A 56198-nucleotide genomic window follows, 5' to 3' on the forward strand; every position below is an offset into this window, starting at 1 on the left:
CGGCCGCCCCTGTGCTTGTGCGACACGATCACCGGGTTGAGATCCAGCACCTCGAGCGCCTCTCCCAGTCCGCTCGCGATCGCGCCGACCCGGCAGACCAGGTCCGCGATCGCGTCGAGGTCGGCCACCGGCCCGCCGCGAAAGCCGTCGAGGTACTTCGCCGCCCCGCTGCGTTCGATGGCCGACAGGGCGTCGGCGCGGCCAAACGGCGTGACCAGCAGGGCGGTCTGGTCCAGCCGCTCCAGCATGCGCCCGCCCAGGCCCACGACGACCACGGCGCCGAACGTCGCGTCGCGCTTGGCGCCGACATAGAGTTCCACGCCCGGTTCGATCTGCTCGCTGACGAAGATCGCCTCGCCCGCCACGGCGCCGATCGCGGGCGACACGCATCCGACCAGCCGGTCGAAGGTCGCGGCCGCGGTCTCCCCGGTGACGCCGAGGGCGACGCCGCCGATGTCGCTCTTGTGGACGACACGCGGCGTATCGATCTTCATCACCGCCGCGGTGCAGAGCCCGGCGACCATCGCCGCGGCGGAAGCGGCGTCGGTCACGCTGCCAGTGACGGGGACCGGAAGCCCCTGCCCGGCCAGCATCTCGAACACGGTGGCTTGCGCGACCGAGCCGTTTTCCCAGGCCTTCGGCGCGGCGACCCGGGCCGTGGGGTCGACGTCTCCGCTCCGGGCGGCGGCGCGATGGACCCGGAGGTCTGCGAGGTGCGCGAGCGCCCGAAGCCCCTCACGCGCGCCCTGCAGGGCCGGTACGTTGGCGGCCCTCACCTCGGCGACCACCTCTTCGTCGAGCCGGCCCGACTGGCAGGCCAGCACGACCACCGGCTTGGTCCGCGCCAGGTTCTCCCTCGCGGCGGCGTTCATCATTTCCCGGTTGAGGGAGAAGCGCAGGTCCTCGCTCTCGCGATGCGTGCCCTGCAGGACGACGACAACGTCGATCGCGGAGTCGGCGGCGACCGCCCGGATCGCGCCGCGCATGCGGTTCTCATAAGTGCCGTCGAAGTTGAACCCGGTGCCGACGTCGACGGGATTGCGCGGCACGACGTCGGCCGGCAGCACGAGCCAGTCCTGCAAGGTGCGCAGCGTGGCGGCGGACAGCGGCGGCAGTTCGACGCCCAGCGCTTCGCACAGATCGGTCACGTTGCCGAGTTCGCCGCCCGACGTCCCCAGCATGCCGACGCGCGTGCCCTTCGGCATCTCCTGGAAGGCCATGAGCAGCTCGACCGTCTGCAGCATCTCGTCGAAATCGTCGACCAGGACGATGCCGGACTGGCGGAACGCCTGGCGGTAGACCGCGCCGGACCCGGCGAGCGCGCCGGTGTGGCCGCGCGACACCTCGCCGCCCTTTTCGGTGAGGCCGGCCTTGACGACGACGATGGGCTTGCCCGCGGCATGCGCCCGGCGGGCGAGGTCGAACAACCGCGCCGGCTGGCGCAGCGCCTCGATGAAGCAGACGATCAGCCGCGTCGCGTCGTCGAGAATCGCGCGCTCGATCAGGTCCTCGGCGGTGGTGACGGCCTCGTTTCCGGTGGAGGCAACGAAGGAGATGCCGTGCCGCCCGGCGACGTGCATCAGGATGCCGGCGACCGATCCGCTGCCGCTGATCATCGCGACTGCGCCGGGCACGACGTTAGCCGGCGTACGGAACGAGGACAGGGAGCACTTGCCGGCGAGGTTCATGATGCCGAGGCAATTGGGACCGAGCGCGGCGACGCCGGCCGCCGCGCAGGCCTGCTTCAATTCGATCTCCCGCTCGAGGCCGGCCTGACCGCGCTCGCCGAAGCCGCCGGAATGGATCATCAGCGCCTTGGCGCCGGCCGCGATCGCCTCATGGACGGCACCCAGCACCTTTTCGTCGGGAAGGTTGATGATGACGACGTCCGGCGCCGACGGCAGGGCCGCGACGTTCGGCCAGCATTTGCGGCCGAGGATCTCGTCGCGGTTCGGGTTGATGAGGAAGATCTCGCCCTCGTAGCCGAGTTCCTGGTTGGTCTGCAGGAAGCGCGAGGTGAAGGAGACGCTGCTGGCCCGGCCGCTGGCGCCGACGAGCGCGATCGAGCGGGGCCGCGACAGGGCGGCCCAGCCGTCGTCGGAGAGGCCGGCGGCCGCGGGAAGGAGATGATCGAGCGGTGCGTTCAACGGGCTGATTCCTACATCAATTCTGGACGTGGGCGGGCGCGGCTTCACCGGCGTGGCGGAGCCAGACGGCATCGATGTCTGCCAGGTGCCGCTGCCTTTCGGTGTCGTCCATGAAGGAGCCGACGAAGCTGTTGCGCGCCAGCTGGACGAGTTCAGCGTCGCCGAGACCGAGCGCAGCCTGCGACTGGATGTAGTTCTCGTTCACGTATCCGCCGAAATAGGGCGGATCGTCGGAGTTGATCGTGACGCAGAGACCGGCCCTCAGCAGGCGGGCGACGTTGTGGCGCTCGAGCGTCGGGAAGACCTTGAGGTAGACATTCGACAGCGGGCAGACGGTGAGCGGGATCTGCTGCTCGGCGAGGCGGCGCATGAGGGCGGGGTCCTCCTCGCAGCGGACGCCATGGTCGATGCGATCCACCTTGAGGATGTCGATCGCCTCCCAGATGTATTCCGGAGGACCTTCCTCGCCGGCATGGGCCACCGCCTTCCAGCCGAGCTCGCGAGCCTCCTCGAACAGCCGCCGATAGATGCTCGGCGGATTGCCGACCTCAAGGCTCGCCAGGCCGATGGCCATGATCCGGTCGCGATAGGGCCGGACCTGGTCGAGCATGCGCATCGCGTCGTCTATTCCTCGGTGCCGCTGGCAGCCGATGATGATCCCGCCGGTCATGCCGTGCTCGGCCTTGGCCTCCTCGAAGCCGGCGAGCACGCCTTCGAGCGCCATGACGGGGTCGACGCCGCGACTCGACGCGCCCTGCGGCGCGAAAGCGATCTCGACATGGCGGACGTTGTCCTGCCGGACACGGCGCATGTAGGCCTGCGTCAGCTCGTTGAAGTCGCGCTCGGTCCGCAGGACGCGCGAACTGCTCTGGTAGACCTTGGAGAAGCCGGCCAGATTGTCGAACTCGTAGGTGGCGAGAAGCTCGGTCTCCGTGGCGTGAGGAAAGTCCACGTTGTTGCGGCGCGCCAGTTCCATCACCATCGACGGCTCGAGCGACCCCTCGATGTGGAGGTGGAGCTCGGTCTTCGGCAAATCCTCGACAAGTCGGCTCATGGCTTTGTCACCTCGCCCGCGTCGGCCGTTCACGGCTCTCCAGCTCGATCTCTGCCACGCCGCTGTTGGTCTGGAAGCCGAGTTCGCTGCGGCACCAGATGTCCGCCTCGACCAGGCACCGTCCGTCCACGACTTTCTTGCGGGTGACGCGGCCGCCGCAGGTGATGCTGTAGCCGACCAGCACCCATTCCTCGTTGCGCTGCGATATCCGCGTGACCCAGCTGCCCGGTCCGCCCCAGCGCGACAGCATGGCGCCGAACCACTGGATGCGCAGCACGCCCGGCGCAAACGCGTCGGGGATATGGCCCATGCGGCCGATGCGGTCGTAGCCGGTGCCGATCGTGGCAGCGTTGTAGCGCCCGATGTCGAAGGCCATAAGCGGCCCGTATTCCCAGGGCGTGATGTCGTCGCCCTCGTTCACGTCTTCGAAGAAGCGAGGCGCATCGTAGCGGCGCTGCGGCGTCGGCTGCGTGCCCGGCAGCAGTGGCGGGGTCGAGACGTTGCGCGTGAACTGGCCGTCCTCGAGGGGCGGATAGGACTGGCCGACGCCGCCGCGCTCGGCCGTCGCCGCACCGTCGAAGCGGAAGCTGTAGGACGACAGCTTGGCGACGATCTCGCCCTTCTGGTTGGTGAAGCGCATGCCTTCCTTGACCAGCACGCATTCGCCGAGCTTGCGCGACCGCTTGAGCGTCGCATCCTCGATCTTGCCGTGCGAGAGGATGGTGTCGCCGACGCGGACCGGCCTGAAGAACTCCCATTCCTCCGTGGCGTTGTCGGCGTTGGACAGTTCCTTGCCGTTCGCATCCTTGATGCCCGGAAACTTGCCGAGCCAAGCCGGCGAGCCATGCGCGTAGAGATAGCCGGGCGGCGCGATGATCCCCCGCCAGCGGGTGTCCGCGGCATAGGCGTCGTCGAGGTAGAGGGCGTTGGTGTCGGGCACCGCGTAGGCGAAATGGCGGATGCCGTCGCGGGTCACCCCGTAGTTGTACTGCTCCGGCTGGGGCACGTCCTTCCCAACGTGGGTCAGGAATTCGGAAACGTCGAGGGTGAAATTCTGCACGCGGGCTCCCATCCCCGAAACCGGTGACGGCTCCGAGCCTTGTCGATGTCGCGACTTGCTGATCCGGCTCGGAACATGTCGGCATCGCGCCCCGAAGGCACTCCCGCATGTCATCTCGTGGCCGAGTTTTTAGTTCCCTTGATTGTTGAAGGGATGATAGGCCGGATGAATTCTAGGAATCCATATCGAAAAATCGGATTGAGTGTCCTATTTTTTAGATAGGCCGGTTTCAGCCATTTCCTCCATGGCGCTGACGATCCCGCGCGCCATCTTCAGCGCCGCCGACGACGGATGGCTCGGGGTGACGAGCGACAGCGACAGCTTGGCAATCTCGGTGTCGGCGAAAGGCAGGAAGACGAGGGTCCCGGCGCGTCGCTCGGACAGAACCTCGGCGCAGGTGAGCACCGCGACGCCGACCCTCTGCATCACCAGCGCCTTCATCAGATTGAAATTGTTGCAGGTCGCCACCGGGTGCAGGGTGACGCCGGTGGCGGCCAGCGCCGCATCCATGCAGGTCCTGATCCGCAGGCCGTCCTCGGGCATGATCACCGGCAACTCGTGGCAGTCGCGCAGCCTCAGCGAACTCTTGCCGGCCAGCGGGTGGTCGGGCAGCACCGCGATGCCCGGCGTCAGCGCGATGGTGTGCTCCACCCGCATCACCCGGTAGGCCGTCGGCATGTAGGTGAGGCCGAGGTCGGCATGGCCGCTCATGACCATCTCGCGGACGCCGCCGGCGCCCACGACATGGATCGAGATGACGATCTTCGGATATTTCTCATGGAAGGTGCCGACCAGGGTCGCCATCAGCTCGTTTCCCATCGCCTCGGCGACGGCAAGCGTGATCCGCCCGCTCTGCAGCCCCTGGATGCCGTCGATCTCGGCCTTGACGGCGTCGTATTCGCGTCTCCAGCGGCGCAGGTTGTAGACCAGATGCTCGCCCGCCGCGGTCAGCCGCAGCCCCTGCGGCAGCCGGTCGAACAGCGCAACGCCCAGCTCCTTCTCGGCCAGAATGATCTGCCGGTCGATCGCCGATGGCGCGATGCGCAGGATCTCTGCCGCGCTGCGGATCGAGCCGCGCTTGGCGACTTCCTCAAAATATCGCGAAAACCGGGAAAATGCCGGCATGTGTAGCACCGTCCGTCTGGAGCTTGCCCGTTGTTTCTGCAGGTTGCACCATCACGGACAGCGAGGAAAGCATGGTTTCGATGCCCTGGCGGGCCAGACGTGAAGCGAGCGGGTGGAGAAGGCCAAGGACGATTCGAGCAAGCGCGCCAGCGGCCCATCCCGGTGTTTTCTGCCTCAAAACGCCGGCGGCGGTTGCGTCGAATCGATCTCGACGAAGATGGGCAATTCGATCGACCAGTCGAAGACGCTGCAGAAGGTCTACATACCGGACAACCGTGCAGCCGTCCGCGCGGCCGACGAAGCCCGCAAAAAGGGAAGGAGGAGACTGCTTGGCCTGGGACGGAAAGAGGCCAAAAACTTGAAACCCGGATCTGGCGAAAGCTTGAAACCGGGGCGGGAAAAGGCGTGAAGCCCTTGAAAGAAAATGGCGCGAGTGACGGGGCTCGAACCCGCGACCTCCGGCGTGACAGGCCGGCACTCTAACCGACTGAGCTACACCCGCGCATTGGACTGGGGCGGCGCTGCGCCCGTCGTCGTGGCCGGGTGATTAAGGGGTTCGGGTGGGAGTGTCAAGCGCATTCAGGCGCATTCAGCCGACGAAAAAGGCAACGAACGGAACTTGTTGTCGGGGCACTCCGCATGCCCCTACGGAAGCCCCTGCCCGAGGGCCGGCGGCGGTGCGCGGGGGAGGCCGCGCGGACCCGCCCGGAGGGTTTCGGGAGCAGGCTCGGAACGGGCGGCCGGACACCGTGGGCCTGACGGGAGCGTGGGCCGCAGCGCGGCGGCTGGTGGCGGTGCAGCGCGAGGGTATCGAATGAATTTGGCGCGCACGCGACTTGCGCAGTGGCGCCAAAGCGCTTAAATCGCGCCGGTCCGGGCGATTAGCTCAGTTGGTAGAGCGCTTCGTTTACACCGAAGATGTCGGCAGTTCGAGCCTGTCATCGCCCACCATTCCTTTTGGCTGCTCAAGCCCCAAGCGCGCGCGCTCCACGAGCGTCGCAATGGCGGATCATCGGAGCGGCCATTCCGGATCAGCGTCGGTAGCGGGACATGAATGTCCACGCCAGTTCCGCGCCTTCGGCATCCTGGCAAACCGCCCCGATATAGCGACGCGTGATAAGGTTGTCGGGAATTGGATAACGTGCAGAAGGTATGGCGTGGCCGCCGCCGACCATCGTGTAGGCCTCGACGACAGCGCCATTGGCCTGCGGCGCATGGCGCTTCATCTCGATGACGCATTTGTCCTTCGGATTCCTGTGCGGGAGCGTGGAGGTCACCGCCGGCTCGGGCGATGCCTTGTTGGCGGCGATCCACCACGCGACGGATGCCGAGGCCGAGCGCATCCGGCCACGACCGCCCGCAATGTCGCCACCGTCCCATTTCACCAGCGGGTCGGCCGTGCCGTGCGCGATGAGAAGCGGGGTCGGCCTTGCGGGCCGCACGAGAAGCGCGTCGTCGTCCGGCAGCGACGCAACGAAGGTGGCCGCCGCCGCGAACCGTTCGGGTGCTTCCATCAGGAGGCGGAACGTCATCATTCCGCCGTTGGACCCGCCCGTCACATACACGCGCGACCGATCGGTCGTGTAGGTCTCGTGCGCCCAGTCGAGCATCGCGAGAATGAAGCTGACATCATCGGCGCTGCTTTCCCGGTTCACGCCACGGCGGAGATCATTCCACACCTGATCATCGCTGGCCGGATCGCCTGTTTTCGGATTCGTGGCATTGGGAACGAGCAGGAGCGCGTTCTCGCGCCGTGCCACTGAAGGCCATCCGCGCGTCGCACCGGCATTGGTTGCGAAGCTGCGCCGCATGCTCAGCGTACCGCCATGCAGGAGGACAATCACCGGGGCAGGCCGGGACGGATCGACAGGCGGCTGAACGAGCAGCCAACGCGTGGCAGCACCGACTTGAATTCTCTGTTCCAGCAGCCCGAGTTCGGCCAGTTCTTCCGCGGTTGGCGGAGACGGTCGCAGCCCTTGCGCATGCGCTCCGACGGTCATGGCGCTCGACAGAAGGAGGCATGCCCACAGACACAGCGACAGGGGGTTCAATGAACGCGACGTGATGGTCGACTGCATTCGGACCTCATCCCTCGAGCATCGCTTCGCGACCGCTGCAGAGCAAAGACGGTCTTGTCGCACCGCATGGGGTGGCCGGCGGCGTCGGTCGCCATGCCATCCGGCGTGCGCCGGGGCTGATCAGCGCACCACTGCCGGCTTCCCGACGAGGCGATCATCGCCCGTCCGGGTGATGGTCTCAAGCGTCATGTGTCTGGCGCCTCGGACGGCGGTTCGTCGTTCTGCGCCATGAGGATGGCGACGACCAGTCTGGCGATGGCGTCCTCGTCAGGGACGATGCCCGCCGCGTCGGTGCGTCGCTTGATCTCGAAGCCGACTTGCTCGATCGGGTTGTTCGCGTGGATCTTCGATCAGGGGCCTTCGGTAAGCCCAGGGGCCGGGCTCCCGACGTCTTCTGCCATCGGTGAAGCCTGGAGGATACCGGCACCGGCCTGCGACCCTCAGATGCCCGCCTTTTGCCGGTACGGCGTTTCGGCGATCCCGCGCACACCGAGGCCGGTGAGCGCGTGCAGGCAGCCGCCGCGCGGATGGGTGGAGACCGCCCGGCCAGAGCCCGAATCGCGGATCGACGTGACGAAGAGCGTGTCGAGGCCGGGTCCGCCGAAGGCCAGGCTGGACGGCAGGTCCGTCGGCGCGTCGAGCAGGCGGTCGAGCACGCCCTGCGGCGTGAAGCGGGCGATCCGGCCGGCGCGGACAAGGCAGGTCCAGATGCAGCCTTCGGCGTCCACCGTCGCGCCGTCCGGCCCCGAATCCCATTCCGCCGTGTCGGCAAAGACCCGCGCCTCGCCGACATCCGCCTCGTCCGGCCCGTAGGCATAGGCGCGGATCCTGCGCTCCAGGCTGTCGGCGAAATACAGGACGCGGCCGTCGGGGCTGAGGCAGAGCGCGTTGGAGATGCGGATGCCGCCGACGAGCGCCTGCGCGCGGCCTGTCTCGTCGACGCGCCACAGCGTGCCGAGCGGCTCGGCATGGACGCCCATCGATCCGCACAGGAAGCGGCCCTGGCGGTCGGTCTTGCCGTCGTTGAAGCGGATCGCGGGGTCGGCCGGTTGCGGCCTGAACAGCGGCGCGAAACGGCCGCTCGCCAGATCGAGCGTCCAGATGCCGTCGGCGAGGCCGCAGACGAGCCCGCCCTCCCCCGCAAGCGCGATGGAGCCCACCATCGAGGGCGCGGTCCATTGCCACCGCTCGCCGCTTTCCGGATCGAGGGCATGCACGCGCCGCGCCACGCCGTCGACCCAGAACAGCCGGCCGGAGCGATGGTCCCACACCGGGCTCTCGCCCAGGAGGTCGGGCGTCTCCGACACGAGGTGGACGCTGGGCTTCACGCCCGGGCGTCCTGCCGGCGCCTGCGCATCTGCCTGACGATGTTGAGCTGGTGGATCTGGCTGGTCCCCTCGTAGAGGCGGAACAGCCGTACGTCGCGATAGTAGCGTTCGATCGGCGCGTTGTCGGCGACGTAGCCCGCACCGCCGAACACCTGCACGCAGCGATCCGCCACCCGGCCGCAGGCTTCGGAGGCGAAATACTTGCAGATCGAGGCCTCGAGCGCGATGTCGCGGCCGTCGTCGCGCGCCCGCGCGGTCTGCAGGATAAGCGCCCGCGCCGCCTCGATCTCGGTCTGGCAATCGGCGAGCATGGCCGCAACGAGCTGGAAGTCGATGATCGCCCGGCCGGACTGGCGGCGCCGCTCGGCATGGTACATCGCGAGGTCCAGCATGCGGATCGCCGGGCCGGTGCACAGCGCCGCGAGATGGATGCGCTGCTTGTTCAGCACCTTCATGGCGGTCCGGAAGCCCTGCCCCTCGACGCCGCCGATCAGGTTGCGGGCCGGGACCCGGACGCCGTCGAACCGCACCTCGCCGACGGGCGAGCCGGCCTGGCCCATCATCCGGTAGGGCGCCGACGTGGTCAGACCGGGACTGTCGCGCTCGACGATGAAGGCAGAGACGCCGCGCGCGCCGGTCGAGCCGGGGTCGGTCCGCGCCATCACCGTGAACAGGCCGGCGATCGGCGCATTGGTGATGTAGCACTTCAGGCCGTCGAGGACGTAGTCGCCGCCGTCGCGCCGGGCCGCGGTGGTCAGCGCGCTCGCGTCCGAGCCGGCTTCCGGTTCGGTCAGCGCAAAGCTGCCGGTGATCTCGCCGGTTGCGAGCCGCGGCAGGTATTCCCGCTTCTGCTCCTCGGTGCCGTCGGCCACCAGCGCCTCGGAGCCGATGCCGGTGTTGGTGCCGACCCGGGCGCGAAAGGCCACCGCGCATTGCGACAGCTCGATGGCGCCAAGGACGAGCTCCTCCGTGGTCAGGCCGAGGCCGCCATAGGCTTCGGGAATGGACCAGCCGAAATAGCCGCACGCGGCCATGTCGCGCACGATGTCATCCGGCACCTCGTTCGCCTCGGCCACGCGGTCCTCGGCGGGATGTGCCACGCCGCGCACCCAGCTTCGGACATCGGCCAGCAGCGCATCGAGCGTCGCCTGGTCGCGGATCATGCGCCCTCTCCTCCGGTGTCGCCGTTCGGGAAGCGGGGCCGCCGCTTCTCCAGGAAGGCCGCCAGCCCCTCGCCCGCCTCGTCGCCATAGCGCGCGGCGTTGATCCCACGGCTCTCGACCTCGATCTGCGCGGAAAGCCCCAGCCGGGGCGCCTCGTCCACCTGCGCCTTGATGGTGCCGATGGCGCCTGCCGGCCCCGCCGCACAGGCGGCGGCGAGTTCCATGGCCGCATCGAGCGCGCCGCCGGACGGCGTCATCCGGTTCACCGCGCCGGCCGCATAGAGCCGTTCGGCCGGGACCGGCCGCCCCAGCATGCAGAGCTCCGACACCAGTTGCCGCGGCAGCGCTTCGCGCAGGAAATGCAGCGTGCCGCCGTCGGGCGTCAGGCCGATCTTCACATAGGCGACCGTGAAGGCCGCGCCGTCCGCGGCCACCACCATGTCGCAGGACAAAGCGAGCGCGACGCCCAGCCCGGCAGCCCCGCCCTCCACCGCCGCGATCACCGGCCTGGGACAGGACCGGATCGACAGGATCATCGCCGCCAGCGCGTCGGTGTTGCGCGCGACCTGCGCCGGGCTCTGCCGGCGGCTTTCCTGCAGGGTCGCCACGTTTCCGCCAGAACAGAAGAAGCCGCCTGCGCCCTGCAGCACCACCGCCCGCACCGTGCGGTCGCTGCCCGCCTCGCGGATCGCGTCGCGCAGATCTTCGTACTGGACGCGCCCGATCGAATTGCGCGTCGCGGGCCCGTCGAGCGTCAGGAGCCGGATGCCGGGCGCCGGCGTGTCGACGCGGATGACGGTGGCGTTGGTCGGCGTGTCGGTCATTCGGGCTCTCCTTCAGACGATCCCGCGGTCGCGCAGGCCGGCGATCTCCTCGTCGCCGTAGCCGAGATCGCGGAGGATTTCGTCGGTGTCGGCGCCCAGCCGCTTGGCCGCCCAGCGGATGCGACCGGGATTGCGGGTCAGCCTGGGCACGACGTTCTGCATCCCGACCTGGCCGAAATCCTCGTCGGGCGCCTGGATCACCCCCTCGCGCGCCTGGACCTGGGGGTCGCCGAAGATCTGCTCGACCGAATAGATCGGGCCGATCGCACCGCCTTCGCGGGCGAAGGCGGCGAGAACGTCGTCGAGGTCGTGGCGCTCCATGTAGGCGGCGAAGACGGCGTCCAGTTCGTCGCGATGTGCCAGCCGCTGGCGGTTGGTCGCGAAGCGCGGATCGTCGATCAGGTCGGCGCGGCCGATCGCCCGCAGGTTCGCCGCCGCCATGCTGTTGGTCGAGCCCGTCACCGTCACGAAGCGCGCGTCGGCCGTGCGGAAGACGTTCGCCGGCGCGGTGTACTGGTTGTTGTTGCCGTCCCGCTCGCGCACCAGGCCCAGCTGGTCGTATTCGATGGCGATGTTCTCGAGGACGCGGAAGGTCGCTTCCGTCAGCGCGAGGTCGATCTCCTCGCCCTGGCTGCGGCCGCGGTCGATGCCGTAGAGCGCCGCCATCACCGAGAAGGCGCCGAACAGCGCGCCGATGCTGTCGCCGATCGGATAGCCGGGGTGCACCGGTGCGCCGTCCTTCATCCCGGTGATGTAGGTCAGCCCACCCATGGCCTCGAAGATGCGCGCGAAGCCGCCGAGGCCGGATTTCGGACCGGTCTGGCCGAAGGCCGAGACGCGCAGGATGACGAGGCGCGGGTTGATCGACCACAGCGTGTCGCGGTCGAGCCCCCACTTGGCCAGCGTTCCCGGACGGAAGTTCTCGATCAGCACGTCATGCGTGGCGATCAACTTCTTGATGATCTCCAGCCCCTCGGGGCGGCGCAGGTCGAGCGTGCCGTAGCGCTTGCCGCGATTGGTGACCTTCCACCACAGCGGCTTGTCGTCGCGGAACGGCGGGAAGCCGCGCAGACCGTCGCCCTGGCCGGGGATCTCGAACTTGGTTACCTCGGCGCCGAAATCGGCCAGAAGCGATGCCGCGAAGGGGCCGGCGATGATGGTGGCGATGTCGAGCACCTTGAGCCCGGCCAGCGGGCCGAAAGGGGCAGCGGCGTCCGCGCCGGCCTCGGCGGACGGTCCGGAACGGTCCTCAGCCATTGGTCGCAACCTCCCGCCGACGTGCCGCGTAGCCTTTCCAGAGGGCCGACCCGACCGCAAAGGCCAGGATAGCGGCGATGATCGCGACGATCGTGGCCGAGATCGGCCGCTCGACGAAGGTGCCGAAGTCGCCGCCGGCAACCACGAGGGAGCGGCGGAAATAGACCTCGATCATCGGCCCCAGGACGAAGCCGAGCAGCAGCGGGGCGACTTCGAAGTTGAGAGCCCGCATGCCGACGCCGAGGAAGCCGAAGGCCAGCAGCACGAAGATGTCGATCACCTGATAGTTGACGCTGTAGATGCCGATGCAGGTGAAGGCGACGATGACCGGGAAGAGCAGGTTGTAGGGGATCTTCAGGAGCTTCACCCACAGGCCGATCATCGGCAGGTTGAGCACCAGCAGCATGAAGTTGCCGATGACGAAGCTCACGACCAGCCCCCAGAAGAGATCGGGATTGGACTGGATCACGTCCGGCCCGGGGATGATGCCGTGGATCATCATGACGCCGAGCATGATGGCCATGACGGCATCGCCCGGGATGCCGAGGCTCAGCGTGGGGATGAAGGCGGCCTGGACCGAGGCGTTGTTTGCCGCCTCGGGGGCGGCCACGCCCTCGATGGCGCCCTTGCCGAACTCGTGCGGGCGCCCGCTGACGCGGCGCTCGACCGCGTAGGACACGAAGGTCGCCACCAGCCCTCCCGTGCCCGGGAGCGCGCCGAAGAAGCCGCCGATCACGCTGCCGCGCGCCATCGGCATGGCCGAGCGCCGCCAGTCCTCGCGGGTCGGCATCATGTCCTTCATGCGGATGCTGCCCTGCTGCACCTTCGGCAGTTCGGTGCGTCCGGCATTGGCGATGATCTCGGGCAGGCCGAAGAGGCCGATCGCCACCGCCACCAGCGGCAGGCCGTCATAGAACTCGGTGACGCCGAAGGTGAAGCGGGCCGCGCCGCTGTTGAGGTCGAGGCCGATCAGGCCGATGGCGAGGCCGAGCGCCACCGCGACCAGCGAGCGGACCGACCGGCCAGTGCCGATGACCGCCGCCGCCACGAGCCCGAGCGTCATGAGCGCGACGTATTCCTGCGGCCCGAACTGGAGTGCTGCCCGCGAGAGCGGCACCGAGAATCCGGCGAGCAGAACGACGCCGAAGGACGTGCCGACGAAGGAGGCGATGGCCTTCATGAACAGAGCCGGCCCCGCCCGCCCCTTCAGCGCCATCGGGTAGCCCTCGATGCCCGTCACGGCGCTGGTTGCCGTGCCGGGCAGGTTCATCAGGATTGCGGCAGTCGATCCGCCGAAATCCGCGCCGTAGTAGATGCCGGCGAGCATGATCAGCCCGAAGGTCGGGTCGATGTGATAGGTGATGGGCATCAGCATGGCCATGGTCGACATGATGCCGATGCCGGGCAGGACGCCCACCACCGTGCCGAGGAAGACGCCCAGGAAACAGTAGAACAGACCGGCCGGCGATGCCGCCACCGACAGGCCGAGCGCGAGATCGGACAGAAGCGTGCTCATCTCAGAAGGCCTCGATCTGCAGGCCGAGACCGACCCGGAAGACCAGGGTCGTGACGACCGCCGTCGCGACGGCCAGTGCCGCCGCCGTCACGACCGACGTGTTCCGGTTGCCCAGGGCGGACAGGAACACCACCAGGAACACCGACGCCAGGAGACCGGCCGCCTCCACGGTGAAGGCGAAGGCGAGGAAGGCGGCGATGACGAAAAGCGTCCCGCGCAGCCGGTCCATGCCCATGGGCTGCGGAACCGGGCCAGGGCGTGCGGTGACGACCATGAAGAGGGCCAGCGCCAGCATGACGCAGCCGAGAATGATCGGGAAATAGCCCGGTCCCATGTTGCGCAGCGTTCCCAGCTTGTAGTGGGACGCCTCGAAGATGATGAAGGCGCCGATCGCTGCGGTCACGAGCCCGGCGATCAGGTCCTCCATCCGTTCGGTCACGTATCGCATAGATTCCTCCCTTGGGATCGGATGCGTCCAGTTGTTCGTCAGGGATGCAGACCGGCGGAAATCTCCTGCCCGGTGATCATCCCCGCGCCGTCGCTCGCGAGATAGCGGCAGAGGGCCTCCAGCCCCGCCACTGCCGCACCGCGCCAGGCGACCGCATTCACCCGCATGCCGGCGGGCGCCCATTCGAGTGCGAGCGTCCGCGCCAGCATGCCGCCGGCCGCCGTCGCGGCCGCAAGGCCCGGGTCGCGGCCTTCGCCGTGTACGAAGAGGAGCGAGAAGTTCGCGGTGCGCGCGGGGTGCGCCGCGCAGGCGACGGCCGTCTGGCGCACCCTGCGCAGCGTCTCGCCCGCGGTGCAGGGCTGCATCAGTCCGCGCATGTCGATCACGGCTGAGAGCGGGCCGGCGGAGCCGAGGCCCGCCGGGTCGTCCATCCGCACGACGTCCTGCCATCCGGACAGGGCGGACATTCCGCTGGCGCCGATCACCGCGATGCGGCCGTCCGCTTCGGAGCCGGCCAGCGGTGCCGCGCCCGCCGGCGCGGGACCGGCCAGTCCGCCGCCGTCGACAAGAATCGTCTCGCCCGCGAGCACGCCGCCCTGCGGGCTTGCCATGAAGGCGATCGCCGATGCGATGTCGTCCGGGGTCGCCATGCGGCCGAGCGGAATGCCGGCGATGACCTTGTCGAGGTCGACGCGTCCGGTCCGGTGGAGTTCGTCCACCAGCGGCGTGCGGGTATAGCCTGGCGCGACGGCCGAAATGCCGATGCCCAGCGCTGCAAAGGAATCGCGGCTGGCGCGGGTCAATGCGGCGATGCCTGCCTTGGTCGCGCTGTAGGGGCCGCGCAGCGCCAGCGGCTTGAACGACGCGCCGGAGGCGAGGTTGACGATCGCCGAGCCCGGCGCCAGCACGATGCGCGACGCCTCGCAGATCGCCTCGACCGCGGACAGGTTGAGATCGACGAGCCGGTCGAACGCCGCCTGTGGAAGCTCGACCAGCGCGCGTCCGGAACTGTCGGTCACGCCGGCATTGTTGACGATCACGTCGAGACCGCCGAGCAGGGCCGCAGCGCGCGCCGGCAGGGCGGCAGCCGCGTCGCGGTCGGTCAGATCGATCGCAAGGGCCACGTGGCCTTCGCCCAGCGCCTCGGCACGCTCACGGGCGGCGTTGCCGTCGATGTCGGCGAGCGCGAGGCGATACCCCTGCTTCGCCAATGCGCGGCATGCGGCCCAGCCGATCCCGTTGGCGCCGCCGGTGACCAGCGCCCGTCTGCCTTCGGCTTTGCTCTCCTCCCTCGTCATCGCCGGGCGCTCAGAGTGTGTGAATCAATCGAGGACGCGAAAGAATGCCCACTGAAATCCTTGCGATTTTTGGCTCAAGCTGCTCGGAGACGGGCATTCTTTCACATCCTCTCAGGTGATCGCGATGCCGATGCCGCCGTCGGCCGACAGCACCTGTCCGGTGATGAAATCGCTCTCCGGCTCCATCAGGTAGACGATCGCGCGCGCGATGTCGTCGACCGTGCCCAGCCGCCCGAGCGGGGTGTTGGCGATGCGCCTGGCGTCGCGGTCCGCGTTGCGGTGCTTTGCGGTTCCCTCGGTCGGGACCGCAGACGGTGCGACCGCGTTGACGCGAATGTTGCGCGCGCCCAGTTCGACAGCGGCCGCCCGCGTCAGGCCCATCACGCCGGCCTTGATCCCGCTGTAGACGAGCGAGTTCGGCGCCGAACGGAAGCCTGCGGCCGACGCGACGTTGACGATCGTTCCGCCGCGCTGCGCATCCATCGCGGCGGCTGCGGCCTTGATGCCCCAGATGACGCCGGAGAAACCGATCGCCAGCATGCGCTCGACCGTTTCGGGCGCGATGTCGGGGATTGCCTGGTAGCGGACCCAGGCGGCGTTGTTCACCAGTCCGTCGAAACGCCCCGTCTCCCGCACCACCGCTGCAACGGCAGCTTCGATCCCCTCTGCCGTCGCGACGTTCTGCACGACGGGGATGGCGATGCCGCCGGAGGCGGTGATCTCCGCGACGGCCTCTTCGACGAATTCCGGCTTGAGATCGTTGATGGCGACCGCCCAGCCCCGCGCGGCGAGATGCCTGGCGGTCGCGCGGCCGATGCCGTGGCCCGACCCCGTGATGAGCACCGACTTGCGGTCAGTTGGCATGGTTTTCCTCCCGGTACCATTCGTTCGACGACGAGGCGATCAGCGCCTGGCCGAACCGTTCGAGCAGGTCGGCCGCCGCGCCGTAGCTGCCTTGCGCCCGCATCTGCCGCAGGTGGCGGTGCAGCGGGACCTCCCAGGTGAAGCCCATGCCGCCGAATATCTGGATGGCGTTCTCGGCAACCGCCGGACCCGAGCGCGCAGCGTTCAGCCAGGCGGCCTCGCGCACCAGGTCGGCATCCTCGCGATGCGCCGAAAGCGCGCGCGCAATGCCGTTCCTGATCGTCTCGGTCACCAGCGCGTCGCGCGACATCTTGTGGCGCAGCACCTGATAGCTGGACAGCGGGCGCCCGAACTGCTCGCGCCCCTGCGCGTGCCCGATCGCCAAAGAGAGGCAATGCGACGCCGAGCCGAGGATGTGGGCGGCGCGCAGGAGATCGGCGTCGGCCCGCAGGGCACGCACCGCCTCGGCGCCAAGTTCGATGCCCGTAACGGGTCCGTCGGTCCTCACCGGTGCGGAGGGCAGGTCCACGTCCCATCGGTCCGAAGACGGCTCGACACGGACGACGTTGCTCGCCGCCGCGAGGACGGCGCCGCCATCGGCGCGGAAGATCAGGATGCGGTCGGCTTCCTCGGCCAGCGGCGCGTGGCCGACGAGCCCGTCCTCGGCGACGCCGCTCCAGGCGATGGTGGCGAGACTTTCGCCGCTGAGGATCCGGCCGGCCTCGGCAGCATCGACGCCGGCGAGCGCCCTGGCCAGGACCATCGCCTCGATCAGCGGATAGGCGAGCAGGCCGGAACCCGCCGCAGCCACCACCGGCACGGCGTGGCGCAAGGACAGGCCGAGCCCGCCTGCTTCTTCCGGCGCGATCACGCCGAACAGCCCGGCCTCGGCGAGAAGACGCGCGCGTGCGCGGCCGTCGGAGGCCTTGGCGCAGGCCTCGACCACGGCCCGGGCCGTATCCTCGAAGTCCTTCGGATCAATCTCGTCGGTCATGGATCAGGACGCCCTGGAGAGGTTGAGGATGCGCTTGCCGATGATGTCCAGCTGGATCTCGGTCGTTCCGGCGTAGATCGTCTCGGCGCGGCTGTGCAGATAGATCGCCTCCATCCGCGCCTTGACGTCGCGAAGCGCCTGGCCTGCGGTCGGCGGGAAGCGGGAGACGACCTCGAAGGCGATCTGGGCGAAGCGCTGGTGCGATTCGGACCAGTAGAGCTTCGGGAAGCTGCCGCGCGGTCCGATCTCCTCGCCCGCCAGCAGGCTTTCCACCAGCGTCTCGACGTGGCCCTTCAGCATCTCGATCTCGACGCGGATCTGCGCCAGCTCGCGCGCGTAGCCCTGCAGGATCGCCAGGCTGCGGGCGTCCGTGCGGCAGGCCGCGATCAGGTGGTCGAGCTCGCTCTCGAAGCGCCAGGCCCGGTACATGCGGTTCGTCGCACGTTCGATCGACAGGACCCGCGTCGCCGCGAGCCAGCCCTCGTCCGGTGCTCCCAGCATGTCGGCCTCGTCGACGATGACGTCGCTGAAGAAGACCTCGCAGAAGGAGCGATCGCCATCCATGGAGCGGATCTCGCGCACGTCGATTCCCGGCCGGTCCATCGGCACGGCAAACAGCACCAGGCCGCGGTGGCGGTCTTCGGGAACGCCGGTGCGGGCGAGAAGCAGGCAGCGCTGCGACTTCGACGCGCCGCTGGTCCAGATCTTCTGGCCGTTGACGCGCCAGCCGTCGGCGCAGCGCTCGACGCGGGTACGGAGACCGGCCAGATCCGAACCGGCGCCGGGCTCGGAAAAGCCCTGGCACCAGATGGTGTCCATGCCGAGGATCGCAGGCAGGAACTCCGCCTTCTGGCGCTCGTCGCCGACGGCGAGCACGATCGGGCCGACAAGCTCCTTGCCGATCGAATTGACCGCGTTGGGCGCGGGCGCGAGCCCGATCTCCCGGTTGGCCTCGAGATGCTCGCGCAGCGTCAGACCGTGGCCGCCATAGGCCGTGGGCCAGGTGATCCCTGCCAGGCCAGCCCTGTAGAGCGCGGCCTCGAAGCGCTTCAGTTCGTCGAGCGTGGCGCGCGGCTCGTGCGCCCGGTCGGTGCGCAGGCGATCGGTCAGGTTTTCCTGCAACCAGCGCCGGGCGTGGGCCGCATAGGCTCCGGGCCTTTCGGCGGAGGGAAGGATGCCCTTCGCGGCGGCAATGGTCATGTCTGGGCCTCATGATGATGCCGTGCTGCGGGAACGATCAGCGCATCGAGCGCGATCACGCCCTGCCCCCTGGGGCGCACGAGCAAGGGGTTGATGTCGATTTCCGCCACATCCGCTGCGTGGCGGGCGGCGAAGCGCGAGAGCGCAGCGATCGTCTCGCACAGCGCCTCCAGATCCGCGTGCGGCCGGCCGCGGGCGCCGTCGAGCAGGGGAAACGCCTTGAGTTCCCTCAGCATCGCGCCGGCTTCGGCCGCCGTCACGGGTGCAAGCCGCAGCGCGGTGTCCTTGAAGATCTCCGCGAACACGCCGCCGAGACCGACCATCACCGCCGGCCCGAAGGTCGGATCGCGCGTGACGCCGAGAATGAGCTCGGTGCCGCCGGAGGTCATGGGCGACACCAGGACGCCGTCGATGCGCGCGCCGGGCGCATGCCTGCGGGCAGCGGCCAGGATCCGGCCGAAGGCCGCGGCGGCCGCCGGGGCGCCCGTCACGTTCAGTTCCACGCCGCCGATGTCGCTCTTGTGCTGGATGTCGGGCGACAGGATCTTCAGCGCGACCGGGCCGCCGATGGTCTCCGCTGCGGCGCTGGCCTCGTCCGGCGTCGTCGCCAGGACGTCCGCGACGCACGGCACGCCGGCTGCGCCGAGGGCTGCCTTCGCCGTCGCCTCGTTGCGGAAGGCGGACGGATCGAGCGGCGCGGCCTCGACGGTTCGAGTTGCCCCGGCATCGTCCGCCCCGGCGCCGATCGTCGCGATCGCGGCGATGCCGGCCATGGCCGCGTCGATGGTGGGGAAGCAGGCGATTCCCATCGATCGCAGTTCGGCGATCGCGTCGGCGGGACCTGGAATGCAGGCCACGATCAGACTGTCGGGATGACGCTCGATCACTCGCGAGAAGGCGGCGGTGAAGACGGTGCGCAGACGCGGAATCTCCATGCCGAGCGCGAGCATCAGGCAGACGACGTTGTTGGCGTCGTCGGTGACGGTCGCCTCCAGAAGCTGCTCCATGATGTCGGGATTGGCCGACATCTGCGCCGTCGCGTCGATCGGGTTGACGGCGGAGGCAAGCGGCAGGGCCGCCTTGATCCGCGCCTGCGCCGCATCCCCGAGCGGCGTGACCGCGACGCCGTTGGCCGAGGCAGCGTCCGCCATCATGACGCCGAATCCGCCCGAGGCGGCGATCAGCGCGACCGAAGGCGCGCCGGCGATCCGCCGCGCGCCGATGGCCTCGATGGCCGCGCCGACCTGCACGAGCGCCTCAAGCGAATGCACCCGGATCGCGCCATAGCGGGCAAAGACCGCATCGAACACCCGGTCGCTGCCAGCGAGGCCGCCGGTATGCGACAGCGCCGCCTTCTGTCCGACTTCCGATGTGCCGATCTTGAGGATGACGACCGGCTTGCCGGCCGCGCGCGCCCGGTCGAGCGCCTGGACCAGGCGCGGACCGTCGCGGCAGGTCTCGAGGCAGCACAGGATCATCGACGTGTCCTCGTCGTCGGCGAGCCAGGCGATGGCGTCGCCGGCCTGCACGTCGGCTTCGTTGCCGGTGGCGATGAAGCGGGCCACGCCCGCGCCGCTGTCTCGCAGCTGGCGTAGCGCCGCACTGCCCACATTGCCGCTCTGCGACACGATGGACACGCCGCCTACGGCGGGCATCTCGTTCTCGAGCGCGACGGAGAAGGTGCCGATCGCCCGTTCGCGCACGCTGACGGAGCCGAGGCAGTTCGGCCCGACGATGCGCATGCCCGAAGTCCTGGCGAGCTCCGTCACCCGGGCCTGCAGCGCCGCGCCGTCCGGGCCGCTTTCGGCGAAACCCGCGCTGAGCACAATGGCAGCGCCAGCGCCTCGGCGCGCCGCAGCCTCGAGGGCGGCGACCGCGGCAGCCCCGGGAACCGCCACCAGAACGAGGTCGGGAGCTTCGGGCAGGGCCTCGATCGAGGCGTAGGACGGCAGACCCTGGATGATGTCCGTCTTCGGATTGACCGGATAGATCGCTCCGGGAAAGCCATGCCTGACGAGCAGGTGCACCGGCCGGCCACCCGTCTTGGTCGGGTCGGACGAGGCGCCCACCACCGCGATCGAGCGCGGCAGGAACAGCGGATCGAGCCTGGGCCGCTCGAAGGTCGGCACGTCCATGTCAGCGACCCTTGAACACCGGCGATCGCTTTTCGAGGAAGGCCGTGCGGGCCTCCAGCGCGTCCTCGGTCCTGGACAGCGCCATGGTGAAGTTCTGCTCCATCCGATAGCCGTCGCGCTGCGGCATTTCCTCGACCATGTTCGAGGTCTGCTTGGCATATTTCATCGCCAGCGGCGCCTTGCCAGCGATTTCCTGCGCCACCGCCATCGCAGTCGGGATCAGGTCCTTCTCGCTCGTGACCTCTTCGATGATCGAGCGCTCCTTCAGTTCGGCAGCCGTCAGGCGGACGCCGGTGAAGAACATCCGCCGCGCGGTCGAGCGGCCGAAGAGTGCGTGCACCATGGCGGCTCCGCCGGCGAGGCCGACATTGATCTCCGGCATGCCGAAGCGCGCCTCCTCGGAGGCATAATAGATGTCGCAGGCGGCCATCAGCCCCAGGCCCGCCCCCAGCGCCACGCCGTTGACGGCCGCGACCACGGGCTTGTCGCACTCGCGGATGGCATTGCCGGTCTCGCGGACGGCGCGGTTGTGCGCCAGGAAGTCGCCGGGACTGTCGGACTTCGGACGATCCTTGAGATCGGCGCCCGCGCAGAAGGTCTTGCCCGCCCCGGTCAGCACCGCACAGCGGATGTCGTCGCGTTGGGAAATCTCGTCGAACACCGCGATGAGTTCGAAGCGCGTGGCCCGGTCCAGCGCGTTCACGGGCGGGCGGTCGAGCGTCACCAGGGCGACCGCTCCGTCGAGTTCCACGCGCACGTTCCTGTGGTCGAACATTCCACCCTCCTCCTGCGGATCTTCGCCTGACCGGTCGGTCAGTCACCCCTTTCATTACCGAGCGCCTTCGGCCTTTGCAACTGTCGCCGACGAAATTTCGGGGCCTTGACTGACCGCCCGGTCAGCCCTACGCTTTCGACAGTCTGCGGGCGATCCAGCCCGCTGCCGATCCAAGGGAGGAGTTCTGGACATGAGCCTTTTCAACCGTAGAACCGCCATGGCCGCGCTGGGCCTGACCGCCAGCATGGTCTTCGCACCGATGACCGCATTTGCCGCGGACGACCCGATCCGCCTGGTCATCCCCTATGGCGGCGGCGGCCTAATCGACGGCCTCGTGCGCGAGATGGCCGACACCATGAGCGCGGAGCTCGGCCAGCCGGTCGTCATCGAGAACAAGCCGGGCTCGAACGGCATCATCGGCGCGGCCTACGTCGCCGCGGCCAAGCCCGACGGCCTCACCTATCTCGTCGGCGCCACCGGCCCGCTGTCGCTGAACGTGCTCCTGCGCAAGAACCTGCCCTTCAGCATGGAGTCGTTCGAGCCGGTCGGAACGATGTTCACCGGTCCGCTGACGATCGCCGTCCCCACCAAGATGGGCGTCGATTCGATCGAGGGCCTGAAGGCCTGGGGCGAATCGGGCAAGCCGCTGCGCTACGCCATGCTCGGACCCGGCAGCGTGACCCATCTCTTCGGCATGGTGCTGCAGGACGTCCTCGGCACCGAACTGGTGCCCGTCGCCTACAAGGCCAATCCCGAGATGATCATCGATCAGATCGGCGGGCAGGTGGAACTGAACTTCGCAACGCCGATCTCGCTGATCAAGCACGTCGAGTCCGGCGATCTGCGGATCATCGCGATCTCCACTGACAAGCGGATGGACCAGTATCCGGACCTGCCGTCGGTCACCGAGCTCGGCTATCCGCAGCTCGTCTCGTCGTTCTGGTTCGGTCTCGTCGCTCCGGCGGGAACGCCGCAGGACGAGAAGGACCGGGTCGCCGCGGCGCTCCAGAAGGCCGTCAGCGTCGAATCGCTGCAGCAGAAGATGATCAATGCCGGCATGACGCCGGAAGTCGGCGGGAGTGACGCGATGAAGGCCCAGCTCGACTGGGACGTCGACTTCTGGGGCGGCGTCATCTCGAAGAACAACATCTCGCTCGACGACTGAGCCTTCGGCCCGTCAGCCCATCGTCGCGAATGAAGGCCCCGCCCGGCGCAACCGGGCGGGGCCTTTCCGCATCCGGCGCCCGCGTTGTCCTAAAGCGTGTCGCGATCGTTCAGAGTCGCTCCGTACGCTTCAGGTCTGTGTTTTCGCGCATGTCTTTCACCCGAAACCGGTGCCCGCTTTCGGGAGACATGCTTTAGCGTCAGCGCTTGTGGAGCCCGCCGAGCAGGATGTCGGCATACTGGTTGACGATCTGCTCCGCGGTCAGGCCCCTTTCCGGATCGTACCAGCGATGCATCCAGTTGATGCCCGACAGAATCAGCCGTCCGGCCATGGCCGGATCCACCGCGTTGAACTCGCCGTTCTCCACTCCTTCGCGGATCAGGTCGCGCAGCCTGCGTTCGAACTGGCGTCGCCGGGCGATGCGCGTTTCGAGCCGGTGACGATCCGGGTCGGACCAGAAGGCGTTGCTGGCGGCGATCCAGGCCGAGCGATGGTCCGAGAAGAAGGTGGTTGCCGCGACCATGAAGGCGCGCACCTTTTCGGTCGCGCTGCCCTGTTCGGGGATGCGCTCCTCCACGAAGGAATACAGTTTCTCCGTGGCTGAAAAGGAGATCCGCGCGTAGATGTCGTCCTTGCTGGCGAAGTGGTGGTAGAGCAGAGCCTTCGACACGCCAGCCGCGCTGGAGATGTCGCGCATCGAGGTCGCCTCGTATCCCTTCTCCGCGAAGATCTTCGCCCCGATCTCGAGCAGCGAGCGGGCGCGATCGCTGGTCTGGGCCTCGGCCGCGCGCGCATCGAGGTCTTCGCTCACGTCCATCGTCATCTCAATGCCCTGTCGCCATGATGCAGGCTGACCGCCTGGTCAGCGACCTTAGCCTCCCGCCCGGACCCGCTCAAGGCGCCCTGTGGCGGGAATCGCCTGCAAGCGCCCGGTGCCCGGCTCTGTCGCGGGCGGCGCCGCGCCTCTGCGCCGAACCTCACGCGCGTCCGCCGACGGTGCTCGCCTCCGGCATTCGCCCGAGCCGCCGCGGCAATTCCGCAACCACATGGTCGAGGAAAACGCGGATCTTGGCGGGTACGTGCGGCGTCTCGAGATAGGTTGCGAATATTCCCTCGTCGAAGGTCGTGTTCGTCACGCGATATTGCGGCAGGACGCGGACGAGCCGTCCGGCCGCGATGTCGGCCGCCACGGTGTAGTCGTCGAGAAGGGCGATGCCGTGCCCTTTCCGCGCGGCGATCAGCAGCACCTGGCCGTTGTTGGTCGCGAAGTTGCTGGGAACCGGCACCTCGATGTCTGCCCCGTCCTGCCGGAACCGCCAGTAGGGCGGATCGGGTCCGAGCCAGTAGGCGAGGCAGCGGTGTGTGGCGAGGTCCAGCGGCGAGGTCACCGCCGGCGCGGCTCCCAGATAGGCCGGAGCAGCGACCAGGATGCGCTGGCTCGACAGGAGGCGCCGGCGCACCAGTCCGCTCTCCTGGGGCGGCGCGATCCTGAAGTCGATGTCGAAGCCGTCCTCGCGCAGGCGGGCCGGCCGTTCAGACAGGTGCAGTTCCACCGTCAGGTCGGGATGCATGGCTGCGAAACTTGCCTGCGTCTGGGCGAGGAAGGTGACGCCGAACATGATGCGCGAATGGACGCGCAGCAGGCCCTTCGGCGCTTCCTGCAGCGCCGAGATTCCCGCATCGGCGCGCGCGACGGAGGCGAGGATCTCCCGCGCCTGCGCCACGTAGGCCTCGCCGGCTTCCGACAGCGCCAGGTTGCGGGTCGAGCGGTGGATGAGCGTGACGCCGAGATGCTCCTCGAGTTCGCTGATCCGCCGCGAGACGCTGGCGGTCGACATGCCGAAGCGCCGTCCGGTCGCCGAGAAGCTGCCACTCTGGGCGGTGGCGACCAGCAGATCCATCGCGCGCAGCTTGTCCATGCCGATCTTTGCATTTTTCGAAAAGGTGACGCTCGAACTTAGTGAATGGTACCGAAATGCGCAACGACCTACCGTCACTCCACCTGATGAATGCCAAGGGAGGTTGATGGTATGGAATTCGGTGTCTTCCTGCTCGCGCAGCAGCGCAGCTACGACCAGTCGTCGTTCGACGTGATCCACAATTCGATCGAGCAGACCGTCGCCGCCGAACAGGCCGGCTTCGACGTTGCGTGGTATGCCGAGCACCACTTCAACAACTATTCGCTTTCGCCCTCGCCGCTGATGCTGTGCGCCCACGCCGCGGCCAAGACCTCCACCATCCGGGTCGGCCCGGCCGTCTGCGTCCTGCCGCTCTACCAGGCGCCGCGCTTCCTCGCCGAAGTCGGACTGGTCGACACGCTGTCGAACGGCCGGCTCGAGCTGGGCATCGGCTCCGGGTACCAGCAGTTCGAGTTCGAGCGGTTCGGCACCGACCTCGCCGAGGCCGGCAAGATGTTTGCCGAATATATGGACCTGATTCCCCTCGCCCTCACCCAGAAAACCTTCGAATATCACGGCAAGATCCTCGACATCCCGCCGAGCAGCCTCAACGTGCGCTGCGTCCAGAAGCCGATGCCGCCCATCTGGGTGACGACGGGCAACCCGGTGGTGCGCGCCCGCGCCATGCGCGAGGGCCACAACCTCTTCATCACCGCCCTGCTCGGCGGCAACGACGCCATCCGCGGCCTGCGCGGCCGGATGGTGGAGGCGGCGGACGCTGCCGGCGTGGACGTCGACGCGACGAAATTCGGCTTCCTTCGCTGCGGCTATGCCAGCACCGACAGGGCCGAGATCGACCGCTATCTCGACAGCGCCCGCTTCGCCCGCCGCCTGTCGGAGAGCCTGCGCGACCGGCGCCAGGAAACGGACGACGGCTATCTCATGCAGGAGGTGCCGCTGCAGCAGGAACTGAGCCTCGACGACATGCGCGAGAACCTGCCCGTCGGCGAGGTCGACCGCGTGATCGACAAGATGCTCGAGGAGATCGAGATCCTGAAGCCGCGCCACATCGCTCTGCAGACCCAGCTCGGCGATTTCGACCAGAAGACGATGCTGCGGCAGATCGAACTCTGGGGCGACCGGATCATCCCCGCCATCAAGAAAGCTCTCGGTACCCCGGCCGAGGCGCCCGTCGCGGCCCGCTTCGCGACGGCCTGAACCGATGGAGATCGTCGTCTCGCGCGAAACGCCGGTGCAGCTCCAGGCGCCGGACGCGTTCGACCGGTTCTCCGTCGTGGTCGGGTCCGGCGTGGGGCCGGACCTGCAGCAGGCTCTGGAGGGGATCGCCAGGATCGAGGGCGGCACCCATGCCTGGGTATTCCCTCAGGCCGTCCGCAGGCTGGCCGCCCGGGCGACCGACAAGGCCTGGAACGACGGGTTCGATGCCATGCTCGCCTTCGCCGCCGATCGCGGCTGGCTGGCGTCCGACGGCGCCATCCGCGCCCATATCGACGTTCGGGAGGGATGAAGAGATGGACCCCACGCGTTTCAGGCAGGCCATGCGCCTCCATGCGGCCGGCGTCTGCATCGTCGCGAGCGGTTCGGGCGAAGAGCGCCACGGCATGACGGTCTCCTCGGTCACCTCGGTTTCGGCCGAGCCGCCCCTGGTGCTCGTCTGCCTCAACCGGAACGCATCCTGTCACGATCCGATCACCGCAGCGCCCGCCTTCAGCGTCAACATCCTGGCCGCCCACCAGACGGAGGTGGCGATGGCCTTCGCCGGGGCGACCGGACTGAGCGGCCCGCGCAAGTTCGAGATCGGCCGATGGACCCAGACGTCGGCGCCGGTGCTCGACACGGCGCTCCAGACCCTGCTGTGCGAACCGGCCGGACGGCACGATGCCGGAACCCATACGATTCTGATCGGCCGTGTGGTGGAAGCCCTCGGATCCGGCGGGGACGGCGCGCTGGTCAATTTCGACGGTGCGATGCGCGAGGTCGCCGCCTCGACCCGCCGGGCCGCCTGACCACAGCGATCGTTCTGGCGCTGACTGCGGCGCATCTCCGATGACGGGGGTGTCGCGTCGATCGCGACCCGCATCCCTGCAACCGGTCCTGCACGTGAGGCCGGACAATCCGTTCGGTGCGGCGCGGAAAGCGCCAGACGTGGACGGCTGTCCGGCCCCGGCACGCTTCAGTGCGGCGATCCGAAGGTCGACGTAATCGCCTCGCCGGGCGCGCCGCGATCCCGGCGCGCGAGAAGCAGGAAGCTTGCGATCGCCAGGCCGCAGGCGACGAGCATCGTGACGGCCATGGGCAACGCCGCGTCTTCGCCGCCAAGACCGACGAGCGGCGATGCGACCGCACCCAGGCAGAACTGGAGGGCGCCGAGGACTGCGGACGCGGTTCCGGCGTTCTTCGGCACCCGGGAGATCGCGAGCGCGCTGGCATTGCCGAACACCAGCCCGTTCGCCGCCACGGCAAGGAACATCAGCGGCATCATCAGCATGGCGCCGCCCCCCGCGAGGATGACACAGCAGAGCGCCAGCGACGCGACCGCCGCGATCCCGAGACCGATCGCCGACAGGCGGCGCGGCGACACACGGCCGACGAGCTTGGCCGACACCGCCCCGAAGACCAGCACGCCGACGGCGTTGACGCCGAAGGCGACGGAATAGGCCGTCGAGGACAGGCCGAGAACCGTCTGGAAAACGAAGGGAGAGGCGGAGATGTAGGCGAACATCACCATGAAGGCGAAGGCCATCGTCAGCGTGTAGCCGAGGTAGACCCGGTTGCCGACAACGGACCGCATCGCCGCGAACTGGGCGCCGAAGCCTGCAGGCGTGCGGCGCTCCGGCTCGAGCGTCTCGTCGATGAAGCGGGCGACGCCGAGATAGGAGATGATCGAGAGAAGGGCGATGACGGCGAGCACCGCCCGCCAGCCGCCGGCCGATACGATGCCGGCCCCGGCAATCGGCGCCAGGATCGGCGCCACGCCGGTGATCATCATCATGAGCTGGAACAGGCGCGCTGCCGCCACGGCATCGGGCGCGCGATCGGCGATGACCGCTCGGGCGAGGACGACGCCCGCCGCTCCGCCCAGCCCCTGCAGGAGGCGAAGCAGGATGAGGGATTCGACGTTGGGCGCCATTGCGCACAGGATACCGGAGAGAACCGCGACGCCCGTGCCGATCAGCAGGGGGCCGCGCCGGCCGAACCTGTCCGAGATCGGGCCGATCAGGAGCTGACCGGCCGCCAGACCGAGCAGGAAGCTGGTGAGTGTCATCTGGATGCCGGCTGCTCCCGATCCAAGATCGGCGGCCATGGCCGGGAAGCCCGGCAGGTACATGTCCGTCGCAAGCGGCGCGACAGCCGACAGAAGGGCCAGGACCAGAATGGCCTTGAGCGCGAGGGGCGAGGGAGAAGAAGTGGATTGTGGACTGGCGGCCATCCGTGCCTCGATAGCGAATGCCCGGCACGACGCTGCGGCCGGGAGATGAGAAGGACCCGCATATATCGCATTGCGGGCTGGTGTATCGCAATGGTATGCAAACGACGCAGGGAAGTGTCAAGACATCCTGGCGCGTGCATGAGAGGCATGAGCAAACATGGAGCCTGAGGACAGGACGGCAGGGATTCAGGTGATTGCGCGGGCGGCGTCGATCATGCGGCTGCTCAGCGAGCATCCGCCCGGACTGAGCCTGAGCGCCATCGCGGCGGAGATCGGCCTGGCGCGGTCGACCGTGCAGCGCATCGTCCAGGCGCTGCAGGCCGAGGGCATGGTGGAACTGGCCGGGCCGCAGGGTGGTTTCCAGCTCGGCCCGACGCTGGCCCAGCTCGTCTACCGCCAGCAGGCCGACATCGTGACGGTGGCGCGCCCGCTGCTGGAGGCGCTCTGCAACGAGATCGAGGAAACAGTCGCGCTCTGCGGGCTGGCAGGCAGCCAGGTGACGACCCTTGATCGATGCGTCGCCGAGCGGACGCTGCGCGTGGTCTTTCCCTTGGGGACGATCCCTCACCCGGCGCATCGCCTCGCCCCCGGCCTGGCGATCCTGTCGGCCTTGCCGGAAGCGCGGGTGACGCAACTGCTCGCGGGCTCGGTTCCGCCGCGGGATCTCGCGGCGACTCAGGCCGAGATCGCGCGCATCAGGACGACGGACCTGGCGCTGGACAGCAGCGACTTCAATCCGGAGCTGGCCGGCTTCGCAGTGCCGCTCCGGAGCGGCTTCGGCGTGCATGCCATCGCGGCCATCGTGCCCGCGGCGCGGGCAGGCGGCCAGGCCGACCGGATCCACGGCGCCATCCTCGCGTGCCGGGACGCCATCGAAGCGAAGCTCGGCGAGCCCGCGACGGCGGCTGCAAGCAGCCGCCGATGACGTTTACCATCGACGGCTGCCCCCAACCCAGGCGCCGGCGAGCCGCCGAACGGCCCTATCCCTTCGCCAGCGCCGCCACCGGGTCGAGCCGGGAGGCGTTGCGCGCCGGCAGGTAGCCGAAGGCCACGCCGATGAGGCTCGAGCAGAGAAAGGCGGCGACGATCGAGGTCGTCGAATAGACCAGGCCGAAGCCGGTATCGAGCAGGGTGAAGACGAGGCCGAAGCCGAGCGCGGCGGCGATGCCCAGGAAGCCGCCGATCAGGCAGACCAGCACCGCCTCGATCAGGAACTGCTGCATGATGTCGCCCTGCCTGGCGCCGACCGCCATGCGCACGCCGATCTCGGAGACCCGCTCGGAGACCGAGACGAGCATGATGTTCATGACGCCGATGCCGCCGACGACGAGCGATATCACGGCGATGGCCGCGATCAGGATCTGCATCGTCTGAGTGGTGCTGGTGATCGTCGCGCGGATGTCGTCGCTGTTGATGATGAAGAAATCCTTCGAGCCGTGCCGGCGCGTGAGGAATTCGGTAACCGCCTGCTCGGCGAGGCCCGTGTCCACGCCGTCGTCGACCTTGACGGTGATGGAGCGCAGCGACATGGAACCGAGGATGCGCGCCTGCACCGTGGTGTAGGGGGTGTAGATCGTCAGGTTCTCGCTGCCGCCCGGGCCGGTCTGGCTCGTTTCGACGATGCCCACCACGCGCAGCGGCACCTTGCCGAGAAGGATCGTCCGGCCGAGCAGGCCGGCGGCATCGTCGCCGAACAGGGCGTCGCGGGCATTCTCGTCCAGCACGGCTTCCTGCGCCATGTCCCGCACGGCTGCGGCGTCGAACAGGCGCCCCTCCACCAGCGTCATGCCCGTGGCGTCGAAATAGCGGTCGCCGACGCCGGTGACCTGCGCATTCGCCTCGACGGAGTCGTAGCGCGCGACGACGGAGGTCGTGACCGCCGGCGTGACCGCCGCCACGTAGGGCTGCCGCGCCAGTGCCTCCGCGTCGTCGACGACCAGGGTGGTGATGCGCCCCGACCGCGTGTCGCCGTAGCTCGTGCCCGCGAATATCTGCAGCGTGCTGGTGCCGAGGCTCGAGATGTTTTCCAGGATCTTCTGCTGCGTGCCCGATCCGAGCGCGACTACGGAGACCACGGAGGCGATGCCGATTATGATCCCGAGCATGGTGAGGAAGGTGCGGAGCCGGTGCGCCCGCATGGCGAGGACGGCCATGCGGAATGCTTCGCGCCCCCGGTTGAGGAGCCCGCGCAGCGCGCCCGCGGCGGCGGCGTCGTCGGCGGCGGCAGGCGCGGCGGCACCCCGCGACGGTGTGCACCGTCCCGAGGTCCTCTCGTCCGAGACGATGACGCCGTCGCTGATCTCGACGATGCGGTCGGCACGGGCGGCGATCGACTTGTCGTGCGTCACGATGACGACCGTCCGGCCCTCGGCGTGGAGTTCGTCGAGGATGCGCAGCACCTCCTGGCCGCTATGGCTGTCCAGCGCGCCGGTCGGTTCGTCGGCGAGGATGACCCGCGCGTCGTTCATCAGTGCACGCGCGATCGAGACGCGCTGCTGCTGGCCGCCCGACAGCTGGCCGGGGCGGTGGGAAGTCCGCTCGGTCATGCCGAGGCGGCCGAGCAGCGCGGCGGCCCTGTCGCGGCGGCGACGCTGGTCGGCCCCGGCATAGATCGCCGGGATCTCGACGTTGCCGAGCGCGGTCAGTTCCGCCAGCAGATGGTAGCGCTGGAAGATGAAGCCGAAATGCTCGCGCCGCAGTTCCGCCAGTTCGTCGGGAGAGAGCGCGGATGCCTCGCGGCCCTGAAGGCGGTAGCTGCCGGCGGTCGGCCGGTCCAGACAGCCGAGAATGTTCATCAGCGTCGACTTGCCGGAACCGGAGGCGCCGACGATCGCCACCATCTCGCCGTCGTCGATGGTCAGGTCGACGTCCTTCAGAACCGCGATGGTGCCCTCGCCCGAGGGATATTCGCGCGTGATGCCCTTCAGCTCGATGAACGGGTCCGCCATGGTCAGAACCCCATCGGCCCGCCGGGTCCGCCGGGCCCCATCAAGGCACCGGAGGACTGCGCGACCGCCACACCGGTGACGACGATGTCGCCTTCGGCCAGACCATCGCGCACCTCGGCCGTGACCTTGTCGTTGAGACCGATCTCGATCCGACGTTCGGAGACCTGCCCGTCCTCGCCGAGGACGCGCACGGCATGGCTGCCGTCGGCGTCGCCTGGCCCCAGCGCGGCGGCAGGCACGACGAGCACGTCGGTCGCGCTGCCGAGCACGATGTGGACCTGCGCGGTCATGTAGGTCCTCAGCCGCCCATCGGCATTGGGAACGTCGAAGATGCCGTTGTAGTAGATGGCTTCGGAGGAGGAGGTCGACGACGTGCTGGTGGTGGACGTGCTGATGCTGGTGTCGTTGCGGATCGATTCGGGAGCCGGCTCGATCGAGGCCAGCACGGCGTCATAGCGGCGGTCGGGTTCGCCGATGATGGTGAACCAGACCGGCTGCCCCGGACGCACCTTGACGACGTCGGCTTCCGAGATCTCCGCCCGCACCGTCATCGTGTCGAGCTGGCCGAGAATGACGATGGTGGGCGTGGACTGGGTGGCGTTGACGGTCTGGCCTTCCTGGCTGACGATCGCCAGCACGGTGCCGTCGATCGGTGCCGTGATCCTGGTGTAGCCGATGTTCGCCTTCGCGGTCTCGATGGCGACCTCGCCCTGCGCGATCAGGGCGTCGAGCGCCTCGATCTGCGCGCGGGTGACCGCCGCGGCCGCAGCGGCGCTGTCGTAGTCGGCCTGCGAGACGGCGCGCTTCTCGATCATCTGCTGCTGGCGGACCAGGGTCTGCTCGTCGAGCGCGAGCTGGGCCTGCTTTTCCAGCCGCTGCGCCTTCACGTTGGCGAGCGCGGCCTGCGACGTCTTCAGCGCGTTGTCCTGGGTCACGGAATCGATCTCGGCGACCAGATCCCCCGCCTTGACGGACTGGCCGAGCCCGACCTTCAGCGCAACGATGCGACCGGACACCTGGGCTCCGACCGCAACCAGCCTGACCGGCTTCAGCGTGCCGGTGGCGAGGACCGATTCCTCGACGTCGCCGCGGGAGACGGCCGACGTCAGCAGCGAGGGCTGCTTTTCGGCGAGGAACCTGTCCCAGATGAACCAGCCGGCCGCGGCGACGGCGAGCGCGAGGCACACGGCCCCGACGAGCCTTCCGATCTTCATGGCTTCCTCCCGACACCCGCTCCAGGCAGGCTGCCAGATTTTGCGAGACGCGGGCCGGCGGCGGCGTCGACAATTTCCGGTTTCGACGCGTCGACGGCCCCGTCCCAGCCGCCGCCGAGCGCCTTGTTGAGCGCGATGTAGTCGATGGTGATCGCGAGTCGGCTCTGGATGAGCGCGTCCTCGGCCGAATAGAGGGAACGTTCGGCCTCGAGCAGTTCGAGAAAGCTCGTCGAGCCCGACTGGTAGAGCGTGCGCGCGAGCGAGGCGCCTTCGCGGTAATGTCCGGCCGAGGCGGCAAGCCGGGCGTAGCGGACCCGCTCCCGGCCGAGCGAGACGATTGCGTTCTCGACGTCCTCCAGTGCGGTCAGGACCGCAGCGCGGAAGGCGACGAAGGACTGGTCGCGCTGCGCACGCGCAACATCGGCTGCGGCCGCCAGCTGTCCGGCGTCGAAGACCGGGATGGTGAGGGTCGGCCCGAACGACCAGCCGATGGAGGAGCCCTTGCCCAGGTCGCCGAGCTTCAGACCGCTGGTCGCGATGTCGCCACTCAGGCTGACCGAGGGGTAGCGGTCGGCCTCGGCCTTGCCGACCAGCGCCGTGGACTGCGCATGCTGGCGCTCGGCCAGACGGACATCGGGCCGCGACAGGAGGATGTCGGCGGGAATGCCGACGGGGATCGGCAGCCTGGGAGCCGGGATCGGCGCCGCTTTCTTCAGGCGATCGATCAGGGCCGCGGGCGGCCGGCCGGTCAGCACGGACAGCCGATGCACCGCCTGGGCATAGCCTGCCTCCAGCGTCGGCACGTCGGCCTCCGTGCTCGCGGCCTGTCCGGAGGCATTGGCCACGTCGACGGCGGACGCCGCGCCGGCCTCCAGCCTCGTGCGGGTCAGCACCACGGTCTCGTGCTGCGAAGCCGCCGTGCGCCGCGCGAGTGCCGCGCGGGCCTGATAGCCCCGCGCCTCGGCGTAGCTGGAGGCGACGTCTCCGATCAGGGTCAGCAGCGTGTTGCGCAGGTCTTCTTCGGCCGCATCCATGCCGTAGCGCGCCGCCTCGACCGTGCGCCGCCTGCCGCCGAACAGGTCCAGTTCCCAGCTGGCGTCGAAGCCGGCCTGGTAGAGGCTCGACTTCGCGCCCGATCCGGACGTGGAGGCTGCGCTTTGGCTGCGCGTCGCCGACGCCGCCCCGTCTGCCGACGGCCAGAACGTTCCGGCGCTCTGGCGGTAGCTGGCGCGGGCCTCCCGGATCCGCGCCCTGGAGGCGGCGACGTCGAGGTTGCCGGCGACGGCCTCCTCGATCAGCGCGTTCAGCGTCTCGTCGCCCAGCCTGCGCCACCATCGGGACAGTTCGGGCGGCTTCGACATGACCGCCCCGCTCGTGGCCGCCCACTGGAACGGCAGTGCCATCTCCGGCCTGTGGTAATCCGGCCCGACGACGCAGCCGCTGGCGAGGGCGGCCATCAGCGCGAGGGCCGGCACGCTTCGCCGCCTTGCGGCGAAGCAAGGCGTGGGCCGCATCTTCAGGGGTGTCACGCGGTCATGCATACTCACGCCTCGGTCTTCCGGGTTTCGCGTCGATCGCCGCGGCCGGTCGTCAGCCGCGCGGTCAGCCAGGACAGGCAGACGAACAGCAGAGGCACGAAGAAGACGCCGAGCACGGTGGCAGAGAGCATGCCTCCCATCACGCCGATCCCGATGGCGTTCTGCGCCGCCGAGCCGGCGCCGGTGGCAATTGCCAGCGGGAGGACGCCAAGGATGAAGGCGAGCGATGTCATGACGATCGGACGAAGCCGCAGGCGGGAGGCCTCGACCACTGCCTCCACGGCGCCATGGCCGCGGCCGACCAGATCCCTGGCGAATTCCACGATCAGGATCGCGTTCTTGGCGGTGAGGCCGATGGTGGTGAGCAGGCCGACCTTGAAATAGACGTCGTTCGACTGGTCGAAGAGCCACGCCGCCAGCAAGGCGCCGAACACGCCGACCGGCACCGCCAGGATCACCGCGAGGGGGACCGACCAGCTCTCATAGAGCGCCGCCAGACACAGGAAGACGACGAGCAGCGAGACGGCATAGAGCATCATCGCCTGCGAGCCGGCGAGGCGCTCCTGATAGGACAGTCCAGACCACGACGCGGAATAGCCGCCGGGCAGTGCCGCCACGAGCCGTTCCGCTTCGGTCATCGCCTCGCCGGAGCTGGCGCCGGGAGCCGCCTGGCCGTTGATGGAAACCGCCGCCGTGCCGTTGAAGCGCGCGAGCGACGGCGACCCCTGCACCCACTGCGTGGTGGCGAAGGCGGAGAACGGCACCATCTCGCCGCCCTCGTTCCTGGCGTACCAGCGGTCGAGATCCTCCGGCTGCATGCGGAACGGCGCGTCCGCCTGCACGTAGACCGGCTTTATCTCGCCGTTGTAGATGAAGTCGTTCACGTCGGTGCCCGAGAAGACGGTGTTGATCAGGCTGTCGATCGCCGAAAGATCGATGCCCATCGCTCCCGCCTTCTCCTGGTCGATGTCGATCTTGAGCTGGGCCTCCAGCGTGCGGGTGTTGCCGCGAATGTTGGCGATCACGGCGTTGCCGGCCGTCCGGTCGGCCAGCACGTTGCTCGCCTCGATCAGCGCGTCGCGGCCCCGGTTGCCCGTGTCCTCCAGATACATGTCGAAGCCGCTGGACTGGCCGAGGCCCTGGATCGCAGGCGGCGCGAGAACGAAGACCCGGGCATCGCGGATCTGTCGGAAATAGGCCGACGCACGTTGCGCGACGGCGGACGCGGAAAGGCGCGGGTCGGTTCTGAGATCGAAGTCCCTCAGGCGGATGAAACCCATGGCGGCGTTTTCGCCACTGCCTCCGAAGCTGAAGCCGAGGTTCATGAACGCGCTCTGGACCGCTTCCTTCTCGTAGGTGAGGTAGTAGTTCTCCACCATGTCGATGACGGCCTGGGTGCGCGCGGCGTTGGCCCCGTCGGGCAGCGTGATCTGGGTGATCAGCACGCCCTGGTCCTCTTCCGGCAGGAAGGAGGTGGGGAGCTCGGCGTAGAGACCCCAGGCTGCCGCCAGGAGCGCGCCGAACACCGCGAACATCCGCAGCGGACGCACGACCACCGCGCCCACGGTGGCGACATAGCCTCCCGTGAGACGCGCAAAGCCGCGCTCGAACCATCCGAGCCAGCGGTCGAGGAAGCCGTCATGCGAGGGCCGGAGCATCAGCGCGCAAAGCGCCGGCGTGAGGACGATCGCGACCGTTACCGAGAGCAGCATGGCGCTCGCGATGGTGACCGAGAACTGGCGGTAGATGACGCCCACGGAACCGGAAAAGAACGCCATGGGAATGAAGACGGCGGTGAGCACCAGCGCGATGCCGACCAGCGCCCCGGTGATCTCGCCCATGGACTTCTCTGTCGCCTCGCGGGCCGGCAGCTTCTCCTCGCGCATGACGCGCTCGACGTTCTCGACCACGACGATGGCATCGTCGACCAGCAGGCCGATCGCCAGCACCATGGCGAACATGGTCAGCATGTTGATGGAATAGCCGAGCGCCGCGAGCACCCCGAACGTGCCCATCAGCACGACGGGGACCGCGATCATGGGGATGAGCGTGGCGCGCAGGTTGCGGAGAAACAGGAGCAGCACCAGGAAGACGAGGACCACGGCCTCGATCAGCGTTTCCACCACCTTCTCGATGGACAGCTCGACGAAGGGCGTCGTCTCGTAGGAATAGGCGATCGCGACACCTTCCGGCAGCGAGTCCGCCAGGGCGTCGAGCTCGGCGTGGACACGGGCCGCCGTGGAGATCGCATTGGCGCCCGAGGCGAGCTGGACGCCGAAGCCGGCGGCCGGGGCTCCGCTGAAGCTGGAACTCTGACCATAGGTCTCCAGTCCGACCTCGATGCGGGCGACGTCGCCGAGCCGCACGACCGAACCGTCGGCGGCCGTCTTGAGCACGATGCGCTCGAATTCCTCGACCGACGACATCTGTGTCCGCGCCACGATGTTGGCCTTGAGCTGCTGTCCGGTCACGACTGGCGTGGCGCCGATCGACCCGGCCGCAATCTGGACGTTCTGCGAACCGATCGCCGCGGTGACGTCGCCCGGAACGAGCTGGAATTTCTGCATCGCCGACGGGTCGAGCCAGACCCGCATGGCAAAGCCGGAGCCGAAGGTCTGGAGCGAGCCGACGCCCTCCAGCCGCTCGACACGCTCCTCGATCTGGCTGGACATGATGTCGGACAGCTCGGAGGAGCTGTAGCGGCCATCCTGCGAGACGATGTTGCCGATCATGAGAATACCGGACGGCGCGCGGCTGACGCGCACGCCGATGTCGAGCACCGCATCGGGCAGCTGCGACTCGACGGTGGAAAGCTTGTTCTGCACCTCGACCTGCGCCAGCTCCGGATCGGTACCGTTGGCGAAGGTGAGCGAGATCGAGGAGGAGCCGGTGTTGGACGTCGATTCCATGTAGAGCAGGCCGTCGAGGCCCGTCATGGCGCTCTCGATCTTCCTGGTCACCGAGTTCTCGACGGCCTGGGCCGTCGCGCCGGTATAGGTGGCGGATATCCGTATGGTCACGGGCGCGATCTCGGGATATTGCGAGATCGAGAGGGAGTAGACTCCCATCAGGCCCGCGAGGAACGTCCCGATGGCGATGACGATCGCAAAGACGGGCCGCGCGATGAAGAAGCTCGCGATGGCGTTCCGGCTGGTTCCCGCACTCATCGTGCCGCACCCGGCGCGGCATCGTCCCCTTTGCGGAGCTCCTGCATGACGACACCGCGTTCGTCGATGGAACTCTCGACCGGCTTGATCGCGGCTCCGTCGGAGATGTTCTGGAATCCGTCGACGATCAGCCGGTCGCCGTCCTCGACTCCGCCGGTGACGATCCAGTCATTGCCGAGCGCGCCGCCGGTGGTGACCCTTCGCAGCTCGGCCTTGCCGTCGAGCGAGGCGATGAAGACCATGGCGTCGCCGGTGGCGCTGCGCGACAGCGCCCGTTGCGGGACGAGGAACGCGTTCGGCACCGAGCCAAGATCCACCGTCGCGCGGACGAACATGCCCGGAAGCAGGATCCGGTCGGGGTTGTCGAAGGTCGCTCTCAGGCGGAACGTGCCGGTGGTCTGGCTGACGACCATGTCGGCGAGCGACAGCGTGCCTTTCTTTTCGTATGCGCGGTCGTTTTCGAGCGTCAGCGAGATCGTGTCCGCAGCCTCGGACGGGCGTCCGAGCCGCCCGGCAGATGCCTCGTCGCGGATGCGCAGGAGATTGGCGCTCGAATCGACCAGATCGACGTGGATCGGGTCGATCTGGCGGATCGTGGCCATGGCATCTGTCTGGTTCTCGATGATCAGCGCGCCGACGCTGACCTGGGAAACGCCGACGACCCCGCCGATCGGTGCGCGGATGACCGTGTTGTCGAGATTGATGCGGGCTGTGCGAAGGTCGGCCCGTGCCGCCTCCTCCTCCGCCTCCGCCTGAAGGAGCGTGGACCGGGCATCGTCGAGCGTCTGCGCGCTGACGGCGTTGGTCGAAGCCAGCTTTTCGGTCCTGTCGAAGGTCGCCTGCTCACCGGCCGTCGCGGCTTCGGCCTTCCTCAGCGCCGCGGCCGCCGCGGCATGCGCGGCCTTGAACTTGCTGTCGTCGAGTTCGTAGAGCACGTCTCCGGCCTTGACGTCGCTGCCCTCCCTGTAGGCGATCCTGCGAACGAGGCCGTTGACCTGCGGCCGCACCTCGGCCGTGGCGAAGGCCACGACGCGGCCGGGCAGTTCGGCGCTGCGCGGCACGGGCCTGCTCTTCAGGGCCACGACACCCACCTCAACCGGGCCGATCGCACCACCGGGCGGACCCATCACCAGGTTTCCGCCCTCGTCATTGCTGCAGGCCACGGCGATCAGGGACCAGACGAGCAGCGCGCCCGCACGGGCGAGCCAACTCATCGCGCACCCTCCGACATCGAAACCGAGCACTGCGGCCGTGCCGCGCCGAGACAATCGGCGACCGGGCGCGACGACAGAAGCCGGACGAGGATTGCGAATGCCAGCGAGGCCAGTGTCCTGGCCGGTAGAAGCCCCACGGCTGAAGTGCGATGCATGCGATTCTTCCTTTCGGGCCGTTGCCCGTGAGGAAGACGCTAGCGTCCGCGCGTATCCGCCGTTGGTCTGCGTGTTTCCGAACGTTGCTCGAAAAGAGTTTCTTGCAAACGAACGTTGCTGAGGGCCACCCAGCAAAGTTCCGTTGCAAAATTGTCCGGCGAAGCGCGGGCGGGATGGATATAGGACGAGTTGAGACAGGAATGGAGGCTGCCCGATCCCATGAGTGGACCGGTTCACATACTGATCGTCGACGACGATCCCGAGATACGTTCCCTTCTGGGACGCTATCTCGGCAGCCAGGGCTTCCGCGTCTCGGCCGCATCGAACCGGGCCGAGTGCGAGAGCCGCCTCTCGATCAGCGAGCCGGACCTCGTCGTGCTCGACGTCATGCTGCCGGACGGCTCCGGCCTCGACATCTGCCGCGGGCTCCAGGACCGCCGGCCACGGCTGCCGGTGATCCTCCTGACCGCGCTCAAGGAGGACGTCGACCGGATCGTCGGTCTCGAGATCGGCGCCGACGACTATCTCGGCAAGCCGTTCAATCCGCGCGAGCTGGTCGCCCGCATCAAGGCGGTGCTTCGGCGGGCGGGCCATGAGGACGACACGGTTCCCGAGACGAGGACCTACGGCTTCGGCCGGTTCGAGGTCGATCCGCAGCTGCGCCGCATCATGCGTGACGACGGCGCTTTGGTCGATCTGACCGGCGCCGAGTTCGACCTTCTCAACGTCTTCCTGGAGCGACCCGGCCGGCTCCTGTCACGCGACCAGTTGCTCGACCTCACGCAGGGCCGCAGCCGCGACCCGATGGACCGTTCGATCGACGTGCTGATGAGCCGGCTGCGGCGCAAGCTCGACGAAGACGACGCCTGCCCGATCTTCAAGACCGTGCGGAACGGCGGGTATCAGCTCACCGTTCCGGTCCGGACGCAGACCTTTCCGCGATGAAATCGCTGCGCAACCGCCTCGTCCTGCTGCTGATCGTCGCCATCGTGACGGTGGTCGGCCTGGCGACGCTGGCGGCGGGCCTAGTGCTGCAGCCCCCTCTTCCCCAGGCCACCATGGAGCCGGTGGCGCGCCAGCTCCACGTGCTCGCCGATCTTGCCCAGCGGAACCGGCCTGAAGCGACGACGGCAGGCGTGACGCTGCAGGCAGAGCCTGCCGGCGGCCCTGAAATCGCGATCATGTCGCGGTTCCTCACCGAGGCGATGGCGAGCACCGGACCCGCCCGGGTCGCGATCGTGACGGAAGCGGCGGGAACCTCCGTGATCCTCGCCTCCGTCGAGCTTGGTCCCGACGACTGGGTGGTCGCACAGATTCCCGATCTGCGGCCGCCGCCGGGGCGATGGTGGGCCCTTGCCGGCTGGATCGTCCTGATCGTCCTCGGCAGCACGGCGATCTCGATCTTCTACGCGTCCAAGATCATCCGACCGCTGCAATTGCTGGAAGACGCGATCGGCCGCATCGGCCCGGACGGTATGCTGCCAAAGATTCCGGAAACCGGGTCCGGCGAAGTCCGCGCCACCGCGCAGGCCCTGAACACGCTGTCGAGCCGGCTCAAATCGGCCGTGGACAGCCGGATGCGGCTCGTCGCGGCCGCCGGACATGATTTGCGCACTCCGATGACGCGGATGCGGCTGCGGGCGGAGTTCCTGCCGCAGGAGGCGGAGCGGGAGAAGTGGTTCGCCGACCTCGAGGAACTCGACGCCATCGCCGACAGCGCCATCCGCCTGGTGCGGGAGGAGGTCGGCAGCGACAACCGCGAACCCGTTCGCCTCGGCCAGCTGATCGACGAAATCGTCGCTGAGCTCGTCCCGCTCGGATACAAGGTGACGCCGCCTTCGCCGGTGTCGCTGCCCGTTTCGGCCGGTCCCCTCGCCCTCAAGCGCGCGCTGCGCAACCTCATCATCAACGCCGCGACGCATGGCGGCGGCGCCACGATCGAACTGTCACGGGCCGGCGGCGACGCGGTCGTGACGATCCGCGACCGGGGGCCCGGCATTCCGCCGGACCTGATCGCCAACGTGTTCGAGCCCTTCTTCCGGGTCGATGCCGCGCGCCGCAAGACCATGCCCGGAGCAGGCCTCGGCCTCGCCATCGCGAAGGAGATCGTCGAGCGGTTCGGCGGCTCCATCACCATCGTGAACGCCGACGAGCCGAAAGGTCTCGTCCAGACCGTCAGACTGCCTCTCGCCGCAGGCGAGGAAAACCCTTGATCCCTCAAACGAGCCAGGAGAAAGCCTGAAATGACATACCCGGTCGCGAGCAAGTCCGAAGCCTCCGACATCGCACTGACCTCCACCATCGTAGCCGCCTACGTGGCGAACAACCCGGTGCCGCGGCCCGACCTCGCGACGCTGATCCTGGACGTTCACGCCACGGTCGAAAAGCTGCGTCTCGGCGGCTCCGGCACGGCCGACAACCGGCCGAGCCCGGCCGTGCCGGTCAAGCGATCCGTGACGCCGGAATACATCGTCTGCCTGGAGGACGGGAAGAAGTTCAAGTCGCTGAAGCGGCACCTGGCGACCCAGTACGGGATGACGCCCGACGAATACCGCGCGCGATGGGACCTGTCCCCGACCTATCCGATGGTGGCTCCGACCTATGCCGCCACGCGATCCGCGCTTGCCAAGAGCATGGGGCTCGGACGCAAGAAGGCGTAGCCGCCGCGCGGAGCCGGAGCACCGGTGGCCGCGGGCGCGTGGCGCTCAGTCCGGCGCCGCACCCGCGCCGTGCACGACGGCCGGCCGCGCCAAGGGCTTTCGCGTGAGGAGCCACCACGCGATCGCCAGCACCGCAGTCGCGGTCGAAAGCGTGACGATCGTCTCCGCCAGGGGTGCCGCCAGCAGGAGTCCCGGGAAGAACACGAGCAGGAAGGGGAGCACGTACAGGAACCAGCCGAAGCGCATGGCGGCGAAAGCGGTTTCGGAAAACTTCGCCCCCGAGATGCCGCTGGCCGCCAGCGCCGCGAAGGCGACCGGCGGCGTGATCATCGACACCACGCCGAAGTACAGCACGAACATGTGGGCGGCGATCGGCTCCACGCCGAGCTTGACGAGACCCGGGACGAGCAGCGTCGCCACGACGATATAGACGCCGCTGGTCGACAGCCCCGCGCCGAGCACGAGGGCGGCGAGCGCCGTGAGCACGAGCGAGACCAGCAGGCTCTTCTCGCCGACGTGGATCAGCCCGAGCGCCAGGCTGACGTCGAGCCCGGTGAGGTTCAGCGCGCCGACCACAACGCCGAGGCCCGAGCCGGCCAGCACCAGCACGGCCATGGCCCTTGCCGTCCGCGGCCCGACCGCCAGCAATCGTTCCGCAAATCCGCTTGGACCGGCGAGCAGGATGCCCACGCCCGCCGCCGTCGCTGCGCCCATGACGCCGGCCATCGCCGTCGCCCGGTCGCCGGCCGTCATGGTGACGGTGATCGCAGCGAAGGGCGCCAGATGCCAGAGCATGGACCAGCGGAGCGGCGGGGCCGGCGGCAGCCCTGACGGATCCAGCGCCCGCCCGGCCTCGATCCGCCGGCCATAGCGGCCGGCATGCAGCAGCATGATCACGTAGCAGATCGCCGCCGGGATGGCGGCCGACAGCGCGATCGTTCCATAGGGAATGCCGCTGATGTCGGCCATCAGGAATGCGGCGGCGCCCATGACCGGCGGTGTCAGCTGGCCGAGCGTCGACGAGAGTGCCTCGATGCCGCCCGCCTGCGGCGCGGGCACGCCCATGCGCCGCATCCCGCCGATGGTGACGCTGCCCGAGGTCAGCACATTGGAGGTGGCGCTGCCCGAGACGGTGCCGAACAGGGCCGAAGAGATGATCGTCGCCTTGATGGCCACGCCGCTGCCGCCGCGCGCCAGCCGCAGCGCCAGCACATCGAGCGCGGCCGCCCCGCCGGAGGCCTCGAACATCGCGCCGAACAGGATGAAGACCGTGACCGTGCCGCCGATGACGGCGAGCGCCTGTCCGAGAAAGGCATCGCCGCCCACCACCATGTAGGTGACATAACGCGCCGCGCTGACCGGCGCGGCGTCGAAGGGTGCGCCGAAGTACTGGGCAAGGTAGCCGGTCGACAGCGTCGCCACCACCAGCACCACCATCGCGCTCCCCGAGGATAGGCCGAGCGCGATGGTGACGGTCAGCATGACCGCGAGGGACACCGCGAGGATGGCGGGCGTGGGCCTCACGAAGAGCGCGGCGTCGCTGCCGAAATGGACGACGAGCCAGGCGCCCGCCGCGGCGGCAACCAGGGAGCCGACGACGAGCGCCGCCGCCGCCACCGGCCTCGCGCGGCGGGCTGCTTCGAGCAGGACGAAGACGACGGCACAGGCGAGCAGCAGGCTGAGGAACTGCTCGCCGACGAAGCGGATGGACAGGGAACGTCCCGGATCGAGCGTCCAGAGAACCGGCAGGACGGCGACCAGCACGCCCGCAACCGCCGATGCCGCCGTGAGCGCCTGCCTTGCAGGCGTATGCTTCAATTCGACAGTCCCTTTTCGCGGAAGAAGGCCTCGGCGGCGGGGTGGTAGGGCAGGCCGAGGTCGGCGTTCATGCGGGCGGGCTCGAACCAGGCCATGCTGGCGACGGACTGGACCATCAGGTCCTTGCCGCCATGCAGGCTCTCGACCATCTTTCGGACCGTCTCCTCCGCCTCGCCGGCATGGGTGTAGACGAAATAGTCGTATTCGAGGACGACGGTCTCCTTCTCGATGTCGACCAGCGACGGATCGGGCTGCAGGCGGCCGAGCGATGCCACTGGGAGGATTGCCTGGACCCTCGCCACGGCCTCCGCGCCATCGATGAACGGCAACGGCAGCAGCCCGCCGACCGTGCGGGACACCTGCTCGTCCCGCGGCGTGCCGATCACGAAGATGTAGGCGTCGAGCTGCCCGGCTGCGAAGGCATCGGCCATGGCCGTGAAGTCGTTCACCGGCACCTTCTCGACGTCGTCATAGGTCAGCCCGCCATTGGCCAGCATCGCCGAGATCAGCAGTTCGCCGGTGACGGCGGCGCGAAAGCCGGCCGGCAGGCGCTTGCCCCGGAGGTCGTCGAAGCTGCGGATGCCGCCGTCCTTGCGGACCGCCAGCGCCATGCGCAGCGGCTGGAGCCGCGCGACCAGCCGGAGATTGGCCATCGTCTGGCCCTCGAATCGGCCGAGCCCCAGCATCGCCTCCCGCACCGCGAAGGCGTTCTCGAGGCCGAAGTCGACCTCGCCGCCGTCGACGAAGGCGGCACCCTGGCTGGTGCTCTTGTAGGGCTGCGGGCGCAAGTCCAGCCCGCCGATCTCGCTGGCGGCACGGGCGACGGCAAGCGCGATGTTGTAGGTCGAGGACCCCTGGGCGGCCGACGCGATGGTCACGGGCTCGGCGCGGGCGCCCAGTACCATGGCAGCGGCGATGAGAATGAAAGTGGTTCCCAGGCGCATGAACATTGTTTTCCGTTCCCGTTTACTGGTGAAAAAGCCGGTATACGGCTCAAATGTCGTTGCGTAGCGCAAGATGCTAGGACAAGTTCCGGTCAAAAGGAACTGATGCTGGCGGACGCGTATGAAGCAAGACACAGAAAAATCAATCGCACGCGAGTCTCTTCGTCTTCGCAACTTTTTCGTGCAGCCCCTGCCGGGAAACGAGGCGCAGATCGCCGATGTCTTTTCCAGGATCATGGGTGTAACGCCGGTCGGCGCCGATGACGACTTCTACGACCTGGGAGGAGACTCACTGCTCGGCGAGCAGATCAGCATGGAGATCCTGCGGATCACGGGAAAGGTCTTCCCGATCTCCGATCTGTTCGAAAATGGAACGCCTCGCGCCGTCGCCGCGCATCTGTCGGGTGCAACGGCGGGACAGGAACCGGCGGCGGCGGCCCGCGAGACCTTTTTCATCGTCCATGGTCGCGGCGGCTACACGGTGCTTCGCCCGACCTTCAAGGCAGGAATGACGAGCGGCGCTCGCGTCGTCATGCTGGAATTGCCGGGTATCCGCGGCGACGCTCCCTTTCCGCGCAACGTGCCCGAGATCGCCAGAGCCTATGTCGACCAGATCGAGCGCGAACAGCCCGAAGGTCCGGTTCGACTCGCGTCGTTCTGCATGGGCGGGCTGATCGCCCTGGAGATGGCGCACCTCCTGGAGCAAAGGGGACGCAAGCTGGGAGGGCTGGTGTTGCTCGATCCGGGTATTCCGCGCTCGCTGCGGAGCCGGCATCGCGCCTACAGCATCGGGCAGGCGAACGGGTCCGGGCTACGGGCGCGGCTGATCCTCTTCGGCAGCACGGGCAGACTCTCTGAAGACAATCCCTTCCTGGAACCGCTCTGGCTTCGCGCGCGGGCGATCGCCAACATGAGCAGCAGTCTGAGGAAGCTGATCGGCATGGAGAAGGCGGGACTCTATCGCAATGCCGGCTTGAAGGACTGGCCGCGCGCCTGGCTTACCGCAACCTACCGCCACGCCTGGCCCAGCCCCTCGGGCATCGGCGCCCATATCCTCGCCTCCGAAGGGCGTGCGAAAAGCTTCCTGAAGCGCGACGGAGTCTGGGAGCATCTGCTGCCGAACCGCAACGTCTACGTCCTCGTCGGCAAGCACTACGAGATCGGCGGCGAATCCAGCCATGTTGCCGCTGCGCTGGAAACGCTGCTGCTGGGCGGAGAGCTTTCGCGGGACAAGGCCCTGTCGCCTCCGTTTTCGGAGGCCAGGGCGGAGACGAAGGGAACCCCTGCAGGATTTCCGGCTACAGCCGCGTCCTGAGATCGGTTCGCAGCACCTTGCCGTTGGCGTTGCGCGGCAGGGCATCGACGAGGATGAAGCGCCGCGGGCGCTTATCCGGCTGCAGTTCGATGCGGCAATGGGCGCTGAGATCGGCCTCGCCGATGCTGCCGTCGGTGACGACGAAGGCGGCGATCTCCTCGCCCAGTGCCGGATCGGGGTAGCCGACGACGGCAACGTCGCGGACGCCCGCACGCCGTGCGATCGCTCCCTCGACCTCGGCAGGGTGCACGTTCGCACCGCCGCGGATGATGAGATCGGATGTGCGCCCGACGACCGTCAGGAAACCGTCTTCGCTCAGCCGCGCAAGGTCGCCGGTGTAGGCCCACCCGTCGCGGATTCGATCTCCGCCTTCGCGGTCGCGGCCGCGATAGAGGGTTTCGGCCATCCCGTGGCTGCGAACCCGCATGGCTCCGACCTCGCCGGCCGGAACCGCTCTTTCGTCGCCACCGATGATCTCGACCCGCACGGTGGGCATGACGCGCCCTTCCGTGTCCGGCCTTTCCACGACGTCGTCGCCGGACAGGATCGACACCGTTCCGGAAACGCTCGACGAGAAGCAATGGACGAAGCCGGGGGTCAGTCGTCTCCAGGCCCGCCGTTTTTCCTCGGGAGCCATGCCCGAGCCGCCGCAATAGAGCATCTTCAGTTCAGGAAAGAAGGGTACGGCGCCCTCTCCCGCCACGTCGAGCAATGCAGACACCGTCGCAGGAACGGCGAAGAGGAAGGTGACCTGCTCGCGGAGCACCCGCTCGGCAAGTTCACCGGCGCCGAAGGTCGGCGGATGGAACAGGACGGTGGCGCCGCGCAGGAGGTGCCCGAGGGTGTGGTGGCGCGACGCGGAGAAGGACAGGGGATAGGCGTTGAGGAACCGGGCGGCCATCGGATAATCGGACTCCAGCCCGTAGCCGAGACCACGCAGCAGGAGGGTCCGGTGGCTCATGACGATGCCCAGCGGCCGCGCCGTGGTGCCGGAGGTGAGCGAAACGACGGCCGGATGGAGGTCGGCGGTGGTGGGCGCTGGCACGTCGGAGGGCTGCCGCGCGACGCGTTCGGCAAAGGCACCGTCCCACACGAGCGAGGAATAGTCGCCGGCACCGAGATCCCGGTCCTCGAGCATAAGAGCGAGATCGAATTCCCCGACAAGACGCCCGCGCTCCTCGGCGCGGGTGCGGAAGTCGATCGGCACGGCCACCGCGTCGAGCATCCACAGCGCAAACAGGGCGGTCATGTTGTCGATACTGTCACGCAAAGCGATGCCGACCTGGTCGCCGGCCGCCACCCCGTGCGAACGCAGTTCATGGGCAATCCGCGCCGATTCGGCCGCCAAGCCTTCGTAGCTCAGGCGGCGGGCGCCCTGCACGAGCGCGACGCGATCGCGGTAGCGTCCCGCGAGACCTACGACCGTATCGGCCAGACTGGACTTTGAGTCCTCCTGGTTCATGAAACCGTCCCCCGCGTGTCCTTCCGGGACACGATGAACTCACCGTCTCCGCAGATCGCACGACACCGGCGTCGTGTCCATCCTGACGAACGGAACGGGGACTGGCATAGCCGGCGTGTAGTCGAAGCCCTTCGCCTCAGCCAGCGACGACCGCCTCCGCCTCGATCTCCACCTCGTAATCGCCGATGAGCGCTCCCACCTCGACGAGCGTGTTGGCGGGGAGGATGTCGCCGAAGACACGGCCGTGAGCGCGCGAGACCGGTTCCCACTTCGCGGCGTCACGAAGGTAGATCCGCGTCCGCACCACGTCTTCCATGCCGCCTCCGAGCGCATGGAGCGACGCGGCGATCTTGTCGAGGATGTAGGTCGTCTGCGCGCCCGGATCTCCGGGAGCGACGCAGCGGTCGGCGCCGTGGGTGGCCGTGGTGCCGGAGACGAGGATGCGGTCCCCCACCCGCACCGCGCGGCTGTAGCCGGCGATGCCTTCCCAGATGCTGCCCGACGAGGCACGCAGGCGGCCCGGGCGCCCGGGCACCTCGACCGCCTTGAAGACCGACGGGATCGAGCCGAGGTGGTGGGACAGGTCGCCGGAAGCGGTCAGGAACGGCGGGCGGCGGTACTCGTCGCCGCAATCGCCGGGGATCGGCCGGGTGGCGGCGAAGGCCTCGGCGAGACGGGCGTGGTCCGCCCCGTCGAGCGCGAAGGAGAAGACCTTCAGATTGTCGTCGCGGTGCTCGCTTTCGGTGATGCGTGCGCCGATGATGGCGGCGGCGACCGCCTCGTGTTCCAGCACCCAGCGCGTCGCGACGTTGGAGATCGAGACGGCATGCCTGCGGCCGATCTCGGCTGCGGCTCGCAGGATGGCCTGGAAGGCGTCCCAGCCCCCGGCCGTGTCGATGAAGCGCTTGTATTTGGACCGGCTCCAGTCGGGGATCGTCTCCGGCTCGGGGCGGCCCAGCCAGCGGTCCGACAGGAAGCCGCCGCACAGAGTGCCATAGGCGAAGAGCCTGACGCCGCTGCGCCGGCACAGCGCCGCGAGTTCGCCGGCGGCGCGGCGGTCGACGAGCGAGAAGGACACCTGGTTGCTGACCAGCGGGATACCGTCGGCGAGCGCCAGTTCCAGATGCGCGGCGTCGAAATTGGTGACGCCGATCTCGCCGATGAGGCCCTCGCGCCGCAGTTCAGTCATTGCGTGCAGCGCGTCGAGCCAGGCCGGGCGCTCGAAGGTCCACCAGTGGAACTGCAGCAGGTCGACCCGTTCGACGCCGAGCCTGTCGAGCCGTTCCTGAACGCCGCGGCGGACCACGTCCGGCGTCATCGGGCCGGGTTCGGGGCACCATTTGGTCATGGCAACGGGACGGCCCTGGCCCGGATGGCGGGCGAGCAGCCGGCCGGCGATCAGTTCCGCGCTGCCGTAATGGTCGGCCATGTCGAAGGTGTCGAAACCCGCGGCGGCATAGGCGTCGAGTGCGTCCGCTGCCCCGTCGAGTTCGAGCGGGGCGGCGTCCTTCTCGATGTCGGCGACCTGCCAGAGGCCGCAGACAAGCCGGCTGATGTCGAGCGAGCCGGCGAGCCGGGTGCGTTCGGGGCGTGTCTTCATGTCAGGTCTCGCTTTTGGTCGAAGGCGGGGGCGTGGCCGTTGGCGCGGCGCGCAGCACGTGGCGGGACATGATGCGCGCTTCGCCGAGGATGCCGCGCGGGCGCCACAAAAGGATGGCGCAGAGCGCCAGTCCGATCATGACGATCTGGAGAGAAGCCGCCCGTGCCTGCTGCTCGGCCGGAAACAGGCCGGCGACGGCGGAGGCCGACAGCGCCCAAATGCCCCAGACGACGACGGCGCCGAGGATCGCGCCGCGGTTGTTGCCGGAACCGCCGACGATCAGCATCGCCCAGACCTGGAAGGTCAGGATCGGCTGGTAGTTGTCGGGGGCGATGTAGCCGATGAAATGCGCCTGTGTTGCGCCCGCCAGCCCCATGATGGCGCCGCCGAGCGCGAAGGCCTGCAGGCGAAAGCGAACGGCACTCTTGCCCAGCGCCAGCGCCGCCGGTTCGTCCTCGCGGATGGCGCGCAGCACCCGGCCCCACGGGCTGCGGGCGAGATGTTCAAGCGCGAGGTAGAGCGCCAGGACGACTGCGGCGAGCAGCGCCAGATTGGCGAGGCTGAAGGCCACCGGCCGGTCGGCGAGGCCGGCAAAGGCGCGCGGGATGAAGCCGATGCCGAAGGGGCCGCCGGTGACGGACTGGAGGTTGAGGATGCACAGATGAATGGCGACGGCGGCGCCGAAGGTGGCGATCGCCAGATAGTCGGAGCGCAGGCGGATGGTCAGCGCGCCGACGAGGAAGGTCACGAAACCGGTGGCGACGGCCGCACCCAGCCAGCCGGCGGCGACCGGCAGACCGAAGCCGCCGAGATGGTCGGCGGTGGCCGGCGTGGTGAGCAGCGCCGAGACATAGGCGCCCACGGCGACGAAGCCTGCGATGCCGACGTTGAACAGCCCGGTCTGGCCCCACTGGACGTTGAGGCCGAGGCTGATGATGGCATAGGTGAGCGCGACCGAGAGGAAGAAGGCGCCGTAACTCAGGAGATCGATCATTCCGGTCTCCCGAACAGGCCGCGTGGGCGCAGCAGCAGGATCGCGACGAGGATGACGAAGGCGACGGCGGCGCGCCATTCGGCGCCGACCAGTTGCACCGTCATCGCCTCGGCGAGCCCGACGATCAGCCCGGCGATCATCGCGCCCGGCACCGACCCGATGCCGCCGAGGATGGCGGCGGCGAAAAGCGGGAGCAGCAGATCGAGGCCCATCTGCGGGCGGATCTGGACGAGCAGGCCGGACATGACGCCGGCGACGCAGGCAAGTCCTGCACCGAAGATCCAGACGGTGCGGATGACCATGCGCACGTCGATGCCGGCAATGCCGGCAAGCTGCCGGTTCTCGCTCACCGCCCGCATCGAGCGGCCGATGGCGGTGCGGGTCAGGAGCAGGTGGATGGCGACGACGAGGATGGCTGCGAGGCCGAGCGCCAGAAGCTGGTCCGGCGTCGCGCGCAGGCCGCCTCCGAGCGGGCGGGCGATCTGCAAGGCGCTGGTGAAATACATGGGCTTGGAAGTGAAGATGAACTCGAGCAGGCTGCGCAGCGTCAGCGCCGCACCGAAGCTCGCCATCACCAGGATGATGACGGCGCTGCCGCGATGGCGCAGCGGGCCGAACAGCAGGGCATCGACGACGAGCGCGAGCGCGGCCGTGAGCGCGATGCCGGCCACCAGCGCGACCGGCAGCGTCCAGCCGAAGGAAAACGGGCCGAGGGGGCTTGCCGGGCCGCCGGCGAGGAAGCCAAGCCCGCTCGCCACCGCGAGCACGAGATAGGCGCCCCAGGACAGGAACTCGCCATGGGCGAAGTTGGAGAAGCGCAGGATGGAATAGGTCAGCGTAATGCCGATGGCGCCGAGCCCGATCATGGCGCCGGCCACCAGCCCGTCCATCAGCACCTGCGGGGTCATCGGCGTGCCTCCGCCGGCCGGTGCCGCGATCCGAGGTAGAGTTCGGCCACCACGGCGTCGTCGCCGAGCGTCCGCGCATCCCCTTCCAGACGCACCTCGCCCTCGACGAGGACGATGGCGCGGTCGGCGATGGCGAGTGCCGCCTTGACGTTCTGCTCGACCAGGACGGTCGTCACGCCCGCGGCGTTGATGGCCTTCAGGTTGGCGAAGACGTCCTGCACGACTTTCGGCGCGAGGCCGGCCGAGGGCTCGTCGAGGATCAGGACCGAGGGCTCGACGATCAGCGCGCGCGCGACTGCAAGCATCTGCCGCTGACCGCCCGACAACTGCCCGGCGCGCAGCGCCTTCAGGCGCGCGAGATCCGGGAACATGGCGTAGAGGTCGGCGATGCGTCCGGCGCGCCGTTCCCTCGGCAGCACCTGCGCCGCCACGAGCAGGTTCTCGTGGATGGTCATTGTGGTGAAGACGTTCTCGGTCTGCGGCACGAAGGCGAGGCCGTGGCGGACGCGCAGATGCGGCGGCATGGCGGTCAGGTCGGCGCCGTCGTGCAGGATGGCGCCGGAATGGACCGGCACGAGGCCGGCGATGGTCTTGACCAGCGTCGACTTGCCCGCCCCGTTCGGCCCGAGCAGCAGCAGGAACTCGCCTTTCGTCACCTGAAGATCGACGCCGCGCACGATCGGCAGGTCGGGCTCGTAGCCGGAGACGAGCGCTCGGGTGGCCAGCACGATCGCGGCGTCGGAGACGGGCGTCATGCGACGTCTCCCAGATAGGCGGCGATGACGGCGGGGTCGCGGGCGATCTCGGCCGGCGGACCTTCGGCCAGCAGCCTGCCCGACGCCATTACCACCGCACGGCTGCAGAGCCGGGCAACCATGTCCATGTTGTGCTCGATGAGGAGGATCGTCTTGCCGGCACCGTTGAGAGCGACGATGCGGTCGATCAGCAGTTCGAGCAGCACGGGGTTGACGCCTGCGGCCGGCTCGTCGAGCAGGATCACCTGCGGATCGGCCATCAGGATGCGCGCCAGTTCGAGCAGCTTGCGCTGGCCGCCCGACAGCACCCGGGCCGGCTCGAGCGCCAGCCGGTCCAGCGTGACGAAGGCGAGGAGGTCGCGCGCCTTGTCGACGGCGGCCTTTTCCTGTGCGGCCACGCGGCCGGGAGCGAGGAAGTTCATCCACATCCGTTCCCCGAGCTGGCCCTGCGCGCCGGCGAGGACGTTTTCGAGGACGGACATGTCGGCGAAGGGCCGCGGGATCTGGAAGGTGCGGCCGACGCCACGGCCGATCCGCCGCTCCGGCCCCTCGCCCCGCACATCGACGCCTCCGACGTGAATGGAACCGGCATCAGGCTGGAGGCTGCCGGCGATCAAGTTGAACATCGTCGTCTTGCCGGCGCCGTTGGGACCGATCAGCGCGACCATCTCGCCGCGGGCAAGGGACAGCGACATGCCGTCGACGGCGCGCAGGCCTCCGAACGCCTTCACGAGGTCGGCGGCCTCGATCACCAGGCCCCCTTCCCGCGCCGATGCCTGCATGGAGCCGTGCCGCGATCGCATAAGCATCCTTCGAGCGATGATCACAAATCTTCGATGTCTGATCTTTGATCAAAGTATATTGACCATCGGCGGGGTCGCAAGATAGAAAATGCGGACAGGCCGGAACGAGGCATGCGCCATGGCTGACGACAGACCGGACAGATCCCTATCGATTGCTTCCCGCAAGGATGGCGGACAGGAGCGTGGTCCGCGCGGCGTGCTCGGCCCCATCGTGCGGGATTCCCTCCAGGAGCGAGTCTATCGTGAGCTGCGCGGCTCGCTGATCCATGGCGTCTTCGACGCCGGCGAAATCCTGCGCATCCAGGACCTGGCCGACACGCTGCAGACGAGCACCATGCCGGTGCGCGAGGCGCTGGCACGGCTGGTCTCCGAACAGGCGCTGGAGGCGCTGCCCAGCCGCTCCGTGCGCGTACCGATCATCACCCGCGAACGGCTCGACGACCTCGCCCGCGCCCGCGTGCTGGTGGAAGGCGAACTCGTGCGCCTGGCGATCGGACGGCTGACGGCTTCGGATTTCGCGCGCATCCGCGACCTGACGCGCGCCTGTGAGGCGGCCTTCGGCGGGACGGCACCCGACAAGGCGCAGGCGACGTCCGAGCTCAATCACGCTTTCCATTTCGCGATCTACGGCGCGGCGGGCTCGGCCGTGCTGCTTCCGATCGTCGAGAGCCTTTGGCTTCAATCGGGACCCTATGTGCGCGTGGCGGCCAGGGTCTACCAGGACAATCGGGAATTCTCCGCCGTGCATCATCACTGGGAACTGATCGAGGCCCTGGAGAGCGGCGACGCGAAGGCTGCGCTGACGGCACTGACCGACGACATCACGCAGTCCTTCAACCTGATCCGCGGGCGGCTGGACGCCGAAGCGCTGGCGCGAAAGGCCGCCAATGGCTGAGGCGCGGGACGACAGCTTCGAGCTTTACGACCTGCGCGTCGAGGTGGTGGCCCCGGAAGGCGGACCGATCCTGTGCGGCGCGACGGTGGGCGACCATTTCGAGCTTCGCGGCGAGATGCTGCATCTGCCCCCCGGCCAGGGCATCTCGATCTATTCGCTGGCCTCAGTACTGCCGCTGCTGGCGGCCAAGCAGCGGCCGACGCATCCCAACGACTGGATGACGACAGACGCCGAGATCGCCTGCCCGGATCCGAACTGCTCGACGCGCCTGCGCATATCGCGGACCGGGCTGCGCCGCTTCAGCCACGCCGAAACCACGCTCGTTCCCCTGCCCGACCGATGAGGCCATGATGCAGTCCTTCGAACTCGCGCCCGGCTATTTCATCTCGCGGATCATCCGCGGCGGCTGGCAGATGGCCGGCGGACACGGAGCGATCGACGCGGCGACGGCGGTGGAGGACATGGTGGCCTTCGCCGACGGCGGCATCGTCACCTTCGACTGCGCCGACATCTACACCGGCGTGGAAGACCTGATCGGCCGTTTCCGGATGCGCTACGGCGACCTGCGGGGAGCCGAGGCGCTTCATTCCGTGCACGTCCACACCAAATGCGTGCCCGACCTCGACCTGCTTCACCGCATCCGCAAGGCGGACGTCGAGGCGATCATCGACCAGTCGCTGCGTCGCCTGCGCACGGAGCGGCTCGACCTCGTGCAGTTCCACTGGTGGGACTACGATGCGCCGAAATGGCTGGACGTCGCCGGATGGCTGGCCGAACTGCGGCAGGCCGGCAAGATCGCCAATCTCGGCGGCACGAATTTCGACACCGAGCACATGGCGGCGATCGCCGATTCGGGCGTGCCGCTCGTCTCCATGCAGGTGCAGTATTCGCTGCTCGACCGGCGCCCGGAGAAGGCGATGCTTGCGGCGGCGGCTTCGCGCGGCATCTCGCTGCTCTGCTACGGCACGGTCGCGGGTGGCTTCCTGTCCGACCGCTGGCTGGGCGCGGCCGAGCCGGCCGAGCCGCTCGAGAACCGCTCGCTCACCAAGTACAAGCTGATCATCGACGATGCCGGCGGCTGGGACTGGTTCCAGGCGCTGCTGCGGGCGCTGCGCCAAGTGGCGGACCGGCACGGCAGCGACATCGCGACCGTGGCGAGCGCGGCGATGCTGGCGCGGCCAAGCGTGGCCGCCGTCATCGTCGGCGCGCGCAACCGGTCGCATCTCGCGGCCAATCGCGCCATCTCGGACATGACCCTGACGGACCGGGACCATGAAGGGATCAACGCCGTGCTGTCCGCTGCCCGGGAACTCTCGGGCGACGTCTACACGCTTGAACGCGACCGCACCGGGCGGCACGGATCGATCATGAAATACAACCTCAACAAGGGGGCTGCCTGACAGTTCGGCAGGTCGGGCGCTCGTTGCACTCAGCCGAATCCAAGCGTGGCGCCTGGCGCCAGTCAAAAAGAGGGAGAACAACAATGAGAATGCTTCTGCTTTCGGGCACCGTGCTCGCCGCCATCGGTGCGGCGATGCTGCCCGCCAGGGCCGCCGACTGCGACATCACCGTCGGTCTCGTCATGGAACTGACCGGACCGGCTGGCGCCTACGGCCAGGCCGGCGCCAAGGCCGTCGAAATGGCCTTCCGCGACTTCAACGACGCCGGCGGCGTCGGCGGCTGCAAGCTCGTGACCGACACGCGCGACAGCCAGAGCCAGGGCAACGTCGCCGTCGACCAGGCGACCCAGCTCGTCAACATCACCAAGGTGCCGGTGATCATCGGCGGCATCATCTCGTCGGTGTCGATCCCGATCCTGACCTCGGTCACCGCGCTGGCCAACGTCGTGCAGGTGTCGCCCGCCTCGTCCTCGCCGACGCTGACCCAGCTCGGCCGCGACGGCAAGACCAACGGCATGTTCTTCCGCACCATCACGTCCGACGCTCTGCAGGGCACGGCAGCGGCGAAATATGCGCTCGATCAGGGGCTGAAGAAGCTCGCGATCATCCACGTCAACAACGACTTCGGCGTGAACATGGTCAAGGAGTTCTCGGCAGCCTTCGAGAAGCTCGGCGGGACGATCACCTCGGTAACGGCCTACAACGACAAGCAGGCGAGCTACACCGCCGAAGCCAATGCGGCGATGGCCGGCGAGCCGGACGCGCTCTACCTCGTCTCCTATCCGGTCGACGGCGCCACGATCGCCCGCGCCTGGATCTCGAACGGCGGGCCGCAGAAGTTCCTGCTCAATGACGGCATGAACTCCACCGACTTCATCCAGGCCGTCGGCGCGCAGTACCTGAACGACGCCTACGGCACCTCCTCCGGCACCGCCGAGACGGCGTCGACCAAGTATTTCTACGAGAACTTCGAGGCATTCTCCGGCTCCATCAAGCCGGACGCACCGGCAGCCGACCGCTCCTATGACGCCGGCGCGATCGTCGCGCTCGCCATCGCCAAGGCCGGCAAGGCCGAGTCGGCGGCGATCAAGGCGGCGATCCCGCAGGTCGTTTCGGCGGACGGCGAGCCGATCTATGCCGGCAAGGCCGAGTTCGAGAAGGCGCTCGGCCTGATCAAGGACGGCAAGGCGATCAAGTACGAGGGCGTGATCGGACCGGTGTCCTTCGACCAGTACGGCGACATCACCGGCCCGTTCCGGCTGTGGCGCATCCAGAACGGCGAGGTGACCACGGTCGGCCAGGTGAGCGCAGCCGAAGTCACCGCGATCAAGGACGGCATGAAGTAGCCTCCGACCCCGATAGACGACGAAACGACACGCCCGCGCGGAAACTCTCCGCGCGGGCGTTTGCTTACACATCACTCGCCATCGTCCGCGCAGTGGAGAGGGCCGCGTCCGCTATACCTGAAGCAGGCGGCGATAGACGTGGCGCTGGGCGAGCAGGCGCCAGCGGTTGGGGCTCTTGGCGGCAAGCACCATCGGCGACGTGATGAGCCGCCGCTCCAGGCGGGCGATGCCCCGCGGCGCCATCGTCCCGGCCAGCGCTGCCGACGTCGTGCAGCCGTAGAGTTCGCTGGCCAGTCGCAGCATGGTGTAGACCGGCAGGGCAGCGCCGCTGGCCTGCGCCCGCTCGGCCAGTTCGCCGGGGTCGACACCGCTGCGCGCCACCATCAGCCCGTCGACCACATATTGCAGACGACCGAACAGATGCGACGTCGCACCATGCAGGGCGGCCAGCACGAGTCGCGCGGCCGGCGTGACGCCCTGGCCGTCCTTGCCGGCGTGCAGGTCGTAGGTGAGGCTGAGGCGGCGGCGGAGCTCCGGCGTGTGGACGAGATCGGTATGCACTTCGACGAGGACGGTGCCGGTGGCTCCCGGCGCGCCGTTGATCCATTGCCGTTCGGCATAGTCGGCCGCGTGGCGCTCGTGTCCGTGCGGGACGAACCCCTTCCGGCTCAAGATGGCACCGAGGGCCTCCGCAGCCTCCGCGCGCACGAGGATGTCGACATCGCCGAAGGATCGCAGGTGCACGCCGCCATAGGCGTTCTCGGCAAAGTCGATGCCTTTCACGATGACCGCGGGAAAGCCGGCGAGGTCCTGGCGGATGGCTCGCGCCACCGCGGCGACCTGCATGGTGGGCGCGATGATCTCGCTGCGCTCGGCGCGGACGCGTTCGGACAGGGCGCCGGCGGCCGCCTCCCTCCCCGCACCCGCCAGCAGGGCCGCCGGGTCGTCGCGCAGCAGCCTGAGCAGGTTGTAATGGACCGCCAGATGGACATTGTGGCGCACGGCTTCGTAGAGCAGGGCGTCGACCGCCCGCGCGTCATCGGCCGGCAGCGGGGCCGCCGGCCAATGTCCGTTCAGGCCGGCCGGATCCGACAGCCGCGCCAGCCACGCATCGATCGACCGGCTCATGTCTGTCCCTCCCCTCCGGCGTCGCCCTTGCCGGGCTTGCCGCTCCCACACATCACCCTGCCGCGGAACGACATCGACACCAGACGCCGGTGCGGGCAGGCGCGCGGCGGGATCGCGTCGATCCGCCCCGGCCGCTGTCGGTCGTTTCCGCCG

At 68.5% G+C, this 56198-nt stretch carries 50 protein-coding genes and 2 tRNA genes (1 of these 52 only partly in view); 15 read left to right on the forward strand and 37 right to left on the reverse strand.

All coding sequences use genetic code 11. The annotated features are described in order from the left end of the window. The 4 genes from N1F91_RS14400 to N1F91_RS14415 form a co-directional block, all read right to left on the reverse strand. On the reverse strand, positions 1 to 2147 hold the 5' portion of the coding sequence (locus N1F91_RS14400; protein WP_289993058.1) for an acetate--CoA ligase family protein. It extends 46 nt beyond the left edge of the window; the window shows 2147 of its 2193 coding nt (coding positions 1–2147); its start codon is at positions 2145 to 2147; its stop codon lies beyond the left edge, outside the window. A 16-nt stretch (positions 2148 to 2163) separates the two neighbouring features. Then, positions 2164 to 3201 (reverse strand): adenosine deaminase, encoded by a 1038-nt coding sequence (locus N1F91_RS14405; protein WP_289993059.1) that lies wholly within the window; start codon positions 3199 to 3201, stop codon positions 2164 to 2166. A gap of 7 nt (positions 3202 to 3208) precedes the next feature. After that, the gene (locus N1F91_RS14410; protein ID WP_289993060.1) at positions 3209 to 4261 is read right to left on the reverse strand and encodes a MaoC family dehydratase N-terminal domain-containing protein; all 1053 of its coding nucleotides are present in this window, start codon (positions 4259 to 4261) and stop codon (positions 3209 to 3211) included. A gap of 207 nt (positions 4262 to 4468) precedes the next feature. Further along, positions 4469 to 5386: a LysR family transcriptional regulator gene (locus tag N1F91_RS14415; protein ID WP_289993061.1), complete on the reverse strand. Its 918-nt coding sequence runs from the start codon at positions 5384 to 5386 to the stop codon at positions 4469 to 4471. A 112-nt stretch (positions 5387 to 5498) separates the two neighbouring features. Between N1F91_RS14415 and N1F91_RS14420 the strand changes: the two genes are divergently transcribed. Beyond that, on the forward strand, positions 5499 to 5795 hold the full coding sequence (locus N1F91_RS14420) for a hypothetical protein (protein WP_289993062.1): 297 nt from the start codon (positions 5499 to 5501) through the stop codon (positions 5793 to 5795). A 16-nt stretch (positions 5796 to 5811) separates the two neighbouring features. Here N1F91_RS14420 and N1F91_RS14425 read toward each other — a convergent pair. Continuing rightward, positions 5812 to 5888, reverse strand: a tRNA-Asp gene (locus tag N1F91_RS14425). A 373-nt stretch (positions 5889 to 6261) separates the two neighbouring features. Here N1F91_RS14425 and N1F91_RS14430 point away from each other — a divergent pair. Beyond that, positions 6262 to 6337: transfer RNA gene (locus N1F91_RS14430), tRNA-Val, on the forward strand. An 80-nt stretch (positions 6338 to 6417) separates the two neighbouring features. Here the strand turns inward: N1F91_RS14430 and N1F91_RS14435 are convergent. The 14 genes from N1F91_RS14435 to N1F91_RS14500 all read right to left on the reverse strand — a co-directional run bounded on the left by N1F91_RS14435 (position 6418) and on the right by N1F91_RS14500 (position 21266). Then, a complete protein-coding gene (locus tag N1F91_RS14435; RefSeq protein ID WP_289993064.1) occupies positions 6418 to 7464 on the reverse strand; it encodes a prolyl oligopeptidase family serine peptidase in 1047 nt (348 codons plus the stop codon). Between the two features lie 185 nt (positions 7465 to 7649). Further along, a complete protein-coding gene (locus tag N1F91_RS14440) occupies positions 7650 to 7808 on the reverse strand; it encodes a transposase (protein WP_354670545.1) in 159 nt (52 codons plus the stop codon). Between the two features lie 96 nt (positions 7809 to 7904). Continuing rightward, positions 7905 to 8792 carry an SMP-30/gluconolactonase/LRE family protein gene (locus N1F91_RS14445; protein ID WP_289993067.1) on the reverse strand — a complete coding sequence of 296 codons (888 nt, stop codon included), beginning with the start codon at positions 8790 to 8792 and terminating at the stop codon, positions 7905 to 7907. Then, positions 8789 to 9955, reverse strand: coding sequence for an acyl-CoA dehydrogenase family protein (locus N1F91_RS14450; RefSeq protein ID WP_289993068.1), 1167 nt, complete (start codon positions 9953 to 9955; stop codon positions 8789 to 8791). Before N1F91_RS14450 ends, N1F91_RS14445 begins: the two co-directional genes overlap by 4 nt. After that, positions 9952 to 10779: an oxepin-CoA hydrolase, alternative type gene (locus N1F91_RS14455; RefSeq protein ID WP_289993069.1), complete on the reverse strand. Its 828-nt coding sequence runs from the start codon at positions 10777 to 10779 to the stop codon at positions 9952 to 9954. The genes N1F91_RS14450 and N1F91_RS14455 overlap by 4 nt, the downstream gene beginning before the upstream one ends. Positions 10780 to 10791: 12 nt before the next feature. After that, the gene (locus N1F91_RS14460) at positions 10792 to 12036 is read right to left on the reverse strand and encodes a CaiB/BaiF CoA-transferase family protein (RefSeq protein ID WP_289993070.1); all 1245 of its coding nucleotides are present in this window, start codon (positions 12034 to 12036) and stop codon (positions 10792 to 10794) included. Then, on the reverse strand, positions 12029 to 13552 hold the full coding sequence (locus N1F91_RS14465; protein ID WP_289993071.1) for a tripartite tricarboxylate transporter permease: 1524 nt from the start codon (positions 13550 to 13552) through the stop codon (positions 12029 to 12031). The genes N1F91_RS14460 and N1F91_RS14465 overlap by 8 nt, the downstream gene beginning before the upstream one ends. A 1-nt stretch (position 13553) precedes the next feature. Beyond that, a complete protein-coding gene (locus N1F91_RS14470) occupies positions 13554 to 14000 on the reverse strand; it encodes a tripartite tricarboxylate transporter TctB family protein (RefSeq protein WP_289993073.1) in 447 nt (148 codons plus the stop codon). Between the two features lie 38 nt (positions 14001 to 14038). Beyond that, the gene (locus N1F91_RS14475) at positions 14039 to 15298 is read right to left on the reverse strand and encodes an SDR family oxidoreductase (protein WP_289993074.1); all 1260 of its coding nucleotides are present in this window, start codon (positions 15296 to 15298) and stop codon (positions 14039 to 14041) included. A 111-nt stretch (positions 15299 to 15409) separates the two neighbouring features. After that, positions 15410 to 16162, reverse strand: coding sequence for an SDR family oxidoreductase (locus tag N1F91_RS14480; protein ID WP_289993075.1), 753 nt, complete (start codon positions 16160 to 16162; stop codon positions 15410 to 15412). Then, positions 16152 to 17156, reverse strand: coding sequence for an acyl-CoA dehydrogenase family protein (locus N1F91_RS14485; protein ID WP_289993076.1), 1005 nt, complete (start codon positions 17154 to 17156; stop codon positions 16152 to 16154). The genes N1F91_RS14480 and N1F91_RS14485 overlap by 11 nt, the downstream gene beginning before the upstream one ends. Positions 17157 to 17159: 3 nt before the next feature. Continuing rightward, a complete protein-coding gene (locus N1F91_RS14490) occupies positions 17160 to 18356 on the reverse strand; it encodes an acyl-CoA dehydrogenase family protein (protein ID WP_289993077.1) in 1197 nt (398 codons plus the stop codon). Further along, entirely contained in the window at positions 18353 to 20491 is a 2139-nt protein-coding gene (locus N1F91_RS14495) for an acetate--CoA ligase family protein (RefSeq protein ID WP_289993078.1), read from the reverse strand. Before N1F91_RS14495 ends, N1F91_RS14490 begins: the two co-directional genes overlap by 4 nt. Before the next feature lies 1 nt (position 20492). Continuing rightward, complete coding sequence (locus tag N1F91_RS14500; RefSeq protein WP_289993081.1) at positions 20493 to 21266, reverse strand: enoyl-CoA hydratase/isomerase family protein; 774 nt, start codon at positions 21264 to 21266, stop codon at positions 20493 to 20495. A 190-nt stretch (positions 21267 to 21456) separates the two neighbouring features. Between N1F91_RS14500 and N1F91_RS14505 the strand changes: the two genes are divergently transcribed. Further along, positions 21457 to 22431, forward strand: a complete 975-nt coding sequence (locus N1F91_RS14505; RefSeq protein WP_289993082.1) for a tripartite tricarboxylate transporter substrate binding protein — start codon at positions 21457 to 21459, stop codon at positions 22429 to 22431. 199 nt (positions 22432 to 22630) lie between these two features. Here N1F91_RS14505 and N1F91_RS14510 read toward each other — a convergent pair whose 3' ends face one another. Beyond that, positions 22631 to 23248, reverse strand: coding sequence for a TetR/AcrR family transcriptional regulator (locus tag N1F91_RS14510; protein WP_289993084.1), 618 nt, complete (start codon positions 23246 to 23248; stop codon positions 22631 to 22633). A gap of 160 nt (positions 23249 to 23408) precedes the next feature. Next, entirely contained in the window at positions 23409 to 24350 is a 942-nt protein-coding gene (locus N1F91_RS14515) for a LysR family transcriptional regulator (RefSeq protein ID WP_289993085.1), read from the reverse strand. Between the two features lie 111 nt (positions 24351 to 24461). On the opposite strand from N1F91_RS14515, the gene N1F91_RS14520 reads away from it, so the two are divergent. From N1F91_RS14520 to N1F91_RS14530, 3 genes are read left to right on the forward strand one after another with little or no spacing between them, the layout of a single operon-like run. After that, positions 24462 to 25547: an LLM class flavin-dependent oxidoreductase gene (locus N1F91_RS14520; protein ID WP_289993086.1), complete on the forward strand. Its 1086-nt coding sequence runs from the start codon at positions 24462 to 24464 to the stop codon at positions 25545 to 25547. A gap of 4 nt (positions 25548 to 25551) precedes the next feature. Continuing rightward, complete coding sequence (locus N1F91_RS14525) at positions 25552 to 25857, forward strand: hypothetical protein (protein WP_289993087.1); 306 nt, start codon at positions 25552 to 25554, stop codon at positions 25855 to 25857. A 4-nt stretch (positions 25858 to 25861) separates the two neighbouring features. Continuing rightward, positions 25862 to 26356, forward strand: a complete 495-nt coding sequence (locus N1F91_RS14530) for a flavin reductase family protein (protein WP_289993088.1) — start codon at positions 25862 to 25864, stop codon at positions 26354 to 26356. A gap of 167 nt (positions 26357 to 26523) precedes the next feature. Here N1F91_RS14530 and N1F91_RS14535 read toward each other — a convergent pair whose 3' ends face one another. Continuing rightward, positions 26524 to 27780, reverse strand: coding sequence for a multidrug effflux MFS transporter (locus tag N1F91_RS14535; protein WP_289993089.1), 1257 nt, complete (start codon positions 27778 to 27780; stop codon positions 26524 to 26526). Between the two features lie 157 nt (positions 27781 to 27937). On the opposite strand from N1F91_RS14535, the gene N1F91_RS14540 reads away from it, so the two are divergent. Continuing rightward, positions 27938 to 28705, forward strand: coding sequence for an IclR family transcriptional regulator (locus tag N1F91_RS14540; protein ID WP_289993090.1), 768 nt, complete (start codon positions 27938 to 27940; stop codon positions 28703 to 28705). Between the two features lie 55 nt (positions 28706 to 28760). On the opposite strand, the gene N1F91_RS14545 is transcribed toward N1F91_RS14540, so the two are convergent. Genes N1F91_RS14545 through N1F91_RS14570 form a run of 6 tightly spaced genes read right to left on the reverse strand, consistent with a single transcriptional unit; the run spans position 28761 to position 38016 of the window. After that, the gene (locus N1F91_RS14545; RefSeq protein WP_289993092.1) at positions 28761 to 30728 is read right to left on the reverse strand and encodes a MacB family efflux pump subunit; all 1968 of its coding nucleotides are present in this window, start codon (positions 30726 to 30728) and stop codon (positions 28761 to 28763) included. 2 nt (positions 30729 to 30730) lie between these two features. Beyond that, positions 30731 to 31942, reverse strand: coding sequence for an efflux RND transporter periplasmic adaptor subunit (locus N1F91_RS14550; protein ID WP_289993094.1), 1212 nt, complete (start codon positions 31940 to 31942; stop codon positions 30731 to 30733). After that, positions 31939 to 33456 carry an efflux transporter outer membrane subunit gene (locus N1F91_RS14555; RefSeq protein WP_289993154.1) on the reverse strand — a complete coding sequence of 506 codons (1518 nt, stop codon included), beginning with the start codon at positions 33454 to 33456 and terminating at the stop codon, positions 31939 to 31941. The genes N1F91_RS14550 and N1F91_RS14555 overlap by 4 nt, the downstream gene beginning before the upstream one ends. Positions 33457 to 33485: 29 nt before the next feature. After that, a complete protein-coding gene (locus N1F91_RS14560) occupies positions 33486 to 36620 on the reverse strand; it encodes an efflux RND transporter permease subunit (protein WP_289993156.1) in 3135 nt (1044 codons plus the stop codon). Between the two features lie 23 nt (positions 36621 to 36643). Next, positions 36644 to 37861 carry an efflux RND transporter periplasmic adaptor subunit gene (locus tag N1F91_RS14565; protein ID WP_289993095.1) on the reverse strand — a complete coding sequence of 406 codons (1218 nt, stop codon included), beginning with the start codon at positions 37859 to 37861 and terminating at the stop codon, positions 36644 to 36646. Next, positions 37858 to 38016 (reverse strand): hypothetical protein, encoded by a 159-nt coding sequence (locus N1F91_RS14570; protein ID WP_289993096.1) that lies wholly within the window; start codon positions 38014 to 38016, stop codon positions 37858 to 37860. Before N1F91_RS14570 ends, N1F91_RS14565 begins: the two co-directional genes overlap by 4 nt. A 220-nt stretch (positions 38017 to 38236) precedes the next feature. Here N1F91_RS14570 and N1F91_RS14575 point away from each other — a divergent pair, with 220 nt between their 5' ends. From N1F91_RS14575 to N1F91_RS14585, 3 genes are read left to right on the forward strand one after another with little or no spacing between them, the layout of a single operon-like run. Beyond that, entirely contained in the window at positions 38237 to 38962 is a 726-nt protein-coding gene (locus tag N1F91_RS14575) for a response regulator (RefSeq protein WP_289993097.1), read from the forward strand. Next, a complete protein-coding gene (locus tag N1F91_RS14580) occupies positions 38959 to 40230 on the forward strand; it encodes an ATP-binding protein (RefSeq protein ID WP_289993098.1) in 1272 nt (423 codons plus the stop codon). Before N1F91_RS14575 ends, N1F91_RS14580 begins: the two co-directional genes overlap by 4 nt. A gap of 30 nt (positions 40231 to 40260) precedes the next feature. Further along, the gene (locus tag N1F91_RS14585; protein ID WP_289993099.1) at positions 40261 to 40677 is read left to right on the forward strand and encodes a MucR family transcriptional regulator; all 417 of its coding nucleotides are present in this window, start codon (positions 40261 to 40263) and stop codon (positions 40675 to 40677) included. A gap of 45 nt (positions 40678 to 40722) precedes the next feature. Here the strand turns inward: N1F91_RS14585 and N1F91_RS14590 are convergent, their stop codons facing one another. After that, on the reverse strand, positions 40723 to 42495 hold the full coding sequence (locus tag N1F91_RS14590) for a TRAP transporter large permease subunit (RefSeq protein ID WP_289993100.1): 1773 nt from the start codon (positions 42493 to 42495) through the stop codon (positions 40723 to 40725). After that, positions 42492 to 43439, reverse strand: coding sequence for a TAXI family TRAP transporter solute-binding subunit (locus N1F91_RS14595; protein WP_289993101.1), 948 nt, complete (start codon positions 43437 to 43439; stop codon positions 42492 to 42494). Before N1F91_RS14595 ends, N1F91_RS14590 begins: the two co-directional genes overlap by 4 nt. 181 nt (positions 43440 to 43620) lie before the next feature. On the opposite strand from N1F91_RS14595, the gene N1F91_RS14600 reads away from it, so the two are divergent. Beyond that, on the forward strand, positions 43621 to 44754 hold the full coding sequence (locus N1F91_RS14600) for an alpha/beta fold hydrolase (protein WP_289993102.1): 1134 nt from the start codon (positions 43621 to 43623) through the stop codon (positions 44752 to 44754). On the opposite strand, the gene N1F91_RS14605 is transcribed toward N1F91_RS14600, so the two are convergent. The 6 genes from N1F91_RS14605 to N1F91_RS14630 form a co-directional block, all read right to left on the reverse strand. Beyond that, positions 44738 to 46216, reverse strand: coding sequence for an AMP-binding protein (locus N1F91_RS14605; protein WP_289993103.1), 1479 nt, complete (start codon positions 46214 to 46216; stop codon positions 44738 to 44740). The genes N1F91_RS14600 and N1F91_RS14605 overlap by 17 nt on opposite strands. 136 nt (positions 46217 to 46352) lie before the next feature. Beyond that, complete coding sequence (locus N1F91_RS14610) at positions 46353 to 47816, reverse strand: aldo/keto reductase (protein WP_289993105.1); 1464 nt, start codon at positions 47814 to 47816, stop codon at positions 46353 to 46355. Between the two features lies 1 nt (position 47817). Further along, positions 47818 to 48810, reverse strand: a complete 993-nt coding sequence (locus N1F91_RS14615; protein WP_289993106.1) for a branched-chain amino acid ABC transporter permease — start codon at positions 48808 to 48810, stop codon at positions 47818 to 47820. Beyond that, positions 48807 to 49718: a branched-chain amino acid ABC transporter permease gene (locus N1F91_RS14620; RefSeq protein WP_289993107.1), complete on the reverse strand. Its 912-nt coding sequence runs from the start codon at positions 49716 to 49718 to the stop codon at positions 48807 to 48809. Before N1F91_RS14620 ends, N1F91_RS14615 begins: the two co-directional genes overlap by 4 nt. Continuing rightward, complete coding sequence (locus N1F91_RS14625) at positions 49715 to 50473, reverse strand: ABC transporter ATP-binding protein (RefSeq protein WP_289993108.1); 759 nt, start codon at positions 50471 to 50473, stop codon at positions 49715 to 49717. Before N1F91_RS14625 ends, N1F91_RS14620 begins: the two co-directional genes overlap by 4 nt. Then, positions 50470 to 51276: an ABC transporter ATP-binding protein gene (locus N1F91_RS14630; protein WP_289993109.1), complete on the reverse strand. Its 807-nt coding sequence runs from the start codon at positions 51274 to 51276 to the stop codon at positions 50470 to 50472. Before N1F91_RS14630 ends, N1F91_RS14625 begins: the two co-directional genes overlap by 4 nt. Positions 51277 to 51394: 118 nt before the next feature. Here N1F91_RS14630 and N1F91_RS14635 point away from each other — a divergent pair, with 118 nt between their 5' ends. From N1F91_RS14635 to N1F91_RS14650, 4 genes are all read left to right on the forward strand, one after another. Next, complete coding sequence (locus N1F91_RS14635; RefSeq protein WP_289993110.1) at positions 51395 to 52171, forward strand: GntR family transcriptional regulator; 777 nt, start codon at positions 51395 to 51397, stop codon at positions 52169 to 52171. Beyond that, positions 52164 to 52514 (forward strand): TIGR04076 family protein, encoded by a 351-nt coding sequence (locus N1F91_RS14640; protein WP_289993111.1) that lies wholly within the window; start codon positions 52164 to 52166, stop codon positions 52512 to 52514. Before N1F91_RS14635 ends, N1F91_RS14640 begins: the two co-directional genes overlap by 8 nt. 7 nt (positions 52515 to 52521) lie before the next feature. Further along, positions 52522 to 53571 carry an aldo/keto reductase gene (locus N1F91_RS14645; RefSeq protein ID WP_289993157.1) on the forward strand — a complete coding sequence of 350 codons (1050 nt, stop codon included), beginning with the start codon at positions 52522 to 52524 and terminating at the stop codon, positions 53569 to 53571. Positions 53572 to 53654: 83 nt separating this feature from the next. Beyond that, positions 53655 to 54917 (forward strand): ABC transporter substrate-binding protein, encoded by a 1263-nt coding sequence (locus N1F91_RS14650; protein WP_289993112.1) that lies wholly within the window; start codon positions 53655 to 53657, stop codon positions 54915 to 54917. Between the two features lie 111 nt (positions 54918 to 55028). Here the strand turns inward: N1F91_RS14650 and N1F91_RS14655 are convergent, their stop codons facing one another. Then, the gene (locus tag N1F91_RS14655; protein ID WP_289993113.1) at positions 55029 to 56045 is read right to left on the reverse strand and encodes a nucleotidyltransferase family protein; all 1017 of its coding nucleotides are present in this window, start codon (positions 56043 to 56045) and stop codon (positions 55029 to 55031) included. Positions 56046 to 56198 lie beyond the last annotated feature (153 nt).

This window comes from Aquibium sp. ELW1220 (assembly GCF_030398385.1).
Lineage (GTDB): Bacteria > Pseudomonadota > Alphaproteobacteria > Rhizobiales > Rhizobiaceae > Aquibium.

Bases quoted from the DNA above. Each gene is read 5' to 3' on its own strand.
- N1F91_RS14580 (WP_289993098.1), top strand. From the start codon at position 38,959: ATGAAATCGCTGCGCAACCGCCTCGTCCTGCTGCTGATCGTCGCCATC.
- N1F91_RS14465 (WP_289993071.1), bottom strand. From the start codon at position 13,552: ATGAGCACGCTTCTGTCCGATCTCGCGCTCGGCCTGTCGGTGGCGGCA.
- N1F91_RS14630 (WP_289993109.1), bottom strand. From the start codon at position 51,276: ATGCGATCGCGGCACGGCTCCATGCAGGCATCGGCGCGGGAAGGGGGC.
- N1F91_RS14565 (WP_289993095.1), bottom strand. From the start codon at position 37,861: ATGAGTTGGCTCGCCCGTGCGGGCGCGCTGCTCGTCTGGTCCCTGATC.
- N1F91_RS14520 (WP_289993086.1), top strand. From the start codon at position 24,462: ATGGAATTCGGTGTCTTCCTGCTCGCGCAGCAGCGCAGCTACGACCAG.
- N1F91_RS14490 (WP_289993077.1), bottom strand. From the start codon at position 18,356: ATGACCATTGCCGCCGCGAAGGGCATCCTTCCCTCCGCCGAAAGGCCC.
- N1F91_RS14510 (WP_289993084.1), bottom strand. From the start codon at position 23,248: ATGGACGTGAGCGAAGACCTCGATGCGCGCGCGGCCGAGGCCCAGACC.
- N1F91_RS14575 (WP_289993097.1), top strand. From the start codon at position 38,237: ATGAGTGGACCGGTTCACATACTGATCGTCGACGACGATCCCGAGATA.
- N1F91_RS14640 (WP_289993111.1), top strand. From the start codon at position 52,164: ATGGCTGAGGCGCGGGACGACAGCTTCGAGCTTTACGACCTGCGCGTC.
- N1F91_RS14635 (WP_289993110.1), top strand. From the start codon at position 51,395: ATGGCTGACGACAGACCGGACAGATCCCTATCGATTGCTTCCCGCAAG.
- N1F91_RS14405 (WP_289993059.1), bottom strand. From the start codon at position 3,201: ATGAGCCGACTTGTCGAGGATTTGCCGAAGACCGAGCTCCACCTCCAC.
- N1F91_RS14500 (WP_289993081.1), bottom strand. From the start codon at position 21,266: ATGTTCGACCACAGGAACGTGCGCGTGGAACTCGACGGAGCGGTCGCC.
- N1F91_RS14610 (WP_289993105.1), bottom strand. From the start codon at position 47,816: ATGAAGACACGCCCCGAACGCACCCGGCTCGCCGGCTCGCTCGACATC.
- N1F91_RS14485 (WP_289993076.1), bottom strand. From the start codon at position 17,156: ATGACCGACGAGATTGATCCGAAGGACTTCGAGGATACGGCCCGGGCC.
- N1F91_RS14550 (WP_289993094.1), bottom strand. From the start codon at position 31,942: ATGAAGATCGGAAGGCTCGTCGGGGCCGTGTGCCTCGCGCTCGCCGTC.
- N1F91_RS14470 (WP_289993073.1), bottom strand. From the start codon at position 14,000: ATGCGATACGTGACCGAACGGATGGAGGACCTGATCGCCGGGCTCGTG.
- N1F91_RS14515 (WP_289993085.1), bottom strand. From the start codon at position 24,350: ATGGACAAGCTGCGCGCGATGGATCTGCTGGTCGCCACCGCCCAGAGT.
- N1F91_RS14415 (WP_289993061.1), bottom strand. From the start codon at position 5,386: ATGCCGGCATTTTCCCGGTTTTCGCGATATTTTGAGGAAGTCGCCAAG.
- N1F91_RS14595 (WP_289993101.1), bottom strand. From the start codon at position 43,439: ATGCGCCTGGGAACCACTTTCATTCTCATCGCCGCTGCCATGGTACTG.
- N1F91_RS14525 (WP_289993087.1), top strand. From the start codon at position 25,552: ATGGAGATCGTCGTCTCGCGCGAAACGCCGGTGCAGCTCCAGGCGCCG.
- N1F91_RS14540 (WP_289993090.1), top strand. From the start codon at position 27,938: ATGGAGCCTGAGGACAGGACGGCAGGGATTCAGGTGATTGCGCGGGCG.
- N1F91_RS14555 (WP_289993154.1), bottom strand. From the start codon at position 33,456: ATGCGGCCCACGCCTTGCTTCGCCGCAAGGCGGCGAAGCGTGCCGGCC.
- N1F91_RS14505 (WP_289993082.1), top strand. From the start codon at position 21,457: ATGAGCCTTTTCAACCGTAGAACCGCCATGGCCGCGCTGGGCCTGACC.
- N1F91_RS14605 (WP_289993103.1), bottom strand. From the start codon at position 46,216: ATGAACCAGGAGGACTCAAAGTCCAGTCTGGCCGATACGGTCGTAGGT.
- N1F91_RS14460 (WP_289993070.1), bottom strand. From the start codon at position 12,036: ATGGCTGAGGACCGTTCCGGACCGTCCGCCGAGGCCGGCGCGGACGCC.
- N1F91_RS14535 (WP_289993089.1), bottom strand. From the start codon at position 27,780: ATGGCCGCCAGTCCACAATCCACTTCTTCTCCCTCGCCCCTCGCGCTC.
- N1F91_RS14495 (WP_289993078.1), bottom strand. From the start codon at position 20,491: ATGGACGTGCCGACCTTCGAGCGGCCCAGGCTCGATCCGCTGTTCCTG.
- N1F91_RS14480 (WP_289993075.1), bottom strand. From the start codon at position 16,162: ATGCCAACTGACCGCAAGTCGGTGCTCATCACGGGGTCGGGCCACGGC.
- N1F91_RS14615 (WP_289993106.1), bottom strand. From the start codon at position 48,810: ATGATCGATCTCCTGAGTTACGGCGCCTTCTTCCTCTCGGTCGCGCTC.
- N1F91_RS14450 (WP_289993068.1), bottom strand. From the start codon at position 9,955: ATGATCCGCGACCAGGCGACGCTCGATGCGCTGCTGGCCGATGTCCGA.
- N1F91_RS14435 (WP_289993064.1), bottom strand. From the start codon at position 7,464: ATGCAGTCGACCATCACGTCGCGTTCATTGAACCCCCTGTCGCTGTGT.
- N1F91_RS14455 (WP_289993069.1), bottom strand. From the start codon at position 10,779: ATGACCGACACGCCGACCAACGCCACCGTCATCCGCGTCGACACGCCG.
- N1F91_RS14655 (WP_289993113.1), bottom strand. From the start codon at position 56,045: ATGAGCCGGTCGATCGATGCGTGGCTGGCGCGGCTGTCGGATCCGGCC.
- N1F91_RS14545 (WP_289993092.1), bottom strand. From the start codon at position 30,728: ATGGCGGACCCGTTCATCGAGCTGAAGGGCATCACGCGCGAATATCCC.
- N1F91_RS14530 (WP_289993088.1), top strand. From the start codon at position 25,862: ATGGACCCCACGCGTTTCAGGCAGGCCATGCGCCTCCATGCGGCCGGC.
- N1F91_RS14645 (WP_289993157.1), top strand. From the start codon at position 52,522: ATGCAGTCCTTCGAACTCGCGCCCGGCTATTTCATCTCGCGGATCATC.
- N1F91_RS14650 (WP_289993112.1), top strand. From the start codon at position 53,655: ATGAGAATGCTTCTGCTTTCGGGCACCGTGCTCGCCGCCATCGGTGCG.
- N1F91_RS14475 (WP_289993074.1), bottom strand. From the start codon at position 15,298: ATGACGAGGGAGGAGAGCAAAGCCGAAGGCAGACGGGCGCTGGTCACC.
- N1F91_RS14625 (WP_289993108.1), bottom strand. From the start codon at position 50,473: ATGACGCCCGTCTCCGACGCCGCGATCGTGCTGGCCACCCGAGCGCTC.
- N1F91_RS14620 (WP_289993107.1), bottom strand. From the start codon at position 49,718: ATGACCCCGCAGGTGCTGATGGACGGGCTGGTGGCCGGCGCCATGATC.
- N1F91_RS14585 (WP_289993099.1), top strand. From the start codon at position 40,261: ATGACATACCCGGTCGCGAGCAAGTCCGAAGCCTCCGACATCGCACTG.
- N1F91_RS14570 (WP_289993096.1), bottom strand. From the start codon at position 38,016: ATGCATCGCACTTCAGCCGTGGGGCTTCTACCGGCCAGGACACTGGCC.